We start from the raw sequence: 57,671 nt of genomic DNA, 5'->3' as shown, positions 1-57,671 counted from the left end.
TCTCCGAGACTTATTTATACTAGGTTTATAACTATTACAACTCGGAGGAAACAATTATGAATATCAAACTATTTTCTAAAAACAACTGCATGCAATGTAAAATGGCGAAACGCTTTTTAAGTGAAAATCAGATTGCCTTTGAAGAAATCAATATCGATAATGAGCCTGAAGCATTAGAATTTTTGAAAGAACAAGGATTTCAAAGTGTGCCAGTCATTACCTCTGATGCGCAAACGATCATCGGTTTCCGTCCAGATCAACTACGTCAATTAGCGAGCTAAGATTTTTCTCAATGTGATGCTTTTGAGGGATTTGTCAGTCGTCCAGACCGCAAGTCCTTTTTTATACGAACAAAACAAGAAAAGAGGTTAGCCATTTATGAGCTTGAAAGAAATCAAAGATGTCAGTTATTTCAAATTGAATAATGAGATCAACCGTCCAGTAGATGGTCAAATTCCATTAAATAAAGACAAAGAAGCCCTAGCGGCATTCTTTAAAGAAAACGTTGAACCAAATACCTTAACCTTTGCGACTGCAATGGACAAAATCAATTATTTGATTGAAAATGATTATTTAGAAGAAGAATTTATCAAAAAGTACCGTCCTGCTTTTATTGAGGACTTGTATCAATTCTTAGATGAGCAACACTTTACTTTCAAATCATTTATGGCTGCTTACAAGTTTTATTCACAATATGCATTAAAAACGAATGATGGTACCGCGTATCTTGAGCGTTACGAAGATCGGGTGGCGTTCAACGCCCTTTACTTTGCGGATGGGAATGAAGAGTTAGCCATGAGCTTGGCAGATGAAATGATCTACCAACGTTACCAACCAGCAACCCCTTCTTTCTTGAACGCAGGACGCAAACGTCGCGGTGAATTAGTTTCTTGTTTCTTGATCCAAATCACTGATGACATGAACGCGATCGGTCGTGGGATCAACTCCGCACTGCAACTTTCACGGATCGGCGGCGGTGTCGGGATCACATTATCAAACTTGCGGGAAGCTGGCGCGCCTATCAAAGGCTACGAAGGTGCAGCAAGTGGTGTGATGCCTGTAATGAAATTGTTTGAAGATAGCTTCAGCTATTCAAACCAATTGGGTCAACGGCAAGGGGCTGGTGTGGTCTACTTGAACGTCTTCCACCCAGACATCATCAGCTTTTTATCAGCGAAAAAAGAAAATGCAGATGAAAAAATCCGTGTCAAAACCTTATCATTAGGTGTGATCGTACCTGACAAATTTTACGAATTGACGCGTAAAAATGAAGAGATGTATCTCTTTAGTCCGTACAGTGTCGAAAAAGAATATGGCGTACCATTTTCTTATGTCGATATCACCAAGGAATACGACAACTTAGTCATGAATCCACGGATTCACAAGACTAAAATCAGAGCTCGCGATTTAGAAAATGAAATTTCTAAATTACAACAAGAATCTGGTTATCCTTATATCATTAATATCGATACAGCAAACCGCAGCAACCCAATCGATGGCAAGATCATCATGAGTAATCTTTGTTCCGAGATCCTTCAAGTTCAAGCACCATCTGAGATCAACGGCAAGCAAGAATACGAGGTTTTAGGAACAGATATCAGCTGTAACTTAGGTTCCACCAATATCGTGAACTTGATGGACAGCCCTAACTTTGGGAAATCTGTTCGAGCAATGACTCGTGCCTTGACCTTCGTTACTGATGCGTCTGACATTGACGTGGTACCATCGATCCAAAATGGGAATGCCTTGAACCACACGATCGGTTTAGGCGCAATGGGCTTGCATACCTATTTTGCAAAAAATCAAATGGAATACGGTTCACCAGAATCCCTTGAATTTACTGATCTTTATTTCATGTTGTTGAACTATTGGACATTGGTTGAAAGCAATGCCATCGCCAAAGAAAAAGGCGAAGTTTTCCATAACTTTGAAAAATCAGCTTATGCAGATGGCAGCTACTTCACTGATTATATCCAAGGTGACTACCAACCAAAATCGGAAAAAGTCAAAGCATTGTTTGAAGGCGTCTTTTTACCAACTGGTGAAGATTGGGCAGCCTTGGCACAAACCGTCAAAGAAACCGGCTTGTATCACCAAAACCGCTTAGCCGTTGCACCAAATGGTTCGATCTCTTATATCAATGATACGAGTGCCAGCATCCACCCGATCACTCGGATGATCGAAGAACGCCAAGAAAAGAAAATCGGCAAGATCTATTATCCAGCACCTTACTTGAGCAATGAGACGATCGGCTACTACAAATCAGCCTACGATATGGATATGCGCAAAGTGATCGATGTTTACGCAACTGCTCAAAAACACGTCGATCAAGGGATGAGTATGACCTTGTTTATGCGTTCAGATATTCCAGAAGGTCTTTACGAATGGAAAGAAACGACAAAACAAACCACCCGTGATTTGAACATCTTGCGTCACTATGCTTTCCACAAAGGGATCAAATCGATCTACTATGTACGGACCTTTACAGATGATGCAGAAGAGATCGGCAGCAACCAATGTGAAAGCTGTGTCATCTAATCCAACTTTTGCCTGAAAACGAACCAATAGCCTGCCCCTGCTCTCTATTGAGAGCGGGTCGGCTGTTGTCTTGATACGATTATTGGAGGAACCGACTATGGGTAAGACTTACTATGAAGCAATCAACTGGAATGAGATCGAAGATATCATCGATAAATCCACTTGGGAAAAATTAACAGAGCAATTCTGGTTAGATACGCGGATCCCTTTATCAAATGACCTTGATGATTGGCGGACGCTATCACCATTAGAAAAAACGACGGTGGGCTACGTCTTTGGCGGCTTGACCTTATTAGATACCGTTCAATCAGAAAGCGGTATGGATCAACTGCGTAAAGATGTCCGCACCCCACATGAAGAAGCGGTCTTGAACAACATCCAATTTATGGAATCTGTCCATGCAAAAAGCTATTCATCGATTTTCAGCACCTTGAATACAAAAGCGGAGATCGCCGATATTTTTGAATGGACCAATACCAATCCTTACTTACAAAAGAAAGCCGAACGAATCAATGAGATTTACAAAAATGGGACACCGCTAGAGAAAAAAATCGCCAGTGTGTTTCTAGAGACCTTCTTATTCTATTCAGGTTTCTATACACCCCTTTACTACTTAGGTAATAACAAACTAGCGAACGTAGCGGAGATCATCAAATTGATCATTCGTGACGAATCCGTTCACGGCACGTATATCGGCTACAAATTCCAATTAGGTTTCAACGAATTACCAGAAGACGAACAGCAAAAGCTGAAAGACTGGATGTACGACTTGTTGTATGAGTTGTATGAAAATGAAGAGCGTTATACCGAAGAATTATACGATGAGATCGGCTGGACCGAAGAAGTCAAAACCTTCTTGCGTTACAATGCCAATAAGGCTTTGATGAATCTAGGACAAGACCCGCTTTTCCCAGATACCGCCAACGATGTCAATCCAATCGTCATGAACGGTATTTCAACTGGTACCAGCAACCACGACTTCTTCTCACAAGTTGGGAACGGGTATCTGCTTGGTTCCGTGGAAGCGATGAAAGACGATGACTACTTCATCGGACTTGATTGATCTGCTGACAAATAAACACCTTGTTTCTCGCCAATTGAGGGTGAGAAACAAGGTGTTTTTTAGTGAGCCAGCTGGTCTTTGATAAAGGTCAACGTTTCTGTCAAACAGGCCTGTGCTTGGGGCAAGCTATAATCAAATTGGTATTCGTGGGTCACCGTTTCCGAATCCCCTTTGTAAAAGCGACTCGTCACGGGAATATCAAGAGCTTGCAGCTGGTTGGCAAAGGCAATGCCTTGGTCTTCAAAGGAATAGGCATTGCCATCCGTGATATACGTTGGCGGAAAATCAGCCGTCAATTTATCCACCAGTGAGATCTCCTGCAGTTGGGGACTTTCTTGCCATTCTTTTTTGCCTAATAACGACCAAGCCACCGTTTTGACAAAGAATTTCATAAAGCGATCATCTGAAGAAGTCCCGGCGATCTGCTTCAAATCAAGCGGTCCGCAATAGGAAATAAACCCTTTCAGGGCCGATGCAGGAATGTCTTGATCAAAGGACATTTCCTTCGCATACGCTGGATTGGTTTGCAGCGCCACATATTGCCCAGCGATTTGGGCTCCTGCAGAATCCCCGCCGAAGAAGAGTTGATCGAAATCCAGCATGGGGTATGCTTGGGCATCTGCTTTGATCGAGTCTACCGCTTGGGCTAATTGTTTGACCTGTCCCGGATAATGCAGACTTGGTGCCCATTCATAATTAATCGAAACCACAGCGGCTTGGGTTTCATCGACGACATAGGTCGCAAACTCTTTGACCCCTTCTTTATCTCCACCGACATAGCCGCCCCCATGGATCCAAAAAATGACTGGAACAGGGCCTTGTGCCTCTTTGGGATAATATAGATCAAAGGTACTACGTTGATAGTCCGATTGATACGTCAAGTCCTGTTTGACCGTCACATTCGGCAAACTTTTTTGATAAGCTGCCTCACCCTTGATGGTCACTTCTTGGTTAAACAGATGACCGATCAAAAAAGCCCCCGGTCGTGGGGAGAGTTGAAAAGCCAGAAAAACGGCAGCTAAGAGTCCGATCAGGACCATCGCCACCCACATGAAAAAGCGCAGAATTTTTTTCACGCAAAAGCTCCTTCCTTCGTTCTGTTTCAGCTTTTTCATTTAACCATGTTTTTTTAGCAAATTCAATGACAATCGCTAAAGATTAAAAAAGGATGATACCAATAGGTATCATCCTTAAAATAACATCGTTTATAATGGCAACATCATAAACAAACCAGCTGCGATCGCTGCACCGATCATTGGACCGATGATTGGTACTAACGCATAGCCCCAATCGGAAGTCCCTTTGTTTTTGATTGGTAAGATTTGGTGAGCAATCCGTGGTCCTAAGTCCCGTGCCGGGTTGATGGCATAGCCTGTTGGTCCACCAAGAGACAGTCCGATCGCTAAGATCAAGATCCCAACAACGATGGGATTTAATCCATCCGTAAAGGTATTGGCACCAAAAGCCAATAAGCCAAAGACTAAGACAAAGGTACCAATGACTTCAGTGATCGTATTCGATACTAAATTACGAACTGCAGGCCCTGTTGCAAAGGTGCCTAAAATCGCGCCTTGGTCTTTTGTTTCATCCCATAATGGCAAGTAGTTGAGCCAAACAAGGATTGCTCCTACGATCGCACCAGCAATCTGCGCCAGCATAAACGGTATAGCCAAACTCCAAGAAAAATTCCCTGTCATCGCCATGCCTAATGTAACGGCTGGATTCAAGTGAGCAGGTCCCATGTACCCTGAAACGTATACGGCGATGGTCACCGCTGTTGCCCAGCCCATCGCGATCACGATCCAGCCAGAGGCTTCTGCTTTACTCTTTTTCAGATTGACAGCCGCACACACGCCATCCCCTAACAAAACCAAAATAGCCGTTCCTAGAAATTCACTAAAGATCTGGGTTGTTTCATTCATCTTTTTTTCCTCCTTTTAAGGCTGTTAAATCTGATTCTGCGATCACTTGGTTCATTTCTGCTACATAGGCTGCTTTTTCTTCTTCGCTCCAGCCAAAGAAGTCGGTCATAGCTGCGACGACACCGGCTTTGACTTCATCTAAGGTATCTCGCATAAATAGGATATGGTTGGTCCGACGCAATAGATAATCGACAGGCGTCAGAACCATTTCTTCATGCAAGGAATAGTTCAAGGCAGTGCTTTCTTTTTCATCTAAGCCCTCAAACTTCGTCTTGTAGTTCAACACTTGGGGAAGATTCGACCCATAAAGATGAGCCAAATACGTCGCATCTGCTTCATTGAACCCAGCGGCTTGCGCTTCGTCAGCCAACTTCGCTAATTCTCCCTCTACATTGGCTGCATCAAGCTCCCCACCAGAAACTGGGTACGTGGTTGAATCCACTAACTCGAAGGAAGCACCGCTTTCTTGAAGCAATTCATTGATCCGTTTGACTGCTCCTTCCGCCATCAAACGATAGTCGGTGATTTTTCCGCCTGCCAACGTCAATAGTCCGTCTTTTGAGCGTTCCAAACTGCTGCCGCGAGAAACTTGCGATGGATCCACTTTGCTGGCTTCTACTCGTTCTTGTGCTTGTTTTACGGCTTTTTCTACAACTGGTCGCTGCCGCTTATCTGCAAGATATTCTTTGACGCTTTCAACGATCTGCTCAAAGCTTTCATCCGATAGTTTGCCTTTACCGCCGCCATTGTAATCCGAACCACCATTATTCGTAATCAATGGACGTAGACCAGCCCAGCTCGCTTCGATATCATCAAGGGTGATTTGTGCATGTGGGAAGCGTTCATTCACGATGGTCAGTAGATAATCGACATCTTCTTGTGTGACCGTCGGATGGGCAAAATCGCCTTTATAGTCCGTATCGGTTGTGCCAAAATAGGTCTTGTTTTCTCTTGGTACCACGAAAACCATCCGACCATCATTTTTCCCAGTATCAAAATAGGTTGGTTGCGGCACTTTTAGTTTTTCCCGATCGACCACTAAATGGACACCTTTCGTCGGACGCATTTGTGGCGGCAGCTCATCATTCTTGTCTAATTGACGAACGATGTCTGACCAAGGGCCGGTCGTGTTGATCACGACTTTGGCGTGAACCTCAAAGCGCTCGTTTGTCAGTTGATCCTCCACTTCTACCCCATTGATGATGCCTTGCTCATCATGTAAGATGCCGACGACTTTGGCCTTACTGATCATTGCTGCCCCATCGGCTTGTGCTCGTTTGATGTTTTCGATCACCAAGCGGGCATCGTTGTTGCGAAAATCAAGATAGACTCCGCCACCAACTAAGTTTTCCGCCTGCAGCTGTGGTTCGCGTGCTAAGACCTCTTCTTTCGTCAACAGATAATTTTCGTATTTACTGCCTGTCACATTCGCTAAGCGATCATAAAGATCCATCGCCACTTTAACAGAAAACAAGGAGAAGGTTGCCCCCGGTTCATCGTAAATCGGTAAAAGCATCGGATCTGGTTTCGGGATATGTGGAGCAATTTGTTGGACGATCGCCCGTTCCCGCACGGTGTCAGCGACCACTTCCACGTCAAAGGTTTTCAAATAGCGAATACCGCCATGAACGAGTTTCGTGGACCGCGAAGACGTCCCTTCGGCAAAGTCTTGCATTTCCAAAAGAACCGTCTTCATCCCAGCCGCTGCTGTTTGAACGGCAACCCCTGCGCCGGTAATCCCACCACCAATGATCAACACATCATAGGTGGTCTTTGCCGTTTCTTGAATGGTTTCCTTCCGATCTTTCTGAGAAAAGGTCATGGCTTACTCGCCTTCTTTCTTCGCTTTGAATTTGAAGGTCTGAGTAGCCGCCACCGCTTGTTTCCAACCTTCGTACAAATTGTCTCTTTCTTCTGCTGGCATTTCTGGCGTAAACATTTGCCCTTCTTCTGCCATTGATTTCAATTCATCTAAGTCTTTCCAGAAGCCAACCGCTAGTCCTGCCAAATAGGCTGCACCTAATGCGGTTGTTTCCAGATTCGCTGCTCGTTGTACGTCAATGTCTAAAATGTCCGCTTGGAACTGCATCAATAAATCGTTTTTGGCTGCCCCTCCATCGACTTTCAGCAATGGGATATCGATACCGGAATCTTTTTTCATCGTATCGATGACGTCTTTTGATTGATACGCAACAGCTTGCAATGTTGCCCGAACAAAATCTTCCTTCGTCGTCCCACGAGTCAAGCCGAAGACTGCTCCTCTTGCATCTGAATCCCAGTAAGGCGCACCTAATCCAGTAAAGGCAGGTACCACATAGACTTCATTATCACCTTTTGCTTTGGCAGCTAGTTCTTCTGATTGTGGCGATGTCTCGATCATGCGTAGACCATCCCGCAGCCATTGGATCGCTGATCCAGCAACGAAGATACTTCCTTCTAAGGCATAATAGACTTTGCCGTTGATGCCATACCCGATAGTCGTCAGTAGGTCATTGTCAGACAATTGTGGTTCTTCACCAGTATTCATGACAATAAATGCCCCAGTGCCGTAAGTATTTTTGATCATACCTTTTTCAAAGGCCATTTGTCCAAAGAGAGCGGCTTGTTGGTCTCCAGCCATTCCAGCGATTGGTACTTCACTGCCGTAAAAATGGTAGCTGCGGGTGTGACCATAGACTTCTGAGTTGCTTTTGACTTCTGGTAGCATCGAGCTTGGAATGTTCAAAAGATCCAAAATTTCTTGATCCCACTCTAATTTATGAATGTTGTAAAGCATCGTCCGACTAGCATTGGAGTAGTCGGTGACATGGACTTGTCCATCTGTCAGTTTCCACACAAGCCATGAATCGATCGTTCCGAAGAGTAGCTCACCATTATCCGCCTTTTCTTGTGCCCCTTCGATATTGTCTAAAAGCCAACGCACCTTGGTCGCTGAGAAATACGCATCAATGACTAACCCAGTTTTTTCATGGATCATCTCTGTATGGCCATCTACTTTTAATTGGTCAGCGATCGGTGAAGATTGACGGGATTGCCAAACGATCGCATTCGCGATTGGCTGCCCTGTCGTTTTATCCCAAACCACTGTCGTTTCACGCTGGTTGGTGATACCAATGCCGGCGATTGCTTCTGGTCGGATACCTGATTCAATAAATGCCCCTGCGATGACTGATTGGACAGAGTTCCAAATTTCGTTGGCGTTGTGTTCTACCCAACCTGATTTTGGAAAGTATTGCGGAAACTCTTTTTGTGAACTGCCGATTTTTTTCCCGTTACGATCAAAAATAATTGCTCTTGAACTAGTGGTTCCTTGGTCGATCGCCATTACATAATTTTTTTCTGCCATTTGATTCGCTCCCTTTGGTTTTATACGCGCTGTTTGTTAGCGCTTTCTGACTTGCTTTTATTTTAGCTGAACTTTTGCTATATGGTTCGTCAATTTTTTTTCAAATCTCTAAGAAATTGACGAAATCCACTATTTAAAGCGTTCACGGATCATTTTTTTGATTGTCTCACGATCATAAGCAGTCCCTAATTCACTGATTCGATAGGTCGGTGTTTTGGTCTCGATGGCGTAATTCGCCAAGATCAAATCATATTCTTGTTCTGGACGATAGCGTTCGACAACTACGCCATTCAAATTTTTGAGATACAGCAGCCACATATAATAGAGGGCTTCTTTAAATAGCTCATCCATTTTCAAGGCGATCCCAACACGAAATTCTCGATTGATTTGATAGTCGATGATCGTGATGACACTCAAGTATTTGACCATCGTCATCATCAGTAGACTATTTTTCTCGGACGGCTTGATATTTAACTCTGTTAAGGCCTTACCTAATAGTTCATGACTGATTTGCTGAATGTTGCGGCTGGATAACTGCGCTTCCAGCTGCCAAATATTTTCTCGATCAAAAACTTCCACATCCCCTTTGAAAAAATAGACGCGGCTGTGGATCTGCAGCAGGTGACCATAGCAAGTGGCTTCCATTTCACGAGGAACAAACGATGGGCGGTAAAGATGCAAAATATGTTCCAAAATCAAGGTATCCGTCAAGGCAGTTGGCGTAAACCGAGAACGCTGCAGCATATACACCTGCAGATCGTGTTCGGATAACACCGAGAACGACAACAAAAAAACAAAATGCAGCATCGCCTCCTCTTCTCTGACTTCTAATGCGTAATGGCCAAAGCCACGAAATACCAACTCACGTAATTGTTGAAACAAAGGGTCTTTCATGTAAGGTGCCATTTTCTCCCGTAAAACTTGAAAGGATTGAGTAGCAATTTTCAGTCGCGCTTTCATGATCCTCAGCCATAGGGACAAGCGCTGCTGGGCTTCTTTCGTAAAACGCATGTTCAGGCCGCGAGTGATCAGACCGACATATTTCTCATCGATCGGCAATGGCTGACTGTCAAAAGAATGAACATACCAAAAGAGTTCAAAATAGAAATAACGAATCTGCGTTTCTTCCCCAATCAGCTTTCCTTGCCAGATCTCTAATTCAAATTCTGCTAGCAAGCCATTTAGCTCTTTGATTTTGCGAAACAAGGATGACTCGCTGACCGCTAATTTTTGTGCCAGCTGGACAGTGGTCACCTCTTGATGCTGCAAAAGATGCTCGAGGATTTGAAATTTCAATGCTGACCGATAAAACGCCCATTCGATTTGATTGAGGGAAAAAGTGGGACTCATTTCAAAGACCAGGACACCTTTTCGATAATACAACTGACACTGCTCTTGGTAGTGAGCCAACTCATCTTGCAGCTCATCCACATACTTTTCCAGAGAAGGCTTACTGATGCCAAGATAGAGCGCTAATTCATGTAGCTCCATTTGACCGCCAACTAGTAAAAGTTTTTTGAGCAGCTGCAATTGTTTTGCTTCTTTTTTTTCTAATAACTGATCAAGTCTCATCGGCATCACTTCCCGACCATATGAAGGTTTGATCCAACACATTCGTGAACCGTGGATGGAAGAAAAAGTCTTTTTGGGTCAGCTCCTCCATCGTTGCCTGCTGCTCGATCGCAAATGCTAGTAAATTGAGTTTTTCCAAAATATTGGCTTTTGATAATAGCTGCGCACCAACGATTCGGCCGCTGGCTTGTTCGATCATCACTTTTCCATGGACCTGCGTCGAATCAAAAAGGGAAACGGTAGTCGTAAAAGTGTGACAAACGATCGGTGATTCATAGAAAAACTGATCCGACTCGGTCAAGCCGGTACTGGCTAAATACCACTCAAACAATTGTGTACCGACTGTCCGCAATCCACCACGAAACGGGGTCGTTTTGTTTGCTAGATTGCGAGCTGCCGCAATCCCTGAGCGAACAGCATTATTGACTAAGGGCATGTAGACCGTGTCTTTCGTAATAGCATTTGGAATTTGGATCAAGTCGCCGACCGCAAAAATATCCGTGGCAGAAGTTTCCAAGTAGGCATCTGTCCAGATAGTTTGATCACTGTGTAATTCAAAGACCGTAAATGCCTCTGGCAAGCGAGGATGAACGTTAACTGTCGTCAATACCAGATCGCTTTCATAACCTTGATCGGCGGTTTCGATCCGAAAGCCTGTTTCCGTTTTAACGACTGCCAAAGTTGGCTCCGACCAATGCAGCTGCAAGTTGGGGCTTTTTTCGATCTCCGTTAAAAAGGGCTGCAAAAAATCGCGATCAAAGTACTTGAACAAAGGATATGACATTGATTCGATCACACTGACTTTTTTTCCGATCGCCGTCAAGGTATTCGCCGCTTCCATCCCCGCTTGACCAGCACCGACGATGGTAATCAACTCTGCTTGGGGCAATTGCTGCAAGAAATGCTTCGCTGCTTCATATTCCTTGTAGGTCAGTGGTGCTTCTTCTGGTTGTGGCAAAACAGTGGAATCTTGACTGGAGCCTGCTGCCAAGACGAGTCGATCATAACTTAGTTCCCGTTTATCCGTTCGAATCCGATGATCCGAAGGAAAAATCTCCAGAAGCGTTTCTTCTAAGGCAACGTCGATCGTTTCTGCCTCCAGCTGCTCCTTCGTACAAAAGAATGCTTCTTCTAGCGAAGCGATCCTGCCTTCGATCAGCAATAACAAGCCGCTTGGAACAAACCCAAGATGGGCTTTTTTTTCTATCAGTAGAATCTCTGCGTCAGGGTATAATCGACGTGCTTCGCGGGCGCAGCTGACACCACCAAAAGACCCACCTATAATTATGATTTTCATTGGATCACCTCTCTCCTTTAGCTTAAATGAAACGCTCTCATTTGACGAGTAAAAAGCTATCTTCCTTACTATTATTTTGTTAACTGCGGTAAAATAAATGAGACCTATGCTACACTATACGCAAAGGAGTGTTCAAATGGTTTTCTTTTATCAATTCATGCTAGGATTGTTTGCCAGCATATTCGTTGCAGCGGCAGCATTCGTCTTTCAGTGGCTGACTATTTCTGGCGCACTGGCTGCGATTCTTTGCGGCACACTGGTTATTGGCTTTGGTCCGTGGTACAGCATCTTTTTGATTGGCTTTTTCTTTGCCAGCTCTGGCATCATTGGTCTTTTAAAGAAAATACGCCGTCAGCCAGAGTCAGCGGTGCTTGCCAAAGGTGCTCGCCGTGATGCAAAACAAGTCTTTGCGAACATCGCACCCAGTATCTTTGCGCTCCTGCTTGCCTTTGGGACGAAAGAACCGCTATTCCTTTGGGGATTTGTGGCGGGAATCGCTAGCTGTACGGCTGACACTTGGGGCTCAGAAATCGGCGTGCTGAGTCCAAGTCCACCGCGTCACTTACTAACGGGAAAAAAATTACCACCGGGACTTTCCGGCGGTGTCAGTTGGTTGGGAACTGCCGCTTCCCTAGCAGGGAGTCTCGCCATCACTGGTTTATTCGCAGCAGCCTTATGGTTGAACGGCAAGCCGTTCTCCCTTGATCTCTGGTTGACTTTGACTGCTTTAGGCTTTTGCGGTAGTCTTTTGGACAGCTTACTGGGCGCAGCGATTCAGGTGCGCTATCAATGCCCAGTCTGTCACCAATACACCGAAAAAAAAGTCCACCACGACGTTGCGACCAAGCAAGTCGGCGGTCTTTCCTTTGTAACGAATGAAGGGGTCAATTTGCTGACTTCAATAGTGATCGTTATTTTGACTGTGTGTCTCTTTTACTTAAAAATGTCTAACGCATCATAAAAAAGCAGCAAGGCATCTCACTAATGTGATGTGTCTTGCTGCTTTTTGATTAATGACTTTAGTCAGTTTCGTTCGCGTAGCGTACGAAACAAAAAAACCGCGCGTTTCTACGCGTGGACGAAATAGCTTTAGCGATAAAAAACTCCTTTCGATATACTAATAGTGGCTACCAACCGCATATCAGATCGAAAGGAGTTTTTTTATGTCTAACGACGATAAAAGTTTAGCACATACCAGATGGAATTGTAAGTATCACATAGTCTTCACCCCGAAGTATCGACGAAAAGTGATTTATGGAAAGTTAAGAGTAAGTATTGGTCAGATATTAAGAAAATTGTGTGAGATGAAGGATGTTGAAATCATTGAAGCTCATGCCATGCCTGACCATATTCATATGTTAGTAAGAATACCACCAAAGATTAGTATTTCTAGTTTTATGGGCTACTTAAAAGGACGAAGTGCAACCTTAATCCATGAAAAACATGCGAATTTGAAATATAAGTATGGGAATAAAAGCTTTTGGTCCAAAGGATACTACGTGAGTACGGTTGGGTTAAATCAAAAAACAATCGAAAAATATATTCGAGAACAAGAAGCAGATGATCGAATAAGAGATAGTATAAGTAAACAAGAGTATGTAGATCCATTTAAATAGTTAAAGAGAGATAGGGCTGTGAGCGGTTGGTGGTCATTTAAAAAGCCCCTTTTAAGGGGCTAGCGAGTGGTGAGCCCTTCTAGGGCTGTTAAAAAGCCACCCGTTTCACGGGTGGATATTTACTCAATACCCGTTAAGCAATATCCACCAAGCGGATCTTCGTGACATTTTTGTAGACAGACAATTCTTCGATCACTTCAGAAAAGCCTAGTCCTCGCGGGAGATCAATCGTATAAATGTTGGTATAAATGCGATAGTCTTCCATGAATTTGACATCAAAATTGACATCTTCGATCACGATATTTTTCTCTTGGAAGTACTCCGTCAAAAACTCTTTGGTCTCGGTGCGATGAATGTACTGGATCTCCAATTTCTTTGCTGTTGGTACGCGGACGATCCGCTTAACGATCGTCAATGCAAAGAAGATCCCGATAAAACTACTTAATGCGATGGTGTAAAAGCCCATCCCGATGGCAATTCCTAAACCGGCGATCGCCCATAAGGAAGCAGCCGTCGTCAACCCCGTCACCGAGCGCTTCGTCACAATGATCGTTCCGGCGCCTAGAAAACCGACCCCGCTGACGACTTGCGCAATCAATCGTGCTTCGTCCGAACGAATCACGCCTGCTAAATCTGGATGATCCAGCGCATCTCGCATGGCACCTGTGGCGATCTCCACTTGGATCAAAGCAATGACACAAGCCCCCATGCAAACCAAGATATGGGTTCTAAGACCAGCTGGTCGGCTTTTGTACTGCCGCTCGTACCCAATCGCGCCACCCATGACCATCGCCAACAGCAACCTCAGTGCTACTTCAGGAATGGATAAATGCATATCAACCATTTGCATCCCTCTTTTCTTCGTATTCTCTCTTTTAACTATAGCATCTCTGATGGAAAAAAGGAAAAAACATCGCTAGAGCAGCCAAATAAAAAAAGCCTCCTCAGAAATAAGCAAGATAGATCCGAACCATCGCTCGCAGCTGCGCTGGCATTACTGCACAAGCACAGGGGGAAGCTGCAAGGATGGCGCGTTTTCCTTCTGACTTATTTCTGAAAAGGGCTGATTTTGTTTTACAGGTTGCTGGCAGCAGCCTCATCGATGATCACGATCACGTCATCATGCTTTTGTAAAACAGAAGCTGGTAATTCGTTGGTTACGGGTCCTTCGATCATTTTTTGGATTGCATCCGCTTTGACTTCGCCAAATGCCATCAAAATGATTTTTTTGCTTTGCATAATTGAACCGATCCCCATGGAAATCGCCGTCGTTGGGACGTCTTCGACTTTATCAAAGTAGCGTTTGTTGGCATTGATGGTTGATTCAGTCAAGTCAACGACTGAGGTCGTTCCTTCAAAGGATGCACCAGGTTCGTTGAAGCCGATATGTCCGTTTTGACCGATACCCAAGATTTGGATATCAACTGGGTGATCCGCAATCACGCTATCGTAGCGTTGGCATTCTGCTTCTAAGTCTTCCGCTTTGCCGTTTGGTACGAAGGTTTCTTTGAATGGTTTTTTATTGAATAAATGAGCATTCATGAAGTAGCGATAGCTTTGTTCGTCTTCGCCGCCTAGTCCTACGTATTCATCTAAGTTGACTGAAGTCATTTCTGAAAAATCAACTTCACTGGCAGTCATTTCTGCATAAAGGGTCTCTGGCGTGCTTCCTGTTGCTAAACCTAGCACTTTGGCGCCATTTGCCATACCTTCTTGTATCAATTCAAAAGCTTTCTTTCCGCCTTGAGCAGCATCTTTAACGCGAATAATTTCCATGATCAGCGCTCCGTTTCTATTTGGTATAGTCCAATAATACCACAGGTTGTGTTTGATTACAATAATTAGTCTAGACCAGATGACGATTTTTTCTTTATCACCAATCAAAAAAAGACGAGCTCTGGAATGAGCTCGTCTCTACTCGTATTCTACTTGCTTACCAATTCGTATAAACATCAATACCGCTATGACCGACACCTGTGTCATAGACTTTATAGGCACCTAAAGATGATTGACCAGTCGATCCTTTCGGTTGATTGTCGCTGGCAACAACGATGTACCCATCGGCATCACGGATCGTTCCGTCAGAGGCTACATGGCGTCCAGGGATGTTCAATCCGCCTCCTGGCAAAACTTTTTGTGAGTAGTACGATTCTCTCACACCATTGAAGTAGTTGATCCCATCCACTGGATTCAAGACTCCAGAACCAGCACCAGGAATGCTTGAACGGGTTTGACTCACGTTAGCAGTCGCTGTAGATTCACTTTTTTCTGTGCTTTCTTTCGTACTTGTTTCTTTGTTTTCTACTGATTGGCCATCGTTAGAAACCAACAATGTTTCGCCATCAAAAATCATATTTGGATTTTCGATCGAATCATTCAAAGCTAAAAGGTCTTCGATCGTTGTTTGATAAGTAGCAGCGATCCCAGATAGGGTGTCTCCTGGTTCGACAACATGGGTTTGTTCTGCTGCTGAAACAACTGTTCCTCCAACGAATAAACCAAATCCTGCAACAACTGTAAATGCAAATTTTTTCAAATGAAAAAACCTCTCTTTTGATTATTTGTCCCGCTATCGGGCACAAGTAAGAGAATAACATTACAATGTTGCAGGAAGGTTTCAGAAATGTTTTTCATTATCACAATTGTTAAACAGAAAATTACAAGCTTTTTGATAATAAACAGTAAACTTACAATATTGTTATCCATTTCGATGAATGATTTTGGCTCCATCATGCTATAGTAAACCCAGTAATTGAAAGGATCGATGCACATGAAAAAACTACTTTTGACGCTTGGCGTTTTGATTTTAGCAGTAGGTGGCTATTTTGGCTACACTTACTATACAACAACTTATCAAGGGATAACGGCCTATGCCATCACGCCCAACAAAGTCCCAGAAAAGACCCAAACGTACAGCGATTCCGGTGAAAAAATCGATGGCTCCTTTACGTATAAGTACACGTTTGAGTTTGTTAAGAAAAACGGCGAGAAAGAACTCATGACCTATGATCTTTCTGGTGAAAATGTGAAGCCATTCGCGCCAAATACCTTAGTCAAAGCAGAGATCAGTAAAACCCGTGTCATCTCGGGTCCCAATGAAGTCCCTCAATCAGAAGTCCCAGCAAAAATACTGTCTGAGCTGGAAACCTTTGACGAATAAGGACTTCTTACAAGAAACTTTCTACTTTTTAAGGTTCATTTTACTTTGACCGGCTATGCTAGCTTTATACCAAAACTATTTTTCTTCCTCTTACCAGTCCTCGCCCGACTGGTATTTTTTTATTTTTTCCCAATGATCAGGCAAAATTTACGCGCCTTATAGACAGAACCGCTCTAGCTTCGCAATGTTTTTCTGTTCAAATTTTGATCAACCAGTTATTGACTATCGGAAATAAATAAACCGAGAATTATTAGGATAAAAGCTGAGTTCATCATAAAAAAACCGCTAGATTGTTTATCTCTAGCGGTTTTCTTGCGATTTTAGTATAGTTCCAAGTATTGTTCTCTTTCCCACTCGGAGACTGTTTGGCGGAAGGCTGCCCATTCTAATCGTTTTGCTTCGACAAAGTTGGCATAGATGTGTTTGCCTAAAGCATCGATCATCACTTGATCTTTGCGCAATGCTTTGATGGCATTGTGGATCGTTGATGGCAGATCTTCGATTTGTGCTTCTGCACGTTCTGTTTCGTTCATGATGTAGATGTTGCGGTCGACTGCTGGTGGTGGTGTCAACTCACGTCTAACGCCATCAAGTCCTGCTTGCAGTAAAACAGCCATTGCTAAGTATGGGTTGGCTGATGGGTCAACCGAACGCAATTCCAAACGCGTTGACAAGCCTCTTGATTCTGGTACCCGAATCAATGGTGAACGGTTGCGTCCTGACCATGCCACGTATACAGGCGCTTCGTAACCTGGCACTAAGCGTTTGTAAGAGTTGACGGTTGGGTTGCAGACAGCTGTGTAAGCACGGGCGTGTTCGATCAAACCGCCTAAGAAGTGATACGCTGTTTGGCTTAATTGCATTGGCCCTTCTTCATCAAAGAAGACATTTTCATCGCCTTTGAACAAGGACATGTTGCAGTGCATGCCTGAACCGTTGATGCCGAATAATGGTTTTGGCATGAAGGTTGCATGCAAGCCGTGTTTACGAGCAATGGTTTTCACGACAAGCTTGAAGGTTTGGATGTTGTCACATGCTTCCACTGCATCCGCATATTTAAAGTCGATCTCGTGTTGCCCTGGTGCCACCTCATGGTGAGACGCTTCAACTTCAAAACCAAGGCTTTCTAATTCTAATACGATATCGCGACGGCAGTTTTCCCCTAGATCGGTTGGGGCAAAATCGAAGTAGCCGCCTTTGTCGTTTAATTCCGTTGTGATTTCGCCTGCTTCATCTAATTTGAATAGGAAAAATTCTGGTTCAGGTCCAAGATTGAAAGAAGTAAAACCAAGGGATTGCATGTCAGCTAATGCCCGTTTTAAGTTGCCGCGAGGGTCGCCTGCAAATGGGGTGCCATCTGGATTGTAGATATCACAGATCAAACGAGCCACTTTGCCATGTTCACTTTCCCAAGGGAAGATCATCCATGTCGACAAATCAGGATACAGATACATGTCACTTTCTTCAATACGGACAAATCCTTCAATAGAAGAACCGTCAAACATCATTTTGTTTTCCAGTACTTTATCTAATTGACTTACAGGTACTTCAACGTTCTTGTTTGTTCCTAAAATATCAGTAAACATCAAGCGTAAAAAGCGCACGTTCTCATCCTTTACGATTTGTTTGATGTCTTCGGCAGTTCTTTCAAATTTTGGCATAGTATCCCTTCCTTTTTCCCAATTCTTTTTTTATATCACAGCAATGATCTACAAATGTTCTACATTCGTGGACCTTTTTGCTGGTATGGCTGTTGTTGATTCAATCCACCTTGAGCCAAGAGTTCATCATAAAAAATTCGACGAACATCTTCATCGGTCAGCGGCGGTTTGTTCTTCGCTTCTTTTTCTTTGGCAACTTTCATTTCATAAACTCGTTTGATCCCAGCCATGTTCAGTCCATCGGAAAGATAGTCTTTGATCTCTAGCAAGGTATCAATATCATTCAGCGAATACATGCGTCGATTGCCATCGCTGCGTTCCGGGTGGATCAATTCTTGTTCTTCGTAATAACGAATTTGACGGGCGGTGAGATCGGTCAATTTCATGACTGTTCCGATAGGAAAGACTGACATTGAGCGCCGCAATTCTTTTTCCCGCATAACTTGGCTCCCCTCCGTTTCAATGATGCTGCGTAACTTTATGGAAACTATACCAATTCTTTTTTTGCGTGTCAACCCCTCATGTTAGAAAAAGTGACATGAATGCAAATTTTTTTGATTTTTTCATTAGGTCCTTGATTTGATCGTATGTTCAAGCAGTTGTTTTTATGGAAGAAATGGTGCTTTAGCCAAAAATGTTCGGTTTTTGCGTTCAAAGCAAGCCAAACCACTTATACTTCATAATTTTGTCACGACAAAAAAACGGTGCATCGGTTGCACCGTTTCTGCTTATTCCTGTTCTTGCGCCATTCTGCGTAGTGGATAGGTATCCTCCAGCGCAAATCCTTTGATATGATAGGTCTGTGTTGCTTCATCGAAGGCATTGCTCAAAACTAGTGACTCCCGTTTTAAACGATTCAGCGCATTGCCTTCATCGGCTTGCAGAACCAGATGATAAGGCTGCATGATCTGCATCAACTCCATTTTGATCGCCTGAGTCAAGCGTTCTTTGCCTTTGGTACTCTTTGCCGAAATCAAGACGTTGGGAAAGAGCGTTGGGACAAACTGATCGGCGTCGATGCGATCCGCCTTATTATAGACCGTCAACATCGGTAATTGGGTCAAAGAAAGTTCTTCCATTAACTTCAAGACGGTCTCCTCTTGCTGAACCCGTTCTTCGGAACTGGCATCGACGACATGCAGCAAGAAGTCCATGTTTTGACTTTCTTCCAGTGTGGAATGAAACGCATCGATCAATTGGGTCGGCAATTCTTGGATAAAGCCAACCGTATCGGTAATGGTGACTTCAAATCCTTCCGGCATCCGCCAGCGTTTCGTCAAAGGATCGAGTGTTGCGAACAGCTGGTCTTGTTCATAGGTATCCGCACTGGTTAAAATATTTAAAATAGTTGATTTTCCGGCATTGGTATAACCAATCAAGCCCATTTGAAAGACTTGGCTGTCTTTGCGCTTTTGGCGTGTCCGGTCTCGATGGGCGGCCACTTCCTTCAATTCCCGTTTGATGATGGTGATGCGGTTGCGGATGTGTCGACGATCGGTCTCCAGCTTGGTTTCCCCTGGCCCTCTCGTTCCGATTCCGCCCCCTAGCCGAGACATGTTCTTTCCTTGCCCTATCAAACGTGGAAGCAAATAATCCAGCTGCGCCAATTCTACTTGTAGCTTTCCTTCTTTGGAACGGGCACGCATCGCAAAAATATCGAGGATCAGCTGGACGCGATCAATCACTGGCACTTCTAGCGCATCACCGATCAACTGGCTTTGCCTTGGTGTCAGTTCATGATTGAAGATCACTAGATCTGCTTCATGTGCTTCTGCCAACTGCTGCAATTCCGCAACTTTCCCCTTGCCAATCACGGTTTGTCGATCGACTTGCTGCCGTTTTTGCACCAGTGAAAAAACAACTTCGCCATTGGCGGTTTTTGTTAAGCTTTTCAATTCTTTCATTGACGAATCAAAATGAAGATAGTTTTTCTCCGTTTCTACTCCGACAAGAATCACACGTTCTTGGCTCATCTTTTCTCCTCCAACCATTGGTTGATTTCTGTTTCAAGGGTACGTTGTTCTTCAGGTTGTCTCACTAAATCAATCCATCGGGGCTGTGCTCGGTTATTGAACCACGTCAGCTGCCGCTTGGCGTAGCGGCGTGAGTTTTGCTTGATTTGCTCAATGGTTTCATCCAATGTGGCCTGCCCGTGAAAATAGGGCAAAAATTCCTTGTAGCCGATCCCTTTTGCGGCTTGCGTTTCTGGATACTGCAAAACAGCTTTTGCTTCTTCGATCAAGCCTTGATCCATCATTAAGTCCACTCGCTGATTGATTCGCTGGTATAACAATTCTCGCTCAGTGGTTAAACCGATCATGAAGAAATCGTACAAAACTTGCGGTGTTTCTTTTGGTGCAGCAATACTTTCGCCAGTCATTTCAAAAACCTCCAACGCACGAATCACTTTCCGCTCATTGTTGTAGTGGATCTTCGCTGCTGCCAAGGGATCGACCGCCTGCAGCTTTTGCCACAGAGCTTCTTTGCCGATGGCTGCTGCTTCTTGTTCATAGCGCTGACGAATCGTTGGGTCGCCTTCTTCTGCCCCTAAACGAAAGTCATACAAAAGCGCTTGGATGTATAGCCCTGTCCCCCCCACAACGATCGGCAGCTTTCCTTGCTGCTGGATCGTCTCAATGGCCTCACGCCCCATTTGCTGGAAATCAGCCGCAGAATACGTTTCCGTCATTGCACGAATATCGATCAAATGATGAGGAATCCCTGCCATTTCTTCCTTCGTCACTTTCGCGGTACCGATATCTAATTGTCGATAAATTTGCATGGAATCCCCGCTGATGATCTCCCCATGGTATTTTTGAGCTAATTGGATACTCAAGGCGGTTTTACCGACTGCGGTCGGTCCCACGATCACTAAGACTTTTTTCATCCTTTTGTTTCCTCGCGGACCTGCTGCACAATTGCCCGAGCGTTTTCTGGAAAATCGGTGATGATCCCGGTCAACCCCAAAGCCAAGCAGGTGCGAATCGCCGCTTCTTCATTGACAGTCCACGGACGGATCGCAATCGGAAAATCAGTCAAGACCGTTGCTGTCTCTTGGACCCAGCGATAGGCCGGATGAATTCCTTCGATATACGGTCGGCTGAGCGCCAACGGTGGTTTGTCTTCCCCGCGTCCCATAATAAAATCAAGGATCGCATCCGGTTCGATCGCATGCATCCGATCCAAAGTCTCGATATTAAAGGAACAATACCAATGAGTAAAAGGCCATTCTTGGCTATTCAATAAATCGGATACTTTGGCTTCGATTCCTTCATACTCATAATGATCGGTTTTTAATTCGATCGTCAAAATGCCACGATAATTCTTCGCTGCAAGTAAATCCAACACTTCTTTTAGCGTGGGGACTTTGGCGGCTTGGAATTCCTCAGAAAACCAGCTGCCGGCATTGAGTTCTTTTAGTTCAGCAACCGTCAGGTCACAGATCCGACCTTTGCCGTTGGTCGTTCGATCAACCGTTTCATCATGCATGACGATCAAGCCGCCATCTTTTGATAGATGTACATCTAACTCAATGATATCAGCTTTGACCCGCACCGCTTCCGCGAATGCCGGTAGCGTGTTTTCAGGTCGGTTGCCGCTACTCCCGCGGTGGGCAACGATTTGTACCATCATTCTTTCACTCCATTCTCACTCTTTATTTTACCATGGAATCTGCTAGAACCAAAAAGCCTCTGTTTGTTTTGATCCTTTTAAGGGGACAGCGCTTTGTTTCGGTCAAAGAAAAACACTCTTACTATGATCGCAGTAAGAGTGTGTGTGATCAGTTGAAAAAGTGCAATCGTCGATACTATGGTTTGGTTACCTTAACCAAGGCGACCGACTGACCAGAAGAATCAAATCGTTTTTGAAAAATAGGTCAACGGTTCGCTCGTCATGTTTTTCATTTGGTTTTTACGCTCATTGACCATTTCAACCAATTGATCAAGGAAATTTTCCATAATGATCCGACCGCCTTTATACGTATACCCACCGATCTTAACGGTTTCCTCTGGCGACAAAATCACCCGACGTGTCCCGATTTTTTTGAAAAATTCTTCCAAGAAAAAATTCGGTAGATAAAAACTGTTTTGCGCCGCAAAAGATTGTAGATAGGCAAAATCATCGATGGTGATATAACAGTCGTCAAAGGCATCAAAGCTGACATACTCATCCATCAGCATGACCCGTTTTTGTAGAATCTCACTGATTTTTTGATTCAATAAAACCAGCGTTTCGATTTCTTTGACTTTATGCTCCAACAAACGGCGTTGTTTTTCTTTTTGTTCCTCATACCGTATGCGTAAATTAAAAATGATGGTTACTAACAATGCGCCCACTAAGACGCCAATCAAACCTGCTATTGCTACTGCCATTCTTCGATCCTTCCTCATTCCTTTTTTAATATTGTATCATATTTGAAAGTTTCGCAAAAAAGATAACGAACTTTTTATTTGACCTTTCTTGACCTAATCGGTATACTATCTCTTAGATATTGCGAAAACTTTATGCTAAACTATATCTATAACGATTTTTAGGAGGACTATCACTATGAATTTAATTCCTACTGTCATTGAACAATCATCTCGCGGTGAAAGAGCGTATGACATCTATTCTCGTCTATTAAAAGACCGGATCATTATGTTGAGTGGTCAAGTAACCGATGACTTAGCAAACTCGATCATTGCTCAGCTTTTATTCTTAGACGCGCAAGATTCTGAAAAAGACATCTACTTGTACATCAACTCGCCTGGCGGAAGCGTTACTGCTGGTCTAGCGATCTTTGATACCATGAACTTTATCAAAGCCGATGTCCAAACCATCGTTATGGGGATGGCTGCTTCTATGGGTTCATTCTTATTGACCGCTGGTGAAAAAGGCAAACGCTTTGCGTTACCAAATGCCGAAATCATGATTCACCAACCATTAGGTGGCGCACAAGGTCAAGCAACTGAGATTGAAATTGCTGCCCGCCACATTTTGGCAACCCGCGAACGTCTGAACAAAATCTTGTCAGAACGTACTGGTCAACCAATCGAAGTGATTGAACGCGATACCGATCGCGACAACTTCATGACCGCACAAGAAGCCAAAGACTACGGCTTGATCGACGAGATCATGGAATCAAACAAATTGAAATAAGCTTGCATAAAAAGGTGTACGAAGCAATTCGTACACCTTTTTGCGTCTTTTGGTTCATCGTCAGACTTCGCCATATTGGCCTTGTTGGTAAGCATGCCCATTTTCCACGTAATGCGTGATGTTTGCCTGATTTTTGGCGATCTCTTCTTCTGTCAACGGACGGATCACTCGTGCCGGACGACCAAACGCCAACACATTAGGAGGAATGACGGTTCCTTCCGTCACTAACGAACCGGCACCTAACAAACTATTTTCGCCGATCACGGCATGATTCAAAACGATCGAGCTCATGCCGACCAGCGCCCCTTTTTTGATGGTACAGCCATGGAGCATACACTGATGCCCAACAGTCACATCGTCTTCAACGATCGTCGGGGCATCGTGATCAACGTGGATGATCGTTCCATCTTGAATATTGGTACGCGCGCCGATTTCGATTCGATTGGCATCGCCTCGAATCACTGCTTGAAACCAGACCGTACTATCTTTTCCTAGAGTCACGTTTCCTACGATCGTCGCATTTTTTGCCACAAAACAAGGTGTCGCTTGCGGCGAGGCGGGCGAAACTGTTTTTTGGGTTTCATTCCCTGATTGTTCTTTGTCCATCAACTTCTCCTTCCAATCCATAAACGGATCTGCGCTTTCTTTTTTCACTATAGCACCACCCTTGCTACAATGCAAAAAGAGCGCCAGTCAGACTGGACGCTCTTTTCGGCTTACTCGGCTTCTTCTGAAAATTGACTTTGATACAGTTGGCTATAAAAGCCGCCAGCTGCCAACAAGGTCTCGTGATTGCCTTTTTCAATGATCGACCCTTGATCCATCACTAAGATCAGATCCGCTTCACGAATCGTTGACAAACGATGGGCGATCACAAAGCTGGTACGACCTTCCATCACTTTATCCATTGCTTTTTGAATCAGCGCTTCTAAGCGGGTATCTACCGAACTGGTGGCTTCATCGAGAATCAAAATCTTCGGATCAGAGATGACTGCCCGGGCGATGGTCAACAATTGTTTTTGTCCCAAAGAGACATTGTCGCCTTCAGAATTGATGATCATCTCGTAGCCATCTGGCATCGTACGAATGAAGTGATCCACATTGGCGGTTTTCGCTGCATCAACGACTTCATAATCGGTGGCATCTAATTTCCCAAAGCGAATGTTATCGCCGATCGTGCCTTCATACAACCACGCATCTTGTAAAACCATCCCAAACAGTGAGCGGACATCGTGACGTTCCATCTTCTTCGTGTCGATGCCGTCGATCTTGATGGCCCCTTCATTGACATCATAAAAACGCATCAACAAATTGATCAAGGTTGTTTTCCCAGCACCTGTTGGTCCAACGATCGCCACAGTTTGTCCAGCTTTGACTTCAAAGTTCAAGTCTTTGATCAATGGTTTTTTCGGATCATAGGCAAAGCCGACATGTTCAAAGGTCACGTCGCCTCTGATTTGTTCCGGCAATTGGATATCGGTTCGATTGACTGGCTCTTCTTCCTCATCTAAGATTTCAAAGACCCGTTTTGCTGCTGCTGAGGCACTTTGCAAGACGGAAGACAACTGGGTAATGTTCCCCATTGGCTGACTGACTTGCCAAATGTATTGAATGAACGCTTGCAGCTGACCAACAACGATCACGCCGCTGATCACGTAAAAACTACCCATGACTGCCATTGCGATATAGGTAAAGTAAGCAGTCATTTGCACCAGTGGCATCATCAATCCTGACACAAAGGCAGAACGAAAGCCATAATAGCGCAACTGGTGGTTAACGTTTTTAAACCCTTCAAGTGTTTGCTTTTCCCGTCCATACACTTTCAACACACTGAATCCAGTCATGTTTTCTTGTACGTAGCCGTTCAGATCTCCTAACGCATTTTGCATGCCTTGGAAGTCCTTTTGCGACTTTTTGACGATTGTGCGAGAAATCAATAAGGAGGCTGGGATCATGATCAATGAAACCAATGCCATGTAAGTATTGATATAAAACATCATAGAAACCGCCATAATGATTCCTAAGAAGGCATTGACGATCCCGATCAAGGCTTGCTGCATCGCACCGCTGACGGCATCCACGTCATTGGTCACCCTTGACAGGATATTCCCTTGCTGGTTGCGGTCGAAGTAAGAAACGGGCAGACGATTGATTTTTTCTTCAATGTCTTGCCGCAAATCTCGCATCGCAGATTGGACAACGTTGGTGATCAGCAGCCCTGACATCAATTGTGAGAAACAGTAACCGACACCAACGACTGCGATCCAGATCAAGCAAAGGATCACGTAATCAAAATTAACGCCTTCGCCTGCAGCGATGTTGCGGCTGATCTCTGTCGTCGGTAATCCAGAAACATACGGCATTGCCGCATTGAAGCCGACGGTTGCAACTGTAAACAGCAAGACTAGGATAAATTGTACTTTGTACGGTTTGATGTAAGCACCTAACCGTTTTAAAGAAGAGATTGCTTTCATTGTGCCAACTCCTCCTCTGATAATTGTGACGCCGCAATGTCGTAGTATACTGGACAAGTTTGCAGCAGTTCTTTGTGGGTACCGATCCCAACCACATCGCCTTCATTCAAGACGACGATCTTATCGGCATTCATGATCGTTCCTACTCGTTGAGCAACGATCAAAACGGTCGATTCCGTGGTTTCTTTTTTCAAGCGTGCCCGCAATTTTGCATCCGTTTGGTAATCCAATGCAGAAAAACTATCATCAAAAATATAGATCTCTGGTTGGCGAATCACCGCACGGGCAATCGCTAGACGTTGTTTTTGTCCGCCAGAGAAGTTGCTTCCGCCTTCTGCCAAATGAGCATCAAAGCCATCTGGTGTGCGAGAAATGAAATCGGCCGCTTGCGCAATCTCGGCTGCTCGTTCCAGCTCTGCTTGCGTGGCATCTTCTTTCCCATAGCGCAGGTTTTCTGCGATCGTCCCTGTAAATAGCAACGCTTTTTGAGGGATAAACCCGATCTTGTTGCGCAAAGTCGTTAAACTGTAATCCCGAACGTCAACGCCATCCACCAAGACTTGGCCTTCACTGACGTTGTAAAAACGCGGAATCAATTGGATCAAGGTCGATTTCCCGCTCCCGGTACTACCGATAAACGCCACAGTTTCACCTGGTGAAGCGGTAAAGCTAACATTACGAATCACTGGACTTTGGGCATGTCCCGGATAAGCAAAGGTAACATTTTTAAATTCCAAGAAACCTTTTGTCTTAGTTTCTGTCACTGGCTGTTCTGACTCTTTGATTTCAGAAGTCGCATCTAACGCTTCTTGGATTCGGCGAGCAGAAACGGCCGCTCGTGGATACATCGTAAAGACGGTCGCAAACAGCATGAAAGAAAACAGCGCATGGAAGATGTATTCGATAAACGCAATCAAGTCACCGACTTGCAGTTGCCCTTGATCGATTTGAATACTTCCCGTCCAAATAATCAAGATCATCACGATATTGAATAAGAAGAAAAAGCCCGGTTGTGCCGTTGCCATCAAGCGAAACAAGCTGCGAGAACTAGACGCATAGGCTTGGTTGACTTTGCCAAAGCGTTTTTCTTCAAATTTTTCATTGACGAAGGCACGGATCACTCGTAAACCAGAGAGATTTTCCCGCAAAATGCCATTGATTTTATCTAGATTGGCTTGTTGCTTGGTGGATAATGGTTCCGAGATTTTGGCAATGGCGATGACTGCCATCAGCAATATCGGCAATGCCCCCAAAACATACAACCCTAGTTGTGTACTTGTCCGCATGACCATGTACAAGCTGACCACAAACATCATGGGTGTCATCAAACCCGTCCGTAAGATGCTTTGCATAAACAGCATGATTTGATACGCATCATTGGTCACACGGGTGATCAATGATGAAACCCCGATTTTTTCATATTCAGTATGTGAATAGCCTTGGACTTTTTCAAAAAGATCGTCACGAATATCTGCCACAATGTTAGTGGTGATACGTGACGTGAAATAGCCTAACAAAATGTTCATCGTGATCCCCACAATGGTGATCGCGATCATCGCCGCACCCATTTTCCATATGTAGTCGCGATCACCAGCGGCGATCCCTTTGTCGATCATTCTTGCCAATAACGTCGGCAAACCTAATTCAATCAAAATAAAACCAAAAACACAGATGAAATTAAAAACCAGCAGTTTTTTGTTTTTCATCGTATAGTGCCACATTAATTTCAAAAAATCCCCTCCTTTTTTACTTCATTACTTCTACTATAGCATAGGAATATTCTTATTGTAATGCACTTTCAACGAAAAAAAGTAAACTTCGGAAATAGTCGTTTCATTTTCTTTCAGTAAGCCTTTTCAAAAATGACGTGTTTCTATACTTATTCGTTTTTCTGTGATAAACTAGTGATACTTGTAGTGGAACGACTTACAAACCCGGTGAATTTTTTATGACGACATTTGGAAAGCAAAGACGAGGCTTTCTCTTTTTTCTCACAACGATTGTCTGAAAAAAGCATGCAGCGGCTCTCGAAGCCTTCTTTTCAGGTCACTTTATTCGGACCTCGATTTTGTGATGCAGCGAATTCATCAACCAAATAGACTACTGCGAAAAGCAGATAAAGGAGAAAAGATATGATTTACAAAATTTATTACCAAGAAACAAAAGACCGCAACCCAAAGAGAGAACAAACCCACTCTTTGTACATTGAAGCAGACGATGCAGTGATCGCACGCCGTCTAGTGGAACAAAATACCCCATACAACATCGAGTTCGTTCAAGAACTAGATGAAAAACATTTAGCTTACGAAAAAGAAAACGCTGATTTCAAATTAGCGGAGTTTTAAGATGAAAGTTTCGCTGAAAAATAATGAGACCGGCGTATTCGGCGTCGGTGGACTTGGCGAAATCGGAAAAAACTGTTATGGGGTTCAATTCCAAGATGAGATCATCTTAATTGACGCGGGAATCAAATTCCCCGAAGATGAACTGCTTGGGATCGACTATGTCATTTCCGATTATAGCTACATCGTTCAAAATTTACCGAAAGTCAAAGGCTTGATCGTTACTCATGGTCACGAAGACCATATTGGCGGAATCCCTTACTTGTTGCGGGAAGCCAATATCCCAATCTATGCGGGACCATTGGCACTTGCTTTGATCACCAACAAATTAGATGAGCATGGCTTATTGCGGGACGCGGAATTACACGAAATCAATGAAGATACGGTGATTCGTTTCCGTAAAACGTCCATCAGCTTCTTCCGAACGACCCACAGTATCCCTGATGCTTTAGGTGTCGTTGTCAAAACGCCTTCTGGCAATATCGTCGCAACTGGCGATTTCAAGTTTGACTTTACGCCTGTGGGCGAACCAGCAAACTTGCACAAAATGGCAAAAATTGGTGAAGAAGGCGTCCTTTGCCTCCTTTCCGATAGTACCAATGCAGAAATTCCAACCTTTACCAAATCAGAAAAAACGATCGGCAGCTCGATTCAAAAGATTTTTGAAAAAATCGATGGTCGGATCATTTTTGCCAGCTTTGCTTCCAATATTTTCCGGCTCCAACAAGCTGCAGATGCGGCGGTTGCGACTGGACGTAAAATCGCCGTTTTTGGACGCAGTATGGAAAATGCGATCGTCAATGGACAGCGCCTTGGCTATATCAAGGTGCCAGATGGTACATTTGTGGAATCTCATGAGATCAATCGTTTGCCTGCAAATGAAACGATGATCCTTTGTACGGGTTCTCAAGGAGAGCCGATGGCTGCTTTGAGTCGGATTGCCAACGGGACTCACCGTCAAATCCAAATTCACCCAGATGATACCGTGATTTTCTCAAGCTCACCGATTCCAGGAAATACCACGAGTGTCAATCAGCTGATTAACTTGCTGTTGGAAGCTGGCGCAAACGTGATCCATGGCAAATTGAACAACATCCATACTTCTGGTCATGGTGGCCAAGAAGAACAAAAACTGATGTTGCGTCTAATGAAGCCAAAATTCTTCATGCCTGTCCATGGGGAATTTCGGATGCTGAACATCCACACCCAACTGGCACAAGATGTCGGTGTACCAAAAGAAAATTGTTTCATTATGGAAAATGGTGACATGTTGGCCTTAACAGCGGATACCGCTCGCTTGGCTGGTCATTTCAATGCCAATGATGTTTATGTCGACGGCAGCGGTATCGGTGATATCGGGAATGTCGTCTTACGAGATCGTCGTATTCTTTCAGAAGAAGGCCTCGTCTTAGCGGTAGCGACAGTCGATGTGGCGAAGAAAGAAGTTCTTGCTGGACCAGATATCCTTTCTCGTGGGTTTGTTTACATGCGGGAATCCGGCGAGATGATCAACGAAGCCCAACAAATTCTCTTCCGTGCGTTGCGAGAAGTCTTGAACCAACCAGACCCAACAGAGCACAAATTAAGAGAAGCGATGTCATCGGCTTTACAGCCATTCCTATTTGAAAAAACCGAGCGTCATCCAATGATCCTTTCAATGATCATGACACCGGATGATTTATAGTCTCACATGCAAGGGGAGTTCTCAGGTTACTGGGAACTCCCCTTTTTCCTTTCCGTTGCAAAAAGCAAAAAAAGACCATCGAATCGATGGTCTTTTGGGTTTTTGATTTCAAAGTGCTCTTACTGGCAGTTTGTTTGAAAGCTTACGCTTTGTTTACGTTAACTGCTTGAGGTCCACGATCAGAATCTTCCACGTCGAAAGTTACTGCTTGACCTTCTTCTAAAGTTTTGAATCCTTCACCTTGGATCGCTGAAAAGTGTACAAATACGTCTGTACCGTCTTCGCGAGAGATAAAACCAAACCCTTTTTCAGCATTGAACCATTTTACTGTACCTTGTTCCATTATAAAAAAACCTCCTCGTGCATAAGCACTTAATTATGTGTAACATTGCCTTTGTGCGATAGAGGCCTAACGTGCGTTTCAACATCTATTCAGCAAACAAAATTACAATAATATTTTACACTTGCCCGTATTTTTTTGCAAGACAGACGATTAGACAATTCACCTTTATTTTTAATAATGTTCGCAAATTAGCCGTTGTGTCAGCAAATTTCTTGATGCCAGAGGCCTTCTTCTCGCAAACTAACATAGGCATTGTCGCCAATAATTAAATGATCCAGTAGTTCGATCCCCATCAAGTCTCCGCACTTGATCAAGCGGCGTGTAAACAGCAGATCTGCCTCTGAGGCTTGGGGACTACCGCTGGGATGGTTGTGAACGACGATCACTCGTGCGGCACTGTAGCGTACCGCCCAATGAAAAATCTCCCGTGGGTGAGCGATCGACTGATTCAACGATCCGATGAAGATCGTCTTTTTTTGAATGATCTCATTTTTGGTATTCAAATAAATCCCGAGCAAGTGCTCCTGACGAAAGTCTTTTAATTCTTGGATCAGCTGATGAGCGATCGCCATACTGGAGTTGATCTTGCCGTACTTTGGTTGAACAGACCGCTGGATCCGCACACCTAATTCAATCATCGCTTTGATCTCGATGGCTTTGGTTTGTCCGACGCCGCGAATTTCTTGTAATTCATCGATTGTCGCTTCTTTTAATTCATACAATTCTTCAAAACGATTCAAGACACTAGCCGCTAATTCCAAGACATTTAGGGGCCGTGAGCCAGTCCGCAACAAAATTGCCAACAGTTCTTGGTTCGAAAGGGCATCAACCCCATATTGCACTAAGCGCTCTCGTGGGAACGAGCTTTGGGGAATCTCTGTTTCATTGATCATAAAAAAACTCCTTTGCGTCGGTCTAATAAAAGATACGCAAAGGAGAGAGTATTTCATGAATAAGATGCGCAAAAAATCACAGTTAAATCGAAAAAGCCGTTTCTAGAAAATCTGGGACATCCTCTAGTGAAGGCAAGACTTTCAAGACTTTTTCTTCAATGATGGTCGTCGGCGCGATCAAATCGGGAATCATAATGACTGAGATCCCTGCCCCATGAGCAGCATGAATACCGTTAGCCGAATCCTCAAGGATCACCAATTCTTCTTTTGGTACCGCCAGTAATGCATGAGCTTTTTCAAAAATCTCAGGATCTGGTTTTGCCCGTGTGACATCATCAAAGCAGACGATCTTAGGAAATTCCGCCGTTAAGTCTGCTGCTTCCAGCAAGGTGTCGATCACTTTGCGCTGGTTACTAGACGCCAACACTCGGGGAATCTTTTTCTCATCAAGATAATGCAATAACTCGTGGATCCCTGGCTTCAATTCAGCCTCGCCCCGTTGGAACATTTCCAACGTTTGCTGAAAAGCCGCTTGAATAAATTCTTCAATCATCTGATGACCAAAGGCTTCATCGAATCTCTCATGATAAGCTGCCCAGACTTCTTCATCCGAAACACCTACATAGGCTAGGTATAACTCTTTTGTATAGGGAATACCCATTTGATCCGCCACGATTTGAGTCGCTTGGTAATAAAGCAGCTCCGTGTCAAAAATCAAGCCGTCCATATCGAAAATCACACCACGTAACTTAGCCATTTCTTCCTCCTATTGCCAATAACAATTCACGAACTTCTGAAACAAAATACAAGGATCCTGTCACCAGCAGCAAATCTTCATTGGTCATTTTTTCTAATAATTCTGCCAAGCCAAACTGCCATAAAGAAACGGTTGAGATTCGTTTGCTATCGATTTCCTGATAGCCGTCTGCTAAATGCAATGCTTTGGGAAAATCAAAGGTCGTTAAATAAATCTCGGCTTGGGGAATCGATAGCAATTGCTGAAGCATCTCATTGACGTTTTTGGTTTCAAGCGCTGAAAACAGTACATGGATGCGATAGTCGCTGAACTCTTCTTTCATCGTATCTACTAAACGAGCCATGGCGTGTACGTTATGGGCACCATCGATAATCACTAGTGGCTCACTACTGATTCGTTCCATCCGGGCGGGCCAATAGGCTTTTCGCAAGCCATTGCGAATCTCTTTGGCTGAAAAGGGCAGTTGCCGCAGGTCGCAATACAGGCTGTATAATTGGATCGCAACACCGGCATTTTCTGGTTGATGGCGGCCTAACATCGGTGTTTTCAAGCCTTTGATTTTGCCATGCTCATTTTCAAAATCAAATAATTCACCCCATTCTTCATCGGGACGACGATAGGTCACACGGTACTCTTGCCCTGCATGACAAGCGGGTGCCTGTGCTTCTGTAGCTTTCAAATCGATCACCGAAAGCGCACTTTCAACGATATTGCCAGTAACAAGGGGTGTTTGCGGCTTGATGATCCCTGCCTTATGGGCAGCGATCGCTTCAATGGTATCCCCTAAGACATCCATGTGATCCATGCCGATCGTCGTGATCGCGGTCAAAATAGGAGAAATAACGTTGGTACTATCTAAGAGTCCCCCTAAGCCAACTTCAATAATCGCAACATCGACCTTTTTTTCTTCAAAATAGCCTAATGCCATAGCGGTAATGATCTCGAACTGGGTAATGCCCGTCAACGTTTCATCGCGATCAATTTCAGCAACCAGCGGCTGGATTTTTTCCACCCAAGCGACCAAGTCCTCATCTGATATAAATTGTCCGTTGATTTCAATTCGTTCATTGAACGCTTCAATGTGTGGGGAAGTAAAGGTCCCCACTTGCTGCCCAGCTTCTTCTAAAAGACTGCGCAAATAACTGACGGTCGATCCTTTGCCATTCGTACCGGCGATATGGATCATGGTCACCTTTTTTTCAGGATTACCCATCCGTTTTAATAATGCTTCGACACGCATCAATCCAGGTCTTTGCCCAAATGTCAAACGCGAATGGATCCACGCTGTTGCTTCTTCGCTTGTCATCTCGCTCACCTCGCTCCTATTTTAACAAAAAATGAACGGCTTTCCCAATTTCTTTCCTTTAAACGAGAAAATTGTTCGCCCTGTTTCTATTGAATAAGCAAAAACAAGCATCTCCGAAAGATGCTTGTTTGCGTGTGATGTGCTCATCCTATTGGATTGTGCGTAATTGTTCGATCCGTTCTTGAACGGCTTTTTGTTTTTCAAGATAATCGGCTTCTTTGCTGCGTTCTTGTGCCACGACTTCCTCAGGCGCATTGGCAACGAAGCGTTCGTTCGCCAGTTTGCCTTGTACCCGTTGAACTTCTTGGGTGAACTTCGCTAGTTCTTTCTCCAAACGCGCGATTTCTTCTTCAATGTTGATCAACCCAGCTAGTGGCAAGTAGATCGTCGCACCTGATAGGATGGCAGACATCGCCAATTCAGGGGCTTGCAAGCTGTTAGAGATTTCTAGTTCTTCTGGATTACAGAAGCGTTCGATATAGTTTTTGTTAGCAATCAAGAATTCTTCGATTTCAGGCTCATTTGCTTGGATCAGCAAAGTGATTGGTTTCGAAAGTGGTGTATTTACTTCTGCTCGGATGTTTCGAACCGAACGAATCAATTCTTTCAACACTTCCATCCCTTGCGCCGCTTTTTCATCCGTCCATTCTGGAGCCACTTGTGGATACTCAGCAACGACTAATGATTCCCCTGTATGCGGCAGCTTGCTCCAGATTTCTTCTGTAACAAATGGCATGATTGGGTGCAACAAGCGTAAAATTTGATCAAGAACATGGACTAAGATGCTCTTGTTAACTTGTTTCGCTGCTTCATTGTCACCATATAACGTTTCTTTCGACATTTCAATGTACCAGTCACAGAAATCATCCCAGATAAAGTTGTATAATTGACGACCTGCTTCACCAAATTCGAAGCGTTCAAAAAGGTCAGTGACTTTTTCAATCGTTTCATTCAAGCGCGTCAAGATCCAACGATCCGCCACTGATTTTTCACCAGAAAAATCAATGTCTTCTGCAGTCATTTCGCTGACATTCATTAAGACAAAACGGGAAGCATTCCAAATTTTATTGATGAAGTTCCAAGCAGCATCCATTTTCTCATAGCTGAAACGCACGTCTTGTCCCGGTGCAGAGCCATTTGATAAGAACCAACGCAATGCATCAGCACCGTATTGTTCAATGACTTCCATCGGATCGATCCCGTTTCCAAGAGACTTACTCATTTTGCGACCTTGTTCATCACGGATCAATCCGTGGATCAAGACATTTTCAAATGGTCGTTTGCCAGTAAATTCCAAGCTTTGGAAAATCATACGGCTTACCCAGAAGAAAATGATGTCGTAACCAGTTACTAATGTATTCGTTGGGAAGTAGCGTTGGAAATCTTCATTGTTTTCATCTGGCCACCCCATCGTTGAAAACGGCCATAAAGCAGAACTAAACCATGTATCCAATACGTCTGGATCTTGCTGCCAATTTTCGGCATCTGCTGGCGCTTCAAGTCCTACATACATTTCCCCCGTTTCTTTGTGGTACCAAGCTGGGATTTGATGGCCCCACCACAACTGACGAGAGATAACCCAGTCATGGACATTTTCCATCCAACGTAAGAATGTTTGGTTGAAACGTGGCGGATAAAAGTCCACCGCATCGTCGGTTTCTTGGTTGTCGATGGCTTGTTTTGCTAATGGTTCCATTTTTACGAACCATTGTGTCGATAAACGAGGTTCGACTACTACGCCTGTCCGTTCTGAGTGACCTACGCTATGGACCATTTTTTCGATTTTGATCAGACGACCTAACGCTTCTAAATCTTTCACGATTTGCTTGCGAGCAGCAAAACGATCCATGCCTGCATAGGTACCTGCTAAGTCATTCATTGTTCCGTCATCATTCATGACATTGACCCGTGGTAGGTCATGGCGGTTACCGACCTCGAAGTCATTCGGGTCATGGGCAGGAGTGATTTTTACGACCCCTGTTCCAAATTCTTGGTCCACGTACTCATCAGCGATGATTGGGATCTCTTTATTGACCAAAGGCAAGATCACTTTCTTACCAATCAATGCTTGATAGCGTTCATCTTCTGGATGAACCGCGACTGCTGTATCCCCCAACATCGTTTCTGGGCGAGTCGTTGCGATCTCCACCACGCCGCTGCCATCCGCTAATTCGTAAGACATGTGGTAAAAAGCACCTTCGATGTCTTTGTGGATCACTTCAATATCAGATAATGCCGTGCGGGCTTGCGGATCCCAGTTGATGATGTACTCGCCACGATAGATCAAGCCTTTTTCATATAGCGTCACGAAAACTTTACGAACCGCTTCGGATAATCCATCATCTAATGTGAACCGTTCACGGCTATAGTCTAGGGATAAGCCTAGTTTCGCCCATTGTTCCCGAATGTGACCGGCATATTCTTCTTTCCAATCCCATACTTGTTCAACAAATTTTTCCCGACCAAGGTCATAGCGAGAAATTCCTTGTTCCCGCAGCTTTTCTTCTACTTTGGCTTGGGTAGCGATCCCGGCATGGTCCATTCCTGGCAGCCATAAGGTGTCATACCCTTGCATCCGTTTTTGACGAATGATGATGTCTTGTAACGTGGTATCCCAGGCATGACCTAAGTGCAATTTTCCTGTTACGTTTGGTGGTGGAATCACGATAGAATAAGGTTTTGCTTCTTTGTTGCCGCTTGGTTTAAAACGGTCATGCTCTAACCAATCTTGGTAACGCCCGGCTTCTACTTCTTGGGGATTGTACTTGGTGGATAGATTCTCAGTTTCTGTCATAGTTGGTCCTCCTAATGTTACGTTTTTTAAACGTAATGGTTGGTGTGGTTTTTTGGTGCCTGTTGCTGGGTAAAGCACGAAAATGTTCGAATCGTTCAGGATGAGTGCAGTGGTAGAGATGATTATCCGTTGTTTGTTGACGCCTCGTTTGTTGTTCGTAAAAAGTACGTTTCTTACAGAGGTCATGGCTCACTTCCGTGATCCTCTATTGTGTCTTAGGGCCTTTGGCAACCGATCTAGCTCGCTTCGTGAACCAATTTTGGTGACTTCGAGTACTGTTCATCATCTGCTCTGTCCCACTTTGTGGGCCAGTCGCAGTGATTCACAGCAAAAAGCGCCCTAATGCCGAGGCATTAGGGCGCTGATACGCGGTACCACCTAAATTGCAGATTGCTCTGCCACTTTGACGTGAGGTAACGTTCACGACGCGCTTGATCTTACTGTGCGGCTTTGTCTGCAAGAAACAAACCGTGGTTCGGATCAAAGACCTTCAAGCTACCTTTTCAGTGTCTGGGGAAGTCTTGCACCGACCGACTTCTCTCTGACCGCCAGGGTCACTGATACTCCTCTTGAACATTGTCTTGCTATCATAGATTCTTGTTTCATCTTGCTACATTCTACAATGAACTTTTTTGAAAGTCAATTAGAGGTTTGCTTTCGCTGCATCGATGGCTGCTTGATAATCTGGTTCGTGGGAGATCTCAGGCACGATCTCAACGTGTTGAATCACGCCTTCACGGTCTAAAACGAAAATTGCTCGGGCAAAATGACCGAAGTCTGGGATCATGATTTGATAGGCCTCACCGAAGGTATTCGCCGGATCATGAAGCATGATCATGTCGACGCCTTCTTGGCCGCACCATTGTGCTTGTTCTTCTTTTGTATTGTTAGAGATCGTTACAAAATTTATATCATCCAATTGACTTGCTTCTTGGTTGAAACGCTTGGTCTGCAACGCACAGACACGTGTCACGATATCGGGAACCACGCTGATGATCGTTGGTTTTCCTAAAAAATCAGTCAGTGTATATTCCTTGTCCTCTAAACTTTTCAAGCGAAAATCAGCTGCTTTATCCCCTACTTTTGGTTGGTTGCCGGGCATCTCATAAACCGTTTCTTTGCGTGTAACTTGCATAACATCTCTCCTATAGCATTTTCTCCCAGTATAAGAAAGATTGTCAAAAAACGAAAAGGATTTGCTCAGACTTTCGATTTTTGCGAGTAGGTCGTATCAAAAAAAATCAATGTTTGCAATTCTGTCGTCAAATCAATGTATTGGATATTGACGTCCTTTGGCACGATGACGGGATCAGGGGCAAAATTTAAAATCGCTGTGATCCCAGCATCCACGATCGCATCGATCGCCATTTGTGAATAACGGCTAGGAACGGTCGAAATCGCTACTGTGATCCCTTTTTCTGCTACGACTCCCGCCAATTGGTCCATTCCATAGACATAACGTCCACTAATGGTCTGGCCAATTATTTCTGGATCATTGTCAAAAACCGCGATGACGGAAAGATTTTCATTTCTGCGAAAATTGTTGTTAGCTAACGCTTTTCCTAAATTTCCATAACCAATCAAGGCAATTTTTTTCTCCTCATTGGTTTCTAAAATATAGCTCAAAACCTCAATCAAATAAGGAACATCATAGCCATAGCCACTTCTGCCTAATTCTCCTAAATGAGAAAAATCTCGGCGGATCGTGGCTGAAGGAACTTGCGTGATTTCTGCAAACTCTTTTGATTTGATTCGCTGAATGCCAGAGGCATCCAGTAATTTTAAATGTCGTAAATAAGCTGGCAAACGTTTTGCCGTTGCTTTTGGAAGTTTTTTATCTCTTAGTGCTTCCATCCTGTCCACCCTCCTTGTTAAATGATTCACATATTGAGTGTAGCATGTTCCATTTTCAATAGCAAGAAAATATTCACAAACTCTCTCACTCGATGAAAAACGACCACAAATGTTCCAAAACAGTTGTGGTCGTAGCATTAAAACCGGGGTTCTATTATAAAAATTCAGCGAATTCGGTTGCTATTTTTTCTTGATTTGCCGTGATTACTTCTAGTTTCAACCCAGCCATCGCACGTTCCATCATCCCTTCGATATCGAGACGCTCTTCATATTGATGTACTTTATCCAGTCTTGGGCGTGTCTTTGGTTGAGGGGGGGCAAAGATTGTGCAGCAATCCTCAAAGGGCTGGACCGATAACTCAAAGGTATCAATGGCTTCGGCAACTTCAATGATCTCCAATTTGTCCATCGTTGCCACTGGGCGCACGATTGGCGTATTGGTTACTTCATTGATGGCGACCATGCTATGCAAAGTTTGTGAAGCGACTTGTCCTAATGATTCACCATTTAAGATAATCAAGCCATGACGAGCCTCACGAATCGCATCTGTCAAACGCAGCATCATCCGACGGGTGATGGTCATCCAATAGCCTTGTGGCACACGGTTTTTGATTTCTTCTTGGATTTCCGTAAACGGAACTTCGATAAATTGGATGCTTCCCACATAAGGCGCAAGCTTCTTCGTTAAATCTTTGGCTTTTTGTAATGCTTGTTCACTCGTATAAGGAGGACTTGCAAAATGGACTGCTTCGATCTCAACACCGCGTTTCATGGCAAAGTAGCCTGCAACTGGCGAATCGATACCACCAGAAAGCATCAACATTCCCTTACCGCTGGTGCCAACGGGTAAGCCGGCTGCTCCTTGGATCGTTTCATAGGACAGATAGGCGCCATCGACCCGTATTTCCACCCGCAGATTGATGTCTGGTTTTTTCATTTGGACTTTGACATCAGGAAAACGGTCGATCACCGCATTACCTAAGGTCAAATTCAACTGGTTGCTATCTTGCACAAACGAGTGATCGCTGCGCTTAGCTGTGATTTTGAAGGTCTCAACACCGGTGTAGATCTCTGCCATAACGTCTTGAACGGCTTTCTTTAATACCTCAATGTCTTTTTCAACCCGAATACTAGGGGAAAAGTTTTGAATCCCAAAGACTTTTTGCAGCTTAGGAATGATCTCTTGGCTGTTTTCACCGTTCAATAGCAAGTGCATGCGATCTCGCTCGGCATGAACTTTGACATGGGGATAATCGGCTAAGGTACGTTTGACGTTTGAAGCTAATTGCATAATAAAACTACGACGATTTTTGCCCTTTGTTGACAGTTCGCCGTAACGAACCATGATTTCTGAATAATTCACGAGAAAACTCCTTTGATTTGGATTGATTTTATAGTGCTATGTCGTGCTTAATTGATTTTCGAAAATTTTTGGTACAACTGGTGGAAGACGATCAGAAACTGCTCGACTTCTGCCATCGTATTGCTCTCATCTAAACTGATACGAACAGCGGATGTCGCTAACTGTTCCGGAACGTGCATCGCATGAAGCGTACTGCTGGCCATCTTTTTACGGGAGGAACAAGCGCTCGTCGTCGAAAGATAGATCTGCTTTTCTTCAAAGGCATGGACTAAGACTTCTCCTCTGATCCCTTTTAATGAGAAACAAAGTATATGTGGCGCAAACCCTTCAGTGCCAGAAAAAAGCGTAACTTTCTCATAGCCAGCCAGTGCTTCTTGCAAATAGCCTTTTAATAATTGAACATGGTTCGGCTTTTCAGCCTTGTGTTCCGTCGCTAAACGTAGGGCTTTTGCCATGGCAACGATTGCTGGTACATTTTCGGTACCGCTGCGCTGGTTTTGCTCTTGCCCACCGCCAGTCATCAATGGCGCCAACTTACGGCCTTGTTTCCAATAGATAAATCCGGCGCCACGAGGTCCGTGAAATTTATGCGCAGAGAACACAGCAAAATCGACCCGCTCATTGAACCATTGCTCTTGCGGCACCTTTGTGATGGCTTGGACAGCATCCACATGGAAATGGATCGTTGGGTAGTCCGCTAGCACGGCTGCGATCTCATGGATCGGTTGGATCGATCCCACCTCATTATTGACCGCCATCACCGAAACCAAAATCGTTTCTTTGCGAATCATGTTTGCTAATTCTGACACGTTGACAAAGCCTTGAGCATCAACAGGGACCACACTGACCTCAAATCCTAATTCGGCTAATTGAGCCGCTGTTTCACTGACGGCAGGGTGTTCAATACTGGAAATAATCAGGTGATTCCCATAGGCTTTTTTCGCTAAAGCAGTCCCTTTGATGACCCAGTTGTCTCCTTCGGTCCCCCCACTGGTAAATGCGATCTCTTTGGAAGAAACGTTTAACAGATCGGCGATCTGCTGACGTGATTGCTGTAGCAGGCGATTGGCTTGATTTCCTAAATCATGCAGGCTTGAGGGATTGCCGATGATTCGCTGACTGACTTGGACATATGTATTTAAAGCTTGTGGATAAATAGCGGTTGTTGCACTGTTGTCAAAATAGATCAATGATAGGACCCTTTCTCTAAAAAAATTCTTTCCCATTATAACTGCTCTTGGGCTGAGTTTCAAGGTGACTCGCTGGCTTTGGCTTTATTTAAAGGAAACTTTCCCTTCCTTCGTAAGCGTTAATCATGCAGCGAGCCATTCTTTCCATGAAAAAAGCCAGTCAGTTTTTCACTGCTGGCTTTCGTATTATACTAAGTCGCGGTTATTGAAGTAGAAGTTTTCGATCCGTTTGAAGGCACCTGGTTCTACTCGTTCCAACGCTGTGCCGATTTCATCTAGCGCATCTTGATAGCGATATTCTTTACTGAACAAGTAAAGTGATTTGTCGATCGCTGCCTTGATATCTGGATGAGAATGACGATAGCGGTTGGCATATTGCATCATTTGCTCAGTCAATGCCGCAGCATCCACCAAGTCTTTCGTTTGTTCATCTAAAAGATCAAGATCTTCTTCACAGACAGAAACCAATTTATTGATTTCTTGCATGTTGATGCGAATCTTGTTCAATTCTTTGCCTAGTTCTTCCACCCGATCTGTTGCCACGAAGAAGAATTCTAAGTACTCACCTGGCAAACCAGGTAAGCGTTGCTTCTCAACAAACCGCTTCAAGTTGCGTAGACGGAATTCGAAGCTTTCCACTTTTTCTTGCGCAACTTTTTCGCCACGACGTAATTCCGCAAGGGAATCATCGATTTCGACTTGCTGGCTTTCCACATCATCCAAAATCTTGTAGGCATCTTTGTAGAAGCTTTGCACTTCTGAATAAGGAATTTCGTGCTTTTCTAATTGTGGTAGGTACTCGTTATTGCGACGAGCCAATTCGTCGACTTCCGTTTGGAAACCACGGACGCGACCTAACTCATTATGATTCAATGTATAGCTTTGTGCCGTATGATCCAACTCGATCAACAACTGACGGTTGTTCTTCGTTGCGTGGTCAATATAGTCTTCAATGATTTGGCGATTTTTCATGACATATTTCTTGGCATTGATCTCACGTTCCATCACCGTATACAAGGCATCGATATCACTTGCAGTATCACGACTTGCCACTTCAACGGAAGCGACTTCTGTTTTCGCTAGATCGTTCATGGAGTTTTCAACTCGTTTTTTCACACGGTTGATTTCTTCTTGGAAGTTTGCTTCTGGGAACACATATTTTTGTTCTAATAATTTTTTGTAGCCATCTTGGATTTCTTTCAACTGATCTGGGAAGGTACGGTTTAATTCTTCGTAGGCCGCTGGGATCCGTTTCATTAAGTCTTCTACTTCATAGGTGTGTTTTTCTGCTTGGTCTAACACTTCCCGTGCTTCCACAGGATCGCCTGAAGTATTTAAGGTAACAAATTGGGTGAACTCAATTTCAATGTTTTTGATTTGTTTTTGCAGCTCATTGTAAGCAGGACCGAATTCTTCGCCTTGATCCCGTAGCTTCTTCTTCAAGTCTTCGTAAACGTCCAACGCTTTTTGGACTTCCAGTGAATTTCGTTCTTCACTTTCTCGTAATTCTTTCAAGCCGGCGCGAATCTCTTCTACTTGGCGTTCCATCTCATCCATGGTCGCTTCCGCTTGAACGATCGCCCCTTTTGCTTTGAAAAAGCGGATGCGTTCGTTTAGTTCTTCCACTTCAAAGATTTGACTCTCAAGTTCAGCAAAAGATTTTGTGGAGATATCTGTCCATTGTTGGTTCCACTCACGGAAGGTGTTTTGACTTTGACCAACCAAGTGCATTCTTTTTACTTCATCGACTTCTTCGATCACCGGTAAGTCAAACAGATTTTCTTTGCGTTTTTCCAAGTCATTTAGCTTTTCTTGGTTTTTCTTCCGCATGAAAAAGCCAATTGCATACAAGACCGCTGCGATGATGATGATGGCAATGACAATTCCAAAGATGATATTAGTTCCCATTTTGTGGTTCCTCCAATTTTCAAATATACATGTTTCGTCTAAAATCTGCTGATCAGCAGATTGATTAATAAGTTCATTGAGTATAAAAAGGACAGACAGTCCCTTTATAAAAAAGCATCTACGCTAGATTATAGCATAAAGAAAAAAATCAAGCATTAGATTGAGGCAAAAAAGATCGACTTTTTTCGCATCGAATAAAATCATTCACGGCTTTTCCATCGATAATGAAAACAAATCGTGAAATTTACATCAACAAGTGACTTTTTTTCTGATTTTTCCGATTTTTTTCAAGAAACCGCTTGATTTCTCCCTATTGAAACTGTACTCTAGTAAAAAGCTTGAACAGGAGTAATGTCAAATGAAAGTAGCGAAATTCGGAGGCAGTTCCCTTGCCTCAGCCGAACAAGTCGAAAAAGTTGTTGCGATAATTGAAAGTGATCCTAAAAGACGGTTTGTTGTTGTTTCAGCGCCTGGTAAGCGTTCCAGCGACGATCAGAAAGTCACCGATCTGTTACTAGCAGTCTGTACCCGTCTGTGTGCCCAAGAAGAAATCACTGATTTAATAGAAGAAATCTATGCCCGCTATACAGCGATCGCCGCCCCCTTTGGTATCGAACAAGTCCATTTAGACCGCATCTGGCAATCATTGGCGGCTTTTCAAACACTGCCTACTCAAGACAATCCGCATCTTTATGATACGGTCTTGGCAAGCGGCGAAGACAACAATGCCAAATTGATCGCTGGGATTTTACAAAGCCGTGGGTTAGCTGCTCGCTACATGAATCCGCAAGAACTTGGGTTGCTAGTGACGGATGAACCCCAAAACGCCCGTATCTTGAACAAATCGTACGCTAAGATCGCACAATGGCGCGATAGTCCTGAAATCTTAGTGATTCCTGGCTTCTTTGGTTACACAGAAGCCGGCGAAATCTGTACCTTCTCTCGAGGGGGATCTGATATTTCTGGTGCCATCGTGGCGGCTGGTCTGCAAGTAGAATTGTACGAAAACTTTACCGATGTCGATGGGATTTTTTCTGCTCATCCAGGCTACGTTCATCATCCAGAGTCCATCAAAGAAGTGACTTACCGAGAAATGCGGGAGCTGTCTTATGCCGGCTTTACTGTTTTGCACGATGAGGCGTTGATGCCTTCATACCATGCGAAAATTCCCGTGGTGATCAAAAACACCAATAACCCAAGTCATCCCGGCACCTTGATCACCAACCAAAGAGACAATTTGGATCAGCCGGTGATCGGCGTTGCCAGTGACGAAGGCTTTTGTATGATCTATATCCGCAAATACTTGATGAACCGCGAAGTTGGGTTCACGTTACGGGTCTTAGAGATTTTCCGGGAATTTGATTTAAATTATGAACACATGCCTTCAGGAATCGATGATATCTCGATCATTATGCGCTCCAACCAGTTGAATCCAGTATTGGAAGAAGAACTGCTGCGCAAGATCGCCTACGAGATCGATCCCGATGAACTGCGAATGACCCACGATCTATCCATGGTCGTCGTCGTTGGTGAAGGGATGCGTCAGCGGGTCGGGATCACTGCCGACAGTACCGCTGCCCTTGCGCGGAAAAATATCAACTTAGAGATGATCAACCAGGGGTCCTCTGAGGTCAGCATCATGTTCGGCATCCACAAAGAACAAGAAAAAGCCGCTGTCAGAACCCTTTACTACACTTTCTTTGATTAAACCAAACGTGCCAGTTGCACCACTCCTTTTGCTGATAAGCAATCGGAACGGGCAACTGGCACGTTTCTTTATTATTCTGACGATTCTTGGGCTTGCGCTTGTTTTTGTGCCAATTGGCGTTTGATTTCTGCCTTGATTCGCGGTTCAGGAGCAAACCGTTCTTCCCAATCGCTAGGCTTCATGACTTTGTGGGTCTCAGGATCATAATGGGGCTGCCCATCTGGAAAAAGTTTCCCCATGTTGGCGTCATGAACGATAGCCAGGATCGGCGCTGGATCGACCCCTACCAGTGAAAAAGAGCCATAGGTAAAATACAGCAGATCACAGAGCGCATCGACTTGTTCTACTAGGGAATCACTGACAGGCTGTTGTTTGGCAGCCAGCTTGGCTTGGGCTTGATCAATTGCTTGATGCAAATGGGTCAACCCTGCTTGAAAGGTCTCTTCGTCATTGTTGCTGGCAGCATAAAGGAACTCAACTAATTCTTCAATTTTAAAACCAGCACGAAACTGGGCTTTTTCCGCTGAAAAAGCTTGTGGATATGGCGGTCGTGTTGGATCAAAGGTTTTATGAAACTCTTCCGTCATTTCAAATGGACTCATTTCTCTCGCTTCTTTCTGCTTTTTCTAATGGTTCTGTTTCATGGTTCTGCGCTGTCTCCTACGTTGCTTCATGGATTGGCTACACCTTGTTTATTTTTTTTAATTCAATCCCTTGCTTGGGCATCCTCGGCAATGATCCCAAAATGGATCAAGGCTTTCTTGATGCCGTCATGATCGTTGGTGTCCGTCACAAAGTCAGCACTGGCTTTGGTGATGGGCTGGGCATTGCCCATCGCAACCCCGATCCCCACACCTTCTAACATTTCCACATCATTAAAATGATCCCCAAAGGCCATCGCTTCTTCCATCGCGATTCCTTCATAGGCCAAAAATTCTTTGATCCCTTTGATTTTCGAACCGTTTTTCGGCACGATATCAACAGAATAGGCATTGGATCGCTTAAAATCACATTGCGGCAGCTTGGAGCGTAATTTTTCGCGCTCTGATTCAGGGCTCAGCATAATGCACTGATAGATTGGCTCTCGTAAAATGTCCAATGATTCATAACGTTTGGCGTTGCGATTGGGACTGAAGCGCTGCAAGACTTTCTTTAAAAAGCCGACGGGAAATTTTTTCGGTACATAGCGCAAATAGCGCTGCATGACGGGTGATTGGCTTAAACGGATCGTCAAGCTGCCAGCCACTTGCGTTTCTCCGCCAAACATGACTTGACGATAATTTTCATCGGCGTATTCTACGATCGCTTCCAGCGTTTGTTTTGGAAAAGGTTTGGCATAAATCAAGGTTTCCTTCGTGTAAACATATTGGCCGTTATAGGTGATAAACATGTCTAACGACAAGTAATCGATCACCTTCTCTAAATCAACCGGACCACGTCCGGTGGCAATGCCGCAGAGGACGCCATTGGCTTGGGCTTGTTTGATGGCTTCACGGGTACTGGCAAGCGCCTTGCCGTTACTGGCAATCAGTGTGCCATCAATATCAAAAAAGATTGCTTTTATCATATGACTCCTCAAAATAATTTCAACTGATTAGGATTTAATGCTTCGTAATCAATCTGCAGCGCATCGATCAATGCGCGAGCATTGTCAGCGGCGTCACGACCGGCATTATTATTGAAGACCACTGCGACTTCTTTGGCATTGGCTTCGATGGCTTGAATCGCTTGTTTTAACTCCGTTAGTTCGGCTTGGTCATAGCGATACAAGGTCCGCAGATTTTTGGCATCTGGCCCCGTCGCTGTCCAGCCGCTGTCGTTGCGTCCATGAAAACGGCACAGGACAAACGCAGGATTGGTCACGGTTGGATCAAGGGGAATCGTGGTCGATAGCTTTTTCGGCTGATCAACGACTACTAAGGAAAACTGTTTTCGCTTCATATAATCGATCATTCCCGGATACAGTTTCGGCTGATACCAGCTGCTGTCTCTCAGCTCAATCGCCACTGGGTAACCCGCAAACCATTCTCGCACTTGATCTAAATAGGCGACATTTTCTTTCGAACATTTAAAGCTGTTGGGAAATTGCGCCAATAGGCAAAACAGTTTGCCCGCTTCTACCATTGGCGCGATCGCTTCTTTATAAAGCTGCAGCGCTTCGGTCATGGTCAACTGATCTGGCAAATCCCCTTGGGTGGTCACACTTTGATGGACTTTCAACACAAAGCGGAAATTTTCGGGAATCTGGGTCAACCAATTGCGCACGTCTTTTTCTTTTGGCAAAAAATGATAGGTGGTATCCAGCTCAACTAACGGAAAATAACGGGCATACTCAAATAATTTCGAGTTTTTTCTTTGCACGAGACTGCCATGTTCACTAAATGTGGTACAACCAATTCGAATCATTTTTTCCCATCGCTCCTTGTTTTCTTATTTTAATAGTATACAATAGTTTTGAGTTAAGAGTAAATAAATCATTGCAGGTGATGAAAAAATGAAACGAATTCTCGTGTTGCACACTGGCGGCACCATCGCCATGAAAGAAGATACCCTGACAGGCGGCGTCAGCCCCGATGTCAGCAATCCGCTGATGGATGCACCGATCCACATTGATGACGATGTTGAATTGATCGTCGAAGACATTTTTAATATTCCCAGCCCTCATATGACGCCAAAAGAAATGCTGCAGCTGAAAGAACGTATCCAGCTGGCGCATTTAAGCGGTGTCGATGGGGTCGTGATCACTCACGGAACCGATACGCTGGAAGAAACGGCCTTCTTTTTAGATACCACGATCGGCGGTCAGTTACCGATCGTGGTGACTGGTGCCATGCGCTCAAGTAATGAAATCGGCAGTGACGGGCTTTATAACTTTGAAAGTGCGATTCGGGTCGCCAAGTCCCCCGATGCCATAGGAAAAGGTGTCTTAGTCGTCATGAACGATGAGATCCATTCCGCACGTTATGTTACGAAAACCCACACCACCAATATTGCGACGTTCCGCACCCCGACATTAGGTCCGATCGGCTTAGTCACAAAGCACCGAATCTTGTTTATGCAAGAGCTGTTAAATAACCGCCATTTGGATGTTGATCGTGTCGATGGTTTGTTTCCGATCGTCAAAGCCTATGCTGGGATGACCGGGGAATTGTTCGATGCTTTAGCCGACTCGCTGATCGATGGACTAGTGATCGAAGCTTTAGGCGCTGGCAATCTGCCGCCTCAAACCATTGAGCCTTTGAAAAAACTGATCGCTAGAAACATTCCGGTCGTCTTAGTTTCTCGCTGCTTCAACGGAGTTGCCGAGCCGGTCTATGACTACTTAGGCGGCGGGATCGAATTGCAAGCTCTTGGGGTGATTTTCTGCAATAGCATCAATAGCCAAAAAGCCCGCATCAAATTGTTGATAGCGAAAAACCGTGGGTTGACCATGGATGAGCTTCCTGATTTCATGGAGAATTGACCAAACAAAAACCCTTTTGCCATTCCGTTAACGGAGGCAAAAGGGTTGTTTTATTTTTCTCGCCAAGTAAAGATGGCTTCGCAGTAAGTATCCTCACCGATCTTGATCTCGTGGATCGTTTGCAGCGGCACAGCCTCGCCGGCTTCATCGACTGTCTTTTCATTGATTTGAAAATGGCTTTCGATCAAATGGCCGTAAGCAACTTCCCGATCAAAGCGGATCGTCACTTGTGTCACTTCATGTTTTGTTAAAAACTCATAGCCTAAGACGTCCATCAGCCAATTGAAATACATGGCGTTGTTGACATGCTGATTGCTATCGATATCGTAGAAACGCACCCGATACGGCAAAAATTGTCCTTGCGTGATAGTGGTGATCTTCGGATAGCGTTTGATTCGCTTAATTTTTTCACTGCCAAAAGGTACCACGATCTCATCCGGAACACTGCTGACTTTGCGCGTCTCCGGGTCCATCAACGCAAAAACCGCTTCGATTTTGACCAATTCCGTTCCGTCTTCTGCCAATAACCAAAAGTAACGGTAGCAGAAAAACTTATTGTATTCTCTCGCCTGGGTCGCCACTTGGATCTGCTCCCCTACGCGCGGCAAACGAGTTACCGTTATATGATAGCTGGTAATGATCCAGGTCAAGCCATAACTAGCGATGACTTCCGGTCCGCGGTTTAACGCCGCACTTTGTTCTTCTGATGTCTTGATGGCAATGCCTAGCATGGCTGGAAACGTCATCGTTTGGTTGACATCACATTCATAATACGCCACTTCATGCGTGGTTTGATACTTTGCTGCCATAGTTCTAATTGCCTCCTAAAAACGACTCAATATTTCATCGACAGTTGGTCCATAACTTTCGCCAAATTGATTCAAATGGACCAATAAATAATACAATTGATACACTGGCAGTCGCTCTTTCCAATTCTCATCTAATGGATAGACTTCTTGATAGCCTTCCAAAAATTCCTGACGAAAACCGCCGAAAAGCTGGGACATCGCAATATCCATTTCTCGATCCCCATAGGCGACTGCCGGATCAAGAAACACTGGTTCTCCTTGTTGATCGAACAGCACATTCCCCCGCCAAAAATCACCGTGTAATAAAGCAGGTGTGACGCTGCGATCACGCCAATTCTCATGCAAAAATTCTTTCAAACGCAGATAAGCGGCTTCCCGTTTGGCATGCCAGTGATTACCCAGCTTCGCTAATTCGACTTGCACATCCAAACGGCAGACTGTGTAAAAATCAAGCCAATCGGTGGTTTTCGGATTGACTTGCGGCAAAAAGCCGATGTAATTGTCTTCGTAAAAACCAAAAGACTCCTGCGTCTGCTGATGAAGCCGAGCCAAGCATTGGCCTAAGCGCCGCTGCTGTCCTTCCCCACTATCGATCCATTCCATCAATAAAAATGCCCCCACTTCGGTCTGACCGAGGCGTTCGATTTTTGGCACCCGCACGAAAGGGGCTAATTCAGCTAAGCCATTGATTTCTGCTTGAAAGAACACCGATGAAACATGAGGATGGATCTTTAAAAAATAGCGATTTTCTGCTGTCGTGAAACGATACGTTTGATTGACATCCCCACCACTGATGGGTGTCAGCGAGCCGGGCATCCCGATTGCTGCGAACAATGCTTCCTCCATACGGATCTCCCTTTCTTTACTCAGTCAGTTGGGCAGTCAAATACGCTTGTTCCTCTTTCGTCACCCCTAGTCCTTGCAGGAGATACTGATCGACCGAACCGAAATACTGATCGATCGCAGCCAAACTTTCCTCAAGAAAACTCTCTTTGGCACTCATCAAAACCGTAATCGCCGTTAACAGCTCTTGCGGCAAATGCTGGGTCATTGGGGCAAATTTTTCTTTTAGCATTGGGGCTAAATAGCGATTGGTCGCTAAATAATCTTCTTTGATCGTCGCTGGTGCCACAGCCAACACATGCAGCAATAAAAAGGCGCCAAAGCCTGTGCGATCTTTGCCCGCGGTACAGTGGAACAAGGTTGCTCCTTTACCTTCCGCATTGTCGATCACATGATCAAAGAACTGCCGATATTGTTGGCGGGCATAGTCGCTTTCAACAAAGTGACGGTAGACTTTTTTCATCTGCTCTTCGGCATCTTCCCCATCTTCCAAGCGCTGCTTCAAGCTTTCTGGCGACAAGGAAACCATCGTTTCGTCTTCTTTGAAAATAGGTAAAAAAAGCTGCTTTGCTGTGGCGATCGGTCGATCAGGCTGTGCATTGGCTTCAGCGATGGAGCGAAAATCAATGACCTGATTGACCCCATAGTTTGCCAGTACTGCTTGATCTGAAGCAGTCAATTCATTGATCGCCGCACTGCGGATCAATTTTTTTCGTTTGATCGTCGTGCCGTTTTTCGTTTGATAGCCGCCAAGTTCTCTGACGTTTGCCGCTCGTTCTAGTTGAATCAATTGTGTCATTGCTTATCCCTCCCGCGATGTTCTAGTTAAAAGTATAGCAGAAACTTCGCTATTAAGGGCACTGAAACCTAGATTTTTCTACAAGCTGAGCTTTAACGGACAAAAAAAGAAAGACCACACGTAGTCTTTCTTTGCTTTCGGTTATTATAAAACCTTTTCTACTCGGCTTCGATCACGGCCGCAGAATCATCTAAGATCGAACGATCCAGTTCGTTGATACGGCTGCTGGTCACCATTCCAGCAACCATACTGTCGCTGACATTAACAAGTGTCCGTGCCATATCGATCAATGGTTCAACGGAAATAACTAAGCCTACGATGGCGATCGGCAAATTCATTGATCCTAAGACGATCAATGAAGCAAAAGTTGCGCCACCGCCGACACCGGCAACGCCGAATGAGCTGATTGTAACAACGGCAACTAACAGCAGGATAAACTGCCAATCAAAGACATTGATTCCAACCGTTGGTGCAACGATCGTTGCCAACATCGCTGGATAAACACCCGCACATCCGTTTTGACCAATCGATAAACCAAAGCTGCCTGCAAAGTTAGCCGTGGCTTCATCAACACCTAACGCTTTGGTTTGGGTTTCGATGTTCAATGGCAAGGCACCGGCACTTGAACGAGAAGTAAAGGCGAAGCTCAAGACTGGAAAAGCCTTTTTGAAATACGTTACTGGATTGACCCGTACAGCGATCAGCAATAATGAATGAACGAGTAAGACCAAAATCAAAGCGGCATAAGAAGCGATGATAAATTTCCCTAAGTTCAAGATGGCTTCAAAATCACTTGAAGCTAATACGTTAGTCATCAATGCCAAAACCCCATAAGGTGTCAGGCGCAAAACTAACGTGACGATACGCATCACGATTTTATATAAGCTGTCCATCAAATTCGCAAAAGTTTCCGCTTCTTTCGGTGATTTGCGTTTGACACCAAGAAAGGCAATCCCAACAAAGGCTGAGAAAATCACGACACCGATCGTACTTGTCGAACGAGTACCAGCAAAGTCGGCGAAGACATTACTTGGGATGAAAGAAACGATTTGTTGTGGGATCGATAGATCTTGGACTTGTGTCGAACGTTCCGCTAATTCTGCGATCCGCGCTGTTTCCGTTGCTCCTTCGGTAAAGCTGGCACCGTCAAGACCAAAGACCATGACCATCACGATCCCGATCAAGGCAGCGATCGCCGTTGTCCCTAGCAAAGTCGCAAGAACCGTAAAACTGATCTTCTTGATTTTTTCGCTTTCTTTCATCTTGGTGAAAGCACCAACGATCGAAACGAAGATCAAGGGCATGATCAGCATTTGCAAGAGGGCCACATAGCCGCTACCGACCATCGTGATCCAGTCAAGAGCTTGCGTGACAACATCAGAGCCTGTCCCAAAAATCAGCTGTAGCACACCACCAAAAACGATCCCGACGAACAACGCCGCAAAGACCCGCGTTGAAAACTTCAGGTGACGCTTTTGCAATAAGTAGAACCCATAAATAAGGGCAGCAAAAAGTAGAACAACAATAATAGTTAACAGATTTGTCATTTGAATCCTCCTTTTGTTCAATAAACATGACAAAGTCTGTCAGAGGAAGTAAAGGTTCCCAGTGACCATTCTTCAACAGTTCACTCTAATGAGACGTGTGGCATCATTAGTGACTATTCCATTTTAAAGAAGTTTGCTTCATCTTACAATAAATAAGTTCCCACTTTTCTGGGATGGTACCGCTTTTTTGTCAGTAAATAAAAAAAGAACCGTTGCCACACTCCCATGCTGCTAGGATTTCTGCTTTCCTAACAGTTAGATTGCGGCAACTGGTTCGTTATTTTTTCATTTCGTCTTTTTGAAAAATTTCAGAAAATATTCAGGCAATCATTAGAAATTGCTGACTTACGCCAAAGCGCCCATTGGATCCCAAGGTGCTAAGACCGTTGGTTCTGCTTCAAAGGCAGCCAATTGTTCTGCTGTCAGGAATTCTTTGCGAACCACGATTTGATAGGTGTATTCATCCATCCATGCATCGCTCATGACGAAGAAGCCATTCGTTCCGACTTTTTCACCCCAGCTGTTTTCGACTTTCCATTTGGTTGATTCGCCGTCGATCAAGTCAACGCCAGTCAAGACCATCGCGTGGGTCATTAAGCTTTCGCCAAAATCTAAGCGTTCTGCTTTGGTCATCGTAAAGTCGATATCAAATAAGTCGTTGATATCATAGGCATCTAATGCCATGATCCCAGTATCTCTGGTAGAAGATTGACCGACATCACAACCGAACCACACGGACTCTCCTTGTTCCAATTGAGCGATCGCTAATTTTTTGAAGGTCGGCATATCGACGTTCAAGTATTTGACTTCTTTGCCGCCAACCACGTTGCCTAGCATTTCTACGGTATACGATTGATTGTAAGGTTTGTCGGCAGTTGGTGCGTTGATGATACTGACATAATCGTCAAGGTCCACCCCGACATATTTTTCATAAAAGCTTTGTGGTGTTAAGTTGCGATCAATATGATAGTTTTTGTCTTCATCACGGTATTCAAAATCAAAGGTTTCTGGCGGTGTGCCTAAAGAAGTCGCTAAGAAACGATAAATGTCTTCCAACATCGCTTCTTTGGCTGTTTGGATGTCTTCAGCTGTTTTGCCTTCTGCTACTAGCTGACGCAAAGCAACCGCATCTTTACGCAGTTTTTTGTTTAAGTAATTGTTTAGATCACGAGAATTAGAAGAGTTGCTGCTTTCTGGCATGACCGTTTTTGGCACGACACCATATTTTTGGAAAATCGAAACGATCATGTCCCATTGCCCACCATCTTGTTGTGGGGTTTGCAATAAGAAAGCAACTTTGCGACTTGTCAAAGGCTCGTTGGCAGTTGCTAAAATATTTTCATAGAAATAGTTGGCTTTTTCGTATTTGTCCCAAAAGAAGGTATGGTTTTGAGACAATTCAAATTCTTTTAAATTGAAATCATTCAACATCTTATGACGGAATGTATTCAATGCGGCAAACATCCAGCAGCGGCCTGATTGTTTTTGGTTTGAGACTTTCCCTGTTGTCACATCGACTGAGAAAACCGGGACATTGTTGACTTTTGCTGACACGTTTTCTGCAGAAGCGGTGATCCCATTTTTCACAACACTCCGTTGCAGTGCCGTTTGTTTATTATTGTCTTGATACGCTTGCGCAAAGGCAGCGGTGGTCTTTTTTGAAATTTCTGACATATTTCTTCATCCTTTCACTTTCCGTTCCTTCCATTTTACGCCTCTGCCTCTCAAATAACAACCTCTCAAATAACAACCGCTCCTAGAAAAATGAAAGGATCATCTTTCTAAGAGCGGTTGCTCGTATCAAGGATTTAAAGGGTTAGCATCAAAAGCAAAAAGCCAAGTAAAACAAAGGATAGTCCTCGTTCAAATCGTGCATACAGGAAGCGGATCGGGCGACTAGCTAGCAAGATCGTCAGTAAAACACTGGCTAACACCAACGTCACAAAGCCTAATACCGACAGATTCAAGTCGGTGATGGCTAATGCCCGCAAGCCCTTGATGAAGATCCCCTGTAAAAGATAGACCAGCAGTGTGTTTTTGCCCCACTTCGTAAAAAACAGGTGCTCTCTGGGCACGAGGCTCAGAAAACCGATGATCCCCATCAGCCCGATCACGAAAAAGACCGCACGCAAGGGACCGCCGAACAACGGGTAGCTCAAGTAATCGTCATAAGGCTTGGAACCAAAAACCATGTACTTGTTCATCCCATGAAAAAACGCGATAAAGGTGTAGATGATCGGTAGGAAAAGCAAACTGATGGTTCGAATCTTTGGTTTCAATAAAAAGCGCATCTCATTTTTGGGAAAATAAAACCCGATAATGAAAAACGGCAAAAAGACAAAGGTCCGCTGCAAGGTCAACACTTGATTTAAAAACGGCACGTAGCCAGCAAAGATGCTCAAGCCAATACTCAGCAGGATCGCCTGCTTTTTGGACATTTTTTGAAAGATCAACAGCGAGAGCTGCCAAAAGAAGATGCTAAGCAAAAACCAAAGTGCCCATTGCGGATTCAACAGTTGGATTTTTAGCGACTCCCGTAGACCGATCAACCAGTAATAGACGGTGTAAAACACCTGAAAGAAGACATAAGGCAGCAAGAACTTTTTCATCAACTCACGAAGCTTGTGTCCCTTCGTCAACGGTTTGGCAAAGTACCCAGCCAGAAAAACAAAAGCTGGCATGTGGAAAGTGAAGATAAAATAATATAGGTCATGATAAAACTTCTGATCGCCGATAAAAGGCTGCAGCAAGTGACTGAAGACGACCAAGATCATCAGTAAAAATTTTGCATTATCAAAGTAAGCCGTTCTTTGCGATTGGCTCATAAAAAGTTCCTCCTCTAAGTTGTATCTGTCAAAGGATACCTGATCCATGAAACAGAACTGTAACAAGCTATTTACTTTTTTCTAACGATTCTTGTTCATTTGATTACCAGTTGCTATTTTGTATAGTTTGTATTAATATATATAATACAAAGGAGCTGTTTTCGATGATATTTGATATTCAAACCCAAAGCAACCAACCCATCTACCAGCAGTTGCGGGAACAGATCATTGTCGGTATCGCAAAAGGCGATTTGGCCGCTGGCGAATTGCTGCCATCCGTCCGTCAATTAGCCGAAGAGATCGGCATCAATACCATGACGATCTCAAAAGCCTACAATTCCCTCAAAGAAGAAGGCTTGTTAGTCACAGATCGACGCAAAGGAACCGCCGTTGCCGCGCCACCACCGTTTACTTCCGGACAAGAAGCGGAGTATCGCCAAAACTTACAGCTACAGCTAGCAACCGCTCTCTTACACGGCAAAAGCAAGCAAGCGCTTTTAACGGATGTTCAACAACTTCTGGACCAATTTCCTGAAAGGAATGAATGCAAATGACTTATCTTTTTTTCATTATTGCCCTCGTCCTCTGTGGGACGACCGCATTTGGTTTACGCTTGATCAGTAAACCCCACAAAAATGTTTTACTCGAAAATACCCTTGCCCCTGAGCATCTGGATGATCCTAGCGTCCACAGCTTGATCACAGAATTTCGCAAGCGTATCTTACAAGTCGTTGGTACATTTAGTGTAGCAAGTCTCCTTTTTTTGTTCAATTTATCTGACTCCATCATCCTTACCCTGTTCTGGCTTTATATGGCCGCTTTGCTGGGGACAGCTTACTTGGTGCAAGTACATTACATCGGAAAAATGCGGCAATTGATCCTTACCAATGGATGGGAACTACCCATCGATCCGATTCGGATCGATACGAAACTCGTTCAAACCAAAAATAAGCGGATGCTGCCGTGGTATAGCCTCGTTCCTGCGGGGATTTTGTTGATGATCAGTTTGTACCAAGCATGGCAGTTGCCTGATCTTTCTACAGGATACTTGATGGGCGGTGTCTCCTTAGCAATTTTTGCGCTGTTCCTCTATCTCTGGGTGATCATCAGCCGCTTACCCGTTCGCGGGATCAGCGGTGATTCAGCTATCGACCAGCACATCAATGATTTAACAAAGCGCTATTGGTCCTTATTGATCGCTGTCACTTGTACCATTACACTGCTCTTATTGACTGTCCCGCTGGCGTCCATGTCCGCCACTGGAGCATTCAGTACTATCCTCTTAGTGCTCTTTGTTGTTTTGGTGGTTTTCTTGATCGTCTTTACCTTCTTCTTGTTGCTAGATCTGCGTAAAAAACAAGATCAGCTCTTAGAACCGGCAGCACAACCGCGCTATTATGGCGAAGATGCTTACTGGCGATATGGTTTTTACATCAATCCTAATGATGCGCGACTGTTCGTTCCTGACCGTGTTGGGATGAATATCGGCATCAATTTAGGCAAACGCAGCGGACAAATCGTCGCAGGCATCACCGCTGTCTTCTTACTTGTGTTAATGGTCGGTACCATCATTCCAATGTACCGCTTAGATTTCGCTCCTGATGCGATCACCGGTGAAGTGCAAGGACAAGAAGTCACCTTTGATGCACCAATGACCGGGAAAACAACGGTCTCTTTGGCAGATATAGAAACGGTGGAATTGATCGAAGCTTTGCCATCGCCTCGTGTTCGTACCATGGGTGTAGGAACCGCCAGTTACCAAATCGGTCAGTTTACCGTTGCCGGTGAGCCTGCCAGAATGTTCGTCGACACAAAGGTGACGCCCATTTTAAAAGTCACTACTAACGATGGCCCAATCGTTTTTTACACAAATAAAAAAGCCGCCGAAACGACGGATTTATACGAGGAACTAGTACAGAAGATTTCCTCAGCGGAGTGAGTGTTCTGGAAAAAAACTGGGGAACCCATTATCCCCAGGCTATCCACAACCAACAAAAGAACGGACTCTTTCCAACAAAAAAACGACCTTCCGAAACGAAGGTCGTTTTTGATACTCCGGCAGTAGGACTCGAACCTACGACATCATGATTAACAGTCATGCGCTACTACCAACTGAGCTATGCCGGAAGAATCTATCTGTACTATACCAAATAGTCAGATAATTTAGCAAGAGCAAAAATCAATTTTTTGATCCTTTTTTTCAAGAAAATCCCCTTTTAGAAACTTCCCTTCCCGCAAAGCGTTTTTCTCAAGAAATATCCGAAAATCTCATTGACAAAGTAGCGCCTTTACGGTATTCTATATCTTGTGTTAAATAACACGCCGCTTTAGCTCAGTTGGTAGAGCGCATCCATGGTAAGGATGAGGTCGACGGTTCAAGCCCGTCAAGTGGCTTTGGTAGGACAACGTTTGTCGAACGTTGTCTTTTTTTGTACATCTAATTCCCAATATATAGCGATAATTTCTAAAGTTAACAATTCGTATTGCCTCTAATTACTTGCGATATACAAAAGAAATAAGATCGTAAAACCCAATAGTACGAAAGATACAACGGCTTTCACCATTCTCGCTGCATCTTTAAATTTGAACAAGAGCGTATAAAGATTAATAAAGTAAATGATCGACAGGACTGCTTCTTGCGAATATTCCTTCACTTGGATCAAGCCTAACCATATACTCAGCAAAAGAATCGAAAAAACAACCTAATAGTTTTCTGCAACACGCTTCATTTCATTCTCCTTTCCAATGATAGCCACTTGCAACCAGCTGAATCATGGAAACTCAGTAAATTATCAGCCCCTCTCTCCAATACTTTTCCTACATCCTTTGCTTATTAAAAGTGTAACAAACTTTCTCTTCTAATGGTCAAACTTGTTCAATTTACATAGTTATTCTTTGTTAAAAAGATTAAAATGGGTTTTCAATCGTTACTCACAGCTCAATTTTAGGCACTTCTTTTTTACAACAAAAAACCCGCTCTCCTAAAGCTAAGAGAGCAGATTTTTCAACTAAACTGAATTTTTTTGAAAGGAGATGCTTGACGCTGACTTAAAAAATAACATATTTTTTCCGTTTAATTTAAATTTTTACTTCACGACCAGCACCGTACATTTCGAATGATTAACGACATAATCGGTGGTTGAGCCCACGACAGCTCGGGTCAATGTGCCTTTACCAGTTGCACCGATAACGATCAAATCAATTGGATACAATTCAGTCGCTGCATGAATGATAAAACGTTTTGGATCACCGACTTCAACGATCACCTCAACATCTTCCACCCCATGTTGATTGGCATCATAGATTTTTTTCAACATATCCGTTTCCACACGTAATTTTTCTTGATCAAAAATTTTCGCAAAAGCATAGGCACTTGTGGATAACTCAGCATTGTTGATAACAGAGAGGACATACAATTTGGCTTTGTTCCTACGGCAAATCGCGAGTGCTTCTTG

At 44.1% G+C, this 57,671-nt stretch carries 51 protein-coding genes, 2 tRNA genes and 1 other annotated feature (1 of these 54 only partly in view); of the genes, 14 read left to right on the top strand and 39 right to left on the bottom strand.

From position 1 onward, the window contains the following. Positions 1 to 56: 56 nt before the first annotated feature. From nrdH to nrdF, 3 genes are all read left to right on the top strand, one after another. Positions 57 to 281, top strand: a complete 225-nt coding sequence (nrdH, locus tag IGJ17_RS03275) for a glutaredoxin-like protein NrdH (protein ID WP_005225182.1) — start codon at positions 57 to 59, stop codon at positions 279 to 281. 97 nt (positions 282 to 378) lie between these two features. Further along, positions 379 to 2,538: a class 1b ribonucleoside-diphosphate reductase subunit alpha gene (gene nrdE, locus IGJ17_RS03270; RefSeq protein WP_086333039.1), complete on the top strand. Its 2,160-nt coding sequence runs from the start codon at positions 379 to 381 to the stop codon at positions 2,536 to 2,538. 97 nt (positions 2,539 to 2,635) lie between these two features. Further along, positions 2,636 to 3,601 (top strand): class 1b ribonucleoside-diphosphate reductase subunit beta, encoded by a 966-nt coding sequence (gene nrdF / locus IGJ17_RS03265; RefSeq protein ID WP_005225180.1) that lies wholly within the window; start codon positions 2,636 to 2,638, stop codon positions 3,599 to 3,601. 59 nt (positions 3,602 to 3,660) lie between these two features. Here nrdF and IGJ17_RS03260 read toward each other — a convergent pair whose 3' ends face one another. The 6 genes from IGJ17_RS03260 to IGJ17_RS03235 form a co-directional block, all read right to left on the bottom strand. Continuing rightward, positions 3,661 to 4,716, bottom strand: a complete 1,056-nt coding sequence (locus IGJ17_RS03260; protein WP_086333038.1) for an alpha/beta hydrolase — start codon at positions 4,714 to 4,716, stop codon at positions 3,661 to 3,663. Positions 4,717 to 4,806: 90 nt separating this feature from the next. Further along, a complete protein-coding gene (locus IGJ17_RS03255) occupies positions 4,807 to 5,523 on the bottom strand; it encodes an MIP/aquaporin family protein (RefSeq protein ID WP_005237471.1) in 717 nt (238 codons plus the stop codon). Beyond that, positions 5,516 to 7,345 (bottom strand): type 1 glycerol-3-phosphate oxidase, encoded by a 1,830-nt coding sequence (gene glpO / locus IGJ17_RS03250; protein ID WP_086333037.1) that lies wholly within the window; start codon positions 7,343 to 7,345, stop codon positions 5,516 to 5,518. Before glpO ends, IGJ17_RS03255 begins: the two co-directional genes overlap by 8 nt. Before the next feature lie 3 nt (positions 7,346 to 7,348). Then, positions 7,349 to 8,869, bottom strand: a complete 1,521-nt coding sequence (gene glpK, locus IGJ17_RS03245; RefSeq protein WP_086333036.1) for a glycerol kinase GlpK — start codon at positions 8,867 to 8,869, stop codon at positions 7,349 to 7,351. Positions 8,870 to 8,998: 129 nt separating this feature from the next. Then, positions 8,999 to 10,441 carry a helix-turn-helix domain-containing protein gene (locus tag IGJ17_RS03240; protein ID WP_086333035.1) on the bottom strand — a complete coding sequence of 481 codons (1,443 nt, stop codon included), beginning with the start codon at positions 10,439 to 10,441 and terminating at the stop codon, positions 8,999 to 9,001. Then, positions 10,431 to 11,738 carry an FAD-dependent oxidoreductase gene (locus IGJ17_RS03235; protein WP_429961068.1) on the bottom strand — a complete coding sequence of 436 codons (1,308 nt, stop codon included), beginning with the start codon at positions 11,736 to 11,738 and terminating at the stop codon, positions 10,431 to 10,433. Before IGJ17_RS03235 ends, IGJ17_RS03240 begins: the two co-directional genes overlap by 11 nt. Positions 11,739 to 11,874: 136 nt before the next feature. Between IGJ17_RS03235 and IGJ17_RS03230 the strand changes: the two genes are divergently transcribed. Both IGJ17_RS03230 and tnpA read left to right on the top strand, forming a co-directional pair. Further along, positions 11,875 to 12,699, top strand: coding sequence for a DUF92 domain-containing protein (locus tag IGJ17_RS03230; RefSeq protein WP_086333033.1), 825 nt, complete (start codon positions 11,875 to 11,877; stop codon positions 12,697 to 12,699). 202 nt (positions 12,700 to 12,901) lie between these two features. After that, positions 12,902 to 13,354 (top strand): IS200/IS605 family transposase, encoded by a 453-nt coding sequence (tnpA, locus tag IGJ17_RS03225; RefSeq protein WP_008382269.1) that lies wholly within the window; start codon positions 12,902 to 12,904, stop codon positions 13,352 to 13,354. A 133-nt stretch (positions 13,355 to 13,487) separates the two neighbouring features. On the opposite strand, the gene IGJ17_RS03220 is transcribed toward tnpA, so the two are convergent. The 3 genes from IGJ17_RS03220 to IGJ17_RS03210 form a co-directional block, all read right to left on the bottom strand. Then, positions 13,488 to 14,198 (bottom strand): MgtC/SapB family protein, encoded by a 711-nt coding sequence (locus tag IGJ17_RS03220; RefSeq protein WP_008377072.1) that lies wholly within the window; start codon positions 14,196 to 14,198, stop codon positions 13,488 to 13,490. A gap of 230 nt (positions 14,199 to 14,428) precedes the next feature. Continuing rightward, complete coding sequence (gene nagB / locus IGJ17_RS03215; protein WP_005225171.1) at positions 14,429 to 15,130, bottom strand: glucosamine-6-phosphate deaminase; 702 nt, start codon at positions 15,128 to 15,130, stop codon at positions 14,429 to 14,431. Between the two features lie 157 nt (positions 15,131 to 15,287). Continuing rightward, entirely contained in the window at positions 15,288 to 15,890 is a 603-nt protein-coding gene (locus IGJ17_RS03210) for a LysM peptidoglycan-binding domain-containing protein (protein ID WP_016620555.1), read from the bottom strand. A gap of 234 nt (positions 15,891 to 16,124) precedes the next feature. Here IGJ17_RS03210 and IGJ17_RS03205 point away from each other — a divergent pair, with 234 nt between their 5' ends. After that, a complete protein-coding gene (locus IGJ17_RS03205; RefSeq protein WP_005237494.1) occupies positions 16,125 to 16,514 on the top strand; it encodes a DUF1093 domain-containing protein in 390 nt (129 codons plus the stop codon). A 320-nt stretch (positions 16,515 to 16,834) separates the two neighbouring features. Here IGJ17_RS03205 and glnA read toward each other — a convergent pair whose 3' ends face one another. From glnA to IGJ17_RS03175, 6 genes are all read right to left on the bottom strand, one after another. Next, positions 16,835 to 18,175, bottom strand: coding sequence for a type I glutamate--ammonia ligase (gene glnA / locus IGJ17_RS03200; protein ID WP_005225167.1), 1,341 nt, complete (start codon positions 18,173 to 18,175; stop codon positions 16,835 to 16,837). Between the two features lie 59 nt (positions 18,176 to 18,234). Next, positions 18,235 to 18,615, bottom strand: a complete 381-nt coding sequence (locus IGJ17_RS03195) for a MerR family transcriptional regulator (RefSeq protein ID WP_005225166.1) — start codon at positions 18,613 to 18,615, stop codon at positions 18,235 to 18,237. Between the two features lie 288 nt (positions 18,616 to 18,903). After that, positions 18,904 to 20,148 carry a GTPase HflX gene (gene hflX, locus IGJ17_RS03190; protein ID WP_005225165.1) on the bottom strand — a complete coding sequence of 415 codons (1,245 nt, stop codon included), beginning with the start codon at positions 20,146 to 20,148 and terminating at the stop codon, positions 18,904 to 18,906. Continuing rightward, the gene (miaA, locus tag IGJ17_RS03185) at positions 20,145 to 21,062 is read right to left on the bottom strand and encodes a tRNA (adenosine(37)-N6)-dimethylallyltransferase MiaA (RefSeq protein ID WP_008377061.1); all 918 of its coding nucleotides are present in this window, start codon (positions 21,060 to 21,062) and stop codon (positions 20,145 to 20,147) included. The genes hflX and miaA overlap by 4 nt, the downstream gene beginning before the upstream one ends. After that, a complete protein-coding gene (locus IGJ17_RS03180) occupies positions 21,059 to 21,808 on the bottom strand; it encodes a glycerophosphodiester phosphodiesterase (RefSeq protein ID WP_016611940.1) in 750 nt (249 codons plus the stop codon). The genes miaA and IGJ17_RS03180 overlap by 4 nt, the downstream gene beginning before the upstream one ends. Positions 21,809 to 22,029: 221 nt before the next feature. Continuing rightward, positions 22,030 to 22,548, bottom strand: coding sequence for a hypothetical protein (locus IGJ17_RS03175; RefSeq protein ID WP_008377057.1), 519 nt, complete (start codon positions 22,546 to 22,548; stop codon positions 22,030 to 22,032). 175 nt (positions 22,549 to 22,723) lie between these two features. Between IGJ17_RS03175 and clpP the strand changes: the two genes are divergently transcribed. Next, positions 22,724 to 23,314, top strand: coding sequence for an ATP-dependent Clp endopeptidase proteolytic subunit ClpP (gene clpP, locus IGJ17_RS03170; protein ID WP_005225161.1), 591 nt, complete (start codon positions 22,724 to 22,726; stop codon positions 23,312 to 23,314). Positions 23,315 to 23,374: 60 nt separating this feature from the next. On the opposite strand, the gene IGJ17_RS03165 is transcribed toward clpP, so the two are convergent. From IGJ17_RS03165 to IGJ17_RS03155, 3 genes are all read right to left on the bottom strand, one after another. After that, positions 23,375 to 23,968, bottom strand: a complete 594-nt coding sequence (locus tag IGJ17_RS03165) for a gamma carbonic anhydrase family protein (RefSeq protein WP_016611938.1) — start codon at positions 23,966 to 23,968, stop codon at positions 23,375 to 23,377. Positions 23,969 to 24,030: 62 nt separating this feature from the next. Beyond that, the gene (locus IGJ17_RS03160) at positions 24,031 to 25,788 is read right to left on the bottom strand and encodes an ABC transporter ATP-binding protein (RefSeq protein WP_005237514.1); all 1,758 of its coding nucleotides are present in this window, start codon (positions 25,786 to 25,788) and stop codon (positions 24,031 to 24,033) included. Continuing rightward, positions 25,785 to 27,518 (bottom strand): ABC transporter ATP-binding protein, encoded by a 1,734-nt coding sequence (locus tag IGJ17_RS03155; protein ID WP_429947065.1) that lies wholly within the window; start codon positions 27,516 to 27,518, stop codon positions 25,785 to 25,787. The genes IGJ17_RS03160 and IGJ17_RS03155 overlap by 4 nt, the downstream gene beginning before the upstream one ends. 402 nt (positions 27,519 to 27,920) lie before the next feature. Here IGJ17_RS03155 and IGJ17_RS03150 point away from each other — a divergent pair, with 402 nt between their 5' ends. Both IGJ17_RS03150 and rnjA read left to right on the top strand, forming a co-directional pair. Then, on the top strand, positions 27,921 to 28,133 hold the full coding sequence (locus tag IGJ17_RS03150; RefSeq protein WP_005225157.1) for a DNA-directed RNA polymerase subunit epsilon: 213 nt from the start codon (positions 27,921 to 27,923) through the stop codon (positions 28,131 to 28,133). A 1-nt stretch (position 28,134) separates the two neighbouring features. Beyond that, positions 28,135 to 29,814, top strand: coding sequence for a ribonuclease J1 (rnjA, locus tag IGJ17_RS03145; RefSeq protein ID WP_005225156.1), 1,680 nt, complete (start codon positions 28,135 to 28,137; stop codon positions 29,812 to 29,814). Between the two features lie 142 nt (positions 29,815 to 29,956). Here rnjA and IGJ17_RS03140 read toward each other — a convergent pair whose 3' ends face one another. From IGJ17_RS03140 to ezrA, 10 genes are all read right to left on the bottom strand, one after another. Continuing rightward, on the bottom strand, positions 29,957 to 30,157 hold the full coding sequence (locus IGJ17_RS03140) for a cold-shock protein (protein ID WP_005225155.1): 201 nt from the start codon (positions 30,155 to 30,157) through the stop codon (positions 29,957 to 29,959). 200 nt (positions 30,158 to 30,357) lie between these two features. Continuing rightward, on the bottom strand, positions 30,358 to 31,050 hold the full coding sequence (radC, locus tag IGJ17_RS03135) for a RadC family protein (protein WP_429947066.1): 693 nt from the start codon (positions 31,048 to 31,050) through the stop codon (positions 30,358 to 30,360). An 82-nt stretch (positions 31,051 to 31,132) separates the two neighbouring features. Beyond that, positions 31,133 to 31,807 carry an HAD family hydrolase gene (locus IGJ17_RS03130; protein ID WP_016611929.1) on the bottom strand — a complete coding sequence of 225 codons (675 nt, stop codon included), beginning with the start codon at positions 31,805 to 31,807 and terminating at the stop codon, positions 31,133 to 31,135. Next, positions 31,800 to 33,113 carry a bifunctional folylpolyglutamate synthase/dihydrofolate synthase gene (locus tag IGJ17_RS03125; protein ID WP_139960552.1) on the bottom strand — a complete coding sequence of 438 codons (1,314 nt, stop codon included), beginning with the start codon at positions 33,111 to 33,113 and terminating at the stop codon, positions 31,800 to 31,802. Before IGJ17_RS03125 ends, IGJ17_RS03130 begins: the two co-directional genes overlap by 8 nt. A 148-nt stretch (positions 33,114 to 33,261) precedes the next feature. Then, positions 33,262 to 35,907: a valine--tRNA ligase gene (locus IGJ17_RS03120; protein ID WP_061053800.1), complete on the bottom strand. Its 2,646-nt coding sequence runs from the start codon at positions 35,905 to 35,907 to the stop codon at positions 33,262 to 33,264. Between the two features lie 351 nt (positions 35,908 to 36,258). Beyond that, positions 36,259 to 36,493: a binding site (T-box leader), on the bottom strand. A gap of 57 nt (positions 36,494 to 36,550) precedes the next feature. Then, entirely contained in the window at positions 36,551 to 37,042 is a 492-nt protein-coding gene (gene tpx, locus IGJ17_RS03115) for a thiol peroxidase (protein WP_008377033.1), read from the bottom strand. Positions 37,043 to 37,107: 65 nt separating this feature from the next. After that, the gene (locus IGJ17_RS03110) at positions 37,108 to 37,761 is read right to left on the bottom strand and encodes a redox-sensing transcriptional repressor Rex (RefSeq protein ID WP_061053798.1); all 654 of its coding nucleotides are present in this window, start codon (positions 37,759 to 37,761) and stop codon (positions 37,108 to 37,110) included. A gap of 154 nt (positions 37,762 to 37,915) precedes the next feature. Further along, positions 37,916 to 39,124: a tRNA uracil 4-sulfurtransferase ThiI gene (gene thiI, locus IGJ17_RS03105; RefSeq protein WP_139960554.1), complete on the bottom strand. Its 1,209-nt coding sequence runs from the start codon at positions 39,122 to 39,124 to the stop codon at positions 37,916 to 37,918. Positions 39,125 to 39,171: 47 nt separating this feature from the next. After that, positions 39,172 to 40,314 carry a cysteine desulfurase family protein gene (locus IGJ17_RS03100; RefSeq protein WP_139960556.1) on the bottom strand — a complete coding sequence of 381 codons (1,143 nt, stop codon included), beginning with the start codon at positions 40,312 to 40,314 and terminating at the stop codon, positions 39,172 to 39,174. Between the two features lie 186 nt (positions 40,315 to 40,500). Beyond that, positions 40,501 to 42,222 carry a septation ring formation regulator EzrA gene (ezrA, locus tag IGJ17_RS03095; RefSeq protein ID WP_016611694.1) on the bottom strand — a complete coding sequence of 574 codons (1,722 nt, stop codon included), beginning with the start codon at positions 42,220 to 42,222 and terminating at the stop codon, positions 40,501 to 40,503. Positions 42,223 to 42,580: 358 nt separating this feature from the next. Between ezrA and IGJ17_RS03090 the strand changes: the two genes are divergently transcribed. Further along, the gene (locus IGJ17_RS03090; protein WP_005237529.1) at positions 42,581 to 43,930 is read left to right on the top strand and encodes an aspartate kinase; all 1,350 of its coding nucleotides are present in this window, start codon (positions 42,581 to 42,583) and stop codon (positions 43,928 to 43,930) included. A gap of 71 nt (positions 43,931 to 44,001) precedes the next feature. Here the strand turns inward: IGJ17_RS03090 and IGJ17_RS03085 are convergent, their stop codons facing one another. From IGJ17_RS03085 to IGJ17_RS03075, 3 genes are all read right to left on the bottom strand, one after another. Further along, on the bottom strand, positions 44,002 to 44,532 hold the full coding sequence (locus IGJ17_RS03085) for a haloacid dehalogenase (RefSeq protein WP_005237530.1): 531 nt from the start codon (positions 44,530 to 44,532) through the stop codon (positions 44,002 to 44,004). A gap of 104 nt (positions 44,533 to 44,636) precedes the next feature. Continuing rightward, positions 44,637 to 45,497, bottom strand: coding sequence for a Cof-type HAD-IIB family hydrolase (locus IGJ17_RS03080; RefSeq protein WP_016611697.1), 861 nt, complete (start codon positions 45,495 to 45,497; stop codon positions 44,637 to 44,639). Between the two features lie 8 nt (positions 45,498 to 45,505). Next, a complete protein-coding gene (locus tag IGJ17_RS03075; protein WP_139960555.1) occupies positions 45,506 to 46,336 on the bottom strand; it encodes a DUF72 domain-containing protein in 831 nt (276 codons plus the stop codon). Positions 46,337 to 46,424: 88 nt separating this feature from the next. On the opposite strand from IGJ17_RS03075, the gene IGJ17_RS03070 reads away from it, so the two are divergent. Beyond that, the gene (locus tag IGJ17_RS03070; protein WP_005237533.1) at positions 46,425 to 47,393 is read left to right on the top strand and encodes an asparaginase; all 969 of its coding nucleotides are present in this window, start codon (positions 46,425 to 46,427) and stop codon (positions 47,391 to 47,393) included. Between the two features lie 50 nt (positions 47,394 to 47,443). Here IGJ17_RS03070 and IGJ17_RS03065 read toward each other — a convergent pair whose 3' ends face one another. The 6 genes from IGJ17_RS03065 to IGJ17_RS03040 all read right to left on the bottom strand — a co-directional run bounded on the left by IGJ17_RS03065 (position 47,444) and on the right by IGJ17_RS03040 (position 54,216). Beyond that, the gene (locus IGJ17_RS03065; protein ID WP_086333031.1) at positions 47,444 to 48,202 is read right to left on the bottom strand and encodes an acyl-ACP thioesterase domain-containing protein; all 759 of its coding nucleotides are present in this window, start codon (positions 48,200 to 48,202) and stop codon (positions 47,444 to 47,446) included. A 15-nt stretch (positions 48,203 to 48,217) separates the two neighbouring features. After that, positions 48,218 to 49,048 (bottom strand): fructosamine kinase family protein, encoded by an 831-nt coding sequence (locus IGJ17_RS03060; RefSeq protein ID WP_086333030.1) that lies wholly within the window; start codon positions 49,046 to 49,048, stop codon positions 48,218 to 48,220. Between the two features lie 16 nt (positions 49,049 to 49,064). Then, positions 49,065 to 49,844, bottom strand: coding sequence for a tyrosine-protein phosphatase (locus IGJ17_RS03055; protein ID WP_086333029.1), 780 nt, complete (start codon positions 49,842 to 49,844; stop codon positions 49,065 to 49,067). Between the two features lie 158 nt (positions 49,845 to 50,002). Beyond that, positions 50,003 to 51,391 carry an L-cystine transporter gene (locus IGJ17_RS03050; protein WP_008377011.1) on the bottom strand — a complete coding sequence of 463 codons (1,389 nt, stop codon included), beginning with the start codon at positions 51,389 to 51,391 and terminating at the stop codon, positions 50,003 to 50,005. A 345-nt stretch (positions 51,392 to 51,736) separates the two neighbouring features. Next, positions 51,737 to 53,065: an aminopeptidase C gene (locus IGJ17_RS03045; RefSeq protein WP_005225135.1), complete on the bottom strand. Its 1,329-nt coding sequence runs from the start codon at positions 53,063 to 53,065 to the stop codon at positions 51,737 to 51,739. A 134-nt stretch (positions 53,066 to 53,199) separates the two neighbouring features. Further along, positions 53,200 to 54,216: an acyltransferase family protein gene (locus tag IGJ17_RS03040; RefSeq protein WP_422705396.1), complete on the bottom strand. Its 1,017-nt coding sequence runs from the start codon at positions 54,214 to 54,216 to the stop codon at positions 53,200 to 53,202. Between the two features lie 164 nt (positions 54,217 to 54,380). Between IGJ17_RS03040 and IGJ17_RS03035 the strand changes: the two genes are divergently transcribed. Further along, entirely contained in the window at positions 54,381 to 54,770 is a 390-nt protein-coding gene (locus IGJ17_RS03035; RefSeq protein WP_005237540.1) for a GntR family transcriptional regulator, read from the top strand. Further along, positions 54,767 to 56,155, top strand: a complete 1,389-nt coding sequence (locus IGJ17_RS03030) for a hypothetical protein (RefSeq protein WP_008377002.1) — start codon at positions 54,767 to 54,769, stop codon at positions 56,153 to 56,155. Before IGJ17_RS03035 ends, IGJ17_RS03030 begins: the two co-directional genes overlap by 4 nt. A gap of 114 nt (positions 56,156 to 56,269) precedes the next feature. Here the strand turns inward: IGJ17_RS03030 and IGJ17_RS03025 are convergent. Continuing rightward, positions 56,270 to 56,343, bottom strand: a tRNA-Asn gene (locus IGJ17_RS03025). 194 nt (positions 56,344 to 56,537) lie between these two features. On the opposite strand from IGJ17_RS03025, the gene IGJ17_RS03020 reads away from it, so the two are divergent. After that, a tRNA-Thr gene (locus tag IGJ17_RS03020) sits at positions 56,538 to 56,610 on the top strand. 692 nt (positions 56,611 to 57,302) lie between these two features. On the opposite strand, the gene IGJ17_RS03015 is transcribed toward IGJ17_RS03020, so the two are convergent. Then, on the bottom strand, positions 57,303 to 57,671 hold the 3' portion of the coding sequence (locus tag IGJ17_RS03015) for a universal stress protein (RefSeq protein WP_422705397.1). It continues 66 nt past the right edge of the window; the window shows 369 of its 435 coding nt (coding positions 67-435); its start codon lies beyond the right edge, outside the window; the stop codon is at positions 57,303 to 57,305.

The organism is Enterococcus sp. DIV1096b (assembly GCF_050498765.1).
Taxonomy (GTDB): domain Bacteria; phylum Bacillota; class Bacilli; order Lactobacillales; family Enterococcaceae; genus Enterococcus_D; species Enterococcus_D entomosocium.
This window is presented reverse-complemented; position numbering and strand designations above follow the sequence as displayed.

Excerpts from the sequence above, each read along its gene's own strand:
- IGJ17_RS03175 (WP_008377057.1), bottom strand. The coding sequence starts at position 22,548 with ATGGCAGTAGCAATAGCAGGTTTGATTGGCGTCTTAGTGGGCGCATTG.
- ezrA (WP_016611694.1), bottom strand. The coding sequence starts at position 42,222 with ATGGGAACTAATATCATCTTTGGAATTGTCATTGCCATCATCATCATC.
- rnjA (WP_005225156.1), top strand. The coding sequence starts at position 28,135 with ATGAAAGTTTCGCTGAAAAATAATGAGACCGGCGTATTCGGCGTCGGT.
- IGJ17_RS03080 (WP_016611697.1), bottom strand. The coding sequence starts at position 45,497 with ATGATAAAAGCAATCTTTTTTGATATTGATGGCACACTGATTGCCAGT.
- IGJ17_RS03035 (WP_005237540.1), top strand. The coding sequence starts at position 54,381 with ATGATATTTGATATTCAAACCCAAAGCAACCAACCCATCTACCAGCAG.
- IGJ17_RS03040 (WP_422705396.1), bottom strand. The coding sequence starts at position 54,216 with ATGAGCCAATCGCAAAGAACGGCTTACTTTGATAATGCAAAATTTTTA.
- IGJ17_RS03240 (WP_086333035.1), bottom strand. The coding sequence starts at position 10,441 with ATGAGACTTGATCAGTTATTAGAAAAAAAAGAAGCAAAACAATTGCAG.
- radC (WP_429947066.1), bottom strand. The coding sequence starts at position 31,050 with ATGATCAATGAAACAGAGATTCCCCAAAGCTCGTTCCCACGAGAGCGC.
- IGJ17_RS03195 (WP_005225166.1), bottom strand. The coding sequence starts at position 18,615 with ATGCGGGAAAAAGAATTGCGGCGCTCAATGTCAGTCTTTCCTATCGGA.
- IGJ17_RS03030 (WP_008377002.1), top strand. The coding sequence starts at position 54,767 with ATGACTTATCTTTTTTTCATTATTGCCCTCGTCCTCTGTGGGACGACC.
- IGJ17_RS03180 (WP_016611940.1), bottom strand. The coding sequence starts at position 21,808 with ATGATGGTACAAATCGTTGCCCACCGCGGGAGTAGCGGCAACCGACCT.
- IGJ17_RS03120 (WP_061053800.1), bottom strand. The coding sequence starts at position 35,907 with ATGACAGAAACTGAGAATCTATCCACCAAGTACAATCCCCAAGAAGTA.
- clpP (WP_005225161.1), top strand. The coding sequence starts at position 22,724 with ATGAATTTAATTCCTACTGTCATTGAACAATCATCTCGCGGTGAAAGA.
- IGJ17_RS03090 (WP_005237529.1), top strand. The coding sequence starts at position 42,581 with ATGAAAGTAGCGAAATTCGGAGGCAGTTCCCTTGCCTCAGCCGAACAA.
- nrdE (WP_086333039.1), top strand. The coding sequence starts at position 379 with ATGAGCTTGAAAGAAATCAAAGATGTCAGTTATTTCAAATTGAATAAT.
- IGJ17_RS03050 (WP_008377011.1), bottom strand. The coding sequence starts at position 51,391 with ATGACAAATCTGTTAACTATTATTGTTGTTCTACTTTTTGCTGCCCTT.
- IGJ17_RS03075 (WP_139960555.1), bottom strand. The coding sequence starts at position 46,336 with ATGATTCGAATTGGTTGTACCACATTTAGTGAACATGGCAGTCTCGTG.
- IGJ17_RS03055 (WP_086333029.1), bottom strand. The coding sequence starts at position 49,844 with ATGACACAATTGATTCAACTAGAACGAGCGGCAAACGTCAGAGAACTT.
- IGJ17_RS03085 (WP_005237530.1), bottom strand. The coding sequence starts at position 44,532 with ATGAGTCCATTTGAAATGACGGAAGAGTTTCATAAAACCTTTGATCCA.
- IGJ17_RS03125 (WP_139960552.1), bottom strand. The coding sequence starts at position 33,113 with ATGACAAGCGAAGAAGCAACAGCGTGGATCCATTCGCGTTTGACATTT.
- IGJ17_RS03235 (WP_429961068.1), bottom strand. The coding sequence starts at position 11,738 with ATGAAAATCATAATTATAGGTGGGTCTTTTGGTGGTGTCAGCTGCGCC.
- IGJ17_RS03255 (WP_005237471.1), bottom strand. The coding sequence starts at position 5,523 with ATGAATGAAACAACCCAGATCTTTAGTGAATTTCTAGGAACGGCTATT.
- glpO (WP_086333037.1), bottom strand. The coding sequence starts at position 7,345 with ATGACCTTTTCTCAGAAAGATCGGAAGGAAACCATTCAAGAAACGGCA.
- IGJ17_RS03220 (WP_008377072.1), bottom strand. The coding sequence starts at position 14,198 with ATGGTTGATATGCATTTATCCATTCCTGAAGTAGCACTGAGGTTGCTG.
- glnA (WP_005225167.1), bottom strand. The coding sequence starts at position 18,175 with ATGCCAAAATTTGAAAGAACTGCCGAAGACATCAAACAAATCGTAAAG.
- IGJ17_RS03230 (WP_086333033.1), top strand. The coding sequence starts at position 11,875 with ATGGTTTTCTTTTATCAATTCATGCTAGGATTGTTTGCCAGCATATTC.
- IGJ17_RS03070 (WP_005237533.1), top strand. The coding sequence starts at position 46,425 with ATGAAACGAATTCTCGTGTTGCACACTGGCGGCACCATCGCCATGAAA.
- nagB (WP_005225171.1), bottom strand. The coding sequence starts at position 15,130 with ATGGAAATTATTCGCGTTAAAGATGCTGCTCAAGGCGGAAAGAAAGCT.
- IGJ17_RS03150 (WP_005225157.1), top strand. The coding sequence starts at position 27,921 with ATGATTTACAAAATTTATTACCAAGAAACAAAAGACCGCAACCCAAAG.
- IGJ17_RS03130 (WP_016611929.1), bottom strand. The coding sequence starts at position 31,807 with ATGGCTAAGTTACGTGGTGTGATTTTCGATATGGACGGCTTGATTTTT.
- IGJ17_RS03045 (WP_005225135.1), bottom strand. The coding sequence starts at position 53,065 with ATGTCAGAAATTTCAAAAAAGACCACCGCTGCCTTTGCGCAAGCGTAT.
- IGJ17_RS03260 (WP_086333038.1), bottom strand. The coding sequence starts at position 4,716 with ATGAAAAAGCTGAAACAGAACGAAGGAAGGAGCTTTTGCGTGAAAAAA.
- IGJ17_RS03160 (WP_005237514.1), bottom strand. The coding sequence starts at position 25,788 with ATGAAAGCAATCTCTTCTTTAAAACGGTTAGGTGCTTACATCAAACCG.
- IGJ17_RS03110 (WP_061053798.1), bottom strand. The coding sequence starts at position 37,761 with ATGGAAGCACTAAGAGATAAAAAACTTCCAAAAGCAACGGCAAAACGT.
- IGJ17_RS03140 (WP_005225155.1), bottom strand. The coding sequence starts at position 30,157 with ATGGAACAAGGTACAGTAAAATGGTTCAATGCTGAAAAAGGGTTTGGT.
- tnpA (WP_008382269.1), top strand. The coding sequence starts at position 12,902 with ATGTCTAACGACGATAAAAGTTTAGCACATACCAGATGGAATTGTAAG.
- glpK (WP_086333036.1), bottom strand. The coding sequence starts at position 8,869 with ATGGCAGAAAAAAATTATGTAATGGCGATCGACCAAGGAACCACTAGT.
- tpx (WP_008377033.1), bottom strand. The coding sequence starts at position 37,042 with ATGCAAGTTACACGCAAAGAAACGGTTTATGAGATGCCCGGCAACCAA.
- nrdH (WP_005225182.1), top strand. The coding sequence starts at position 57 with ATGAATATCAAACTATTTTCTAAAAACAACTGCATGCAATGTAAAATG.
- hflX (WP_005225165.1), bottom strand. The coding sequence starts at position 20,148 with ATGAGCCAAGAACGTGTGATTCTTGTCGGAGTAGAAACGGAGAAAAAC.
- nrdF (WP_005225180.1), top strand. The coding sequence starts at position 2,636 with ATGGGTAAGACTTACTATGAAGCAATCAACTGGAATGAGATCGAAGAT.
- miaA (WP_008377061.1), bottom strand. The coding sequence starts at position 21,062 with ATGAAAAAAGTCTTAGTGATCGTGGGACCGACCGCAGTCGGTAAAACC.
- IGJ17_RS03065 (WP_086333031.1), bottom strand. The coding sequence starts at position 48,202 with ATGGCAGCAAAGTATCAAACCACGCATGAAGTGGCGTATTATGAATGT.
- IGJ17_RS03060 (WP_086333030.1), bottom strand. The coding sequence starts at position 49,048 with ATGGAGGAAGCATTGTTCGCAGCAATCGGGATGCCCGGCTCGCTGACA.
- IGJ17_RS03205 (WP_005237494.1), top strand. The coding sequence starts at position 16,125 with ATGAAAAAACTACTTTTGACGCTTGGCGTTTTGATTTTAGCAGTAGGT.